This is a genomic window from Vibrio anguillarum (assembly GCF_003390515.1).
Taxonomy (GTDB): domain Bacteria; phylum Pseudomonadota; class Gammaproteobacteria; order Enterobacterales; family Vibrionaceae; genus Vibrio; species Vibrio anguillarum.
Map to the genome: position 1 here is coordinate 248758 of NZ_CP031479.1, position 57671 is coordinate 306428.

A 57671-nucleotide genomic window follows, 5' to 3' on the forward strand; every position below is an offset into this window, starting at 1 on the left:
TTTATACAGTTTAAGAGACGATGCTGGGTCTGTAGCTCAGGTGGTTAGAGCGTTCGCCTGATAAGCGAGAGGTCGGTGGTTCAAGTCCACTCAGACCCACCAATTCTTCCTCCCAGAAGATTGGAACACAGTATCACACACCTGATGGGGTTATAGCTCAGCTGGGAGAGCGCCTGCCTTGCACGCAGGAGGTCTGCGGTTCGATCCCGCATAGCTCCACCATCTTTAAGCGCACTAGCAATAGTGTTTTTAAAAATGGTTTTCATTAGAAAATCTCGCTCTTTAACAATTTGGAGATTTGTGTATAAGAGACAGGGTTTGCCCTTCCTTTTTGTTGATAGTTCTTACCTGTCATTTTTAGAGTTTTCGTCTTAACAACATTACGGCAACGCTGAGAAACACCAAACTGGGTGCGACGGCACCAAACACTGGTGGGATACCATAAACAAGACTCAGTGGGCCGAAAAACTCACTGGAAATATAAAATGTAAAGCCTGCAATCACGCCTGACAAAATCCTTGCGCCCATAGTAACGCTGCGCAATGGCCCAAAAATAAACGACAGTGCCATTAGCATCATCACAGCAATAGAAAAAGGTTGAGTAATTTTACGCCACAACGCCAGATCGTACCGTGAAGCATCTTGCTCCGACGTTTTTAAATAGCTGACATAATCATACAAGCCACTCAGTGACAACTCTTCAGGCTTGACCGTGACAACCGCCAGTTTGTCTGGAGCTAATGAAGTCGTCCAACGATATTCGGGTAATGTTTGCTTTGTTATCAATACATCATCGCGCATGTCGGTGATTTGAACATTTTTCATTACCCATTGATTGTCTTTATCGTAATCCACCTCTTCGGCAAAAAGGATGTTTTGCAAACTCTTATTGTTATCAAAGCGCCACATATTTAAGCCATAGAGTTTGTTGTCATCAATTTTACCAATAAAGATAAAATCATTCACATCGCGAGCCCACACACCGCTACGCACTGAAACAATACTACCGCCAGAGAGAGAAAAAGCGCGCAGATCTCGCGCCATCTTCTGCGCTTGGGGTGCTCCCCATTGGCCAAGCAAGGTGACAATGATCATTAATGGCACTGCGGTTTTTAATACCGACATACCGATATTAAGCTTAGAAAACCCCGCAGCTTGCATGACAACGAGCTCAGAACTTGATGCCAACATACCTAACCCAATCAACGCACCGAGTAAGGCGGCCATAGGAAAAAACATCTCGATATCACGAGGAATGCTCAACACCACAAACAGTAAAGCTTGCAGTAAATCGTAGCTTCCTTCCCCGACTTTTCTCAATTGCTCAACATATTTGATAATGCCGGACAAACCAACAAAGGTCGCCAGCACTAGCGAGGTTGTCGCAACAATAGTACGGCCAACGTATAAATCTAAAATCTTAAACACGCGTTATGCTGCCTTCTTTAGTCTTAGTTTATCTTTGAAGCGCCGCACTGGCACACTGTCCATGATATTCACTGAAATCGCCGCCAAAAGTAACGCAGCATTGATTGGCCACATACCGATCACCGTAGCAAGTGAGCCATCTTCAATGGCGGACTTGGTTGCGCTGATGGCCATAAAATAGGCCAAATAAATTAAGATTGCAGGTCCCATTTTCGCAAAGCGTCCTTGCCGAGGGTTAACCGCCGACAAAGGGACCACCAGCATGGTGAGTAACGGAATACAAATCACCAGAGAAATTCGCCATTGCAACTCAGCTTTCGCTCTTCGATCCGGGTTGGAAAGCAGATTGGATGTCGGTAACGCCTCCCAATCGCGTCCTTTGGGTTTAACTTCACGCTGTCCAATTAAACCTTCGTATTCGTCAAATTTTGTGATCATATAATCAACGCGTGTTGGCACGCCTTCATAGCGAATCCCGTCATACATGGTGATCATCTGACGGCCATCACTGAGCTCTTTAACATCACCAGAATTAGAGAACATCACACTTGGGAGTATCGAATCCTTTGGTGCAAGCTGCGCAACAAACACATTATGCAGTTTTTTGTTTTCAATATTTTCGATGAAAACTACTGAGGAACCATCTGGTGTGCGTTGAAATTGTCCTTTCTGTAGCAAATCAACACTATTTTCTGCTGCGAGCTGCTCCATTAATTGTGCTTCTTTGTCTTGGCTCCAAGGTGCCAACCAGAATGCGTTAAATGCTGCAGCACCTGAAGTGATCAAAGCCAAATAGAGCGCAGCACGGATCAAAAATTTATTGCCGATACCAGTGGCATTCATCACCGTAATTTCGCTTTCTGCGTACAAACGCCCAAAAGTCAGTAAGATGCCGATATACAAACTCAAAGGCAGCATTAATAACCCCATTGCGGGCATATTTAAACTCACAATAGATAAGATCATTCGTGCCGGAATGTCACCATCGGAAGCTTCAGCCAAAACGCGAATAAATCGTTGGCTAAGAAACACGAGAAACAGTACGAAAAAGATCGCAAATTGGCTCTTGAGTGTCTCGCGGATCAAATATCTAACAATAATCACGCTGAAATTACCTATACAAAACTTGTTTTTTTGATTGAATCACTATAATTTCCCGTTGAACCTTTTATTTTTAAAATTTTCACTAACTGTTAGGCGTTCAATTAAAAGTAGATCCAAACTCGGATTCAACCACTAAGAGCGCATTATCTAACATTTAGTTCTATTTGTCTTCAGGATGTAGGAGTACGCATGGAGTTCAGTGTAAAAAGTGGCAGTCCAGAGAAACAACGTAGCGCATGTATCGTTGTTGGAGTGTTCGAACCACGCCGCCTTTCTCCAGTAGCAGAGCAGCTTGATAAAATCAGCGACGGCTATATTAGTTCACTACTTCGCCGTGGTGATCTCGAGGGTAAACCCGGCCAGATGCTACTGCTGCATCAAGTCCCTGGTGTTCTGTCTGAACGCGTTTTACTGGTAGGTTGTGGTAAAGAGCGCGAATTAGGCGAGCGTCAGTACAAAGAAATCATTCAAAAAACCATTAGCACACTGAACGAAACGGGTTCAATGGAAGCCGTATGTTTTCTGACTGAACTACACGTTAAAGGTCGCGATACTTATTGGAAAGTACGCCAAGCGGTTGAAGCAACGAAAGATGGTCTGTACACCTTTGATCAATTCAAGAGCGTGAAACCTGAGACTCGCCGCCCACTGCGCAAACTTGTCTTTAACGTACCGACTCGCCGTGAGCTTAACTTAGGTGAGCGCGCGATTACACACGGCCTTGCGATTGCATCCGGTGTGAAAGCGTCGAAAGATCTCGGCAATATGCCACCCAACATTGCCAACCCAGCTTATCTTGCATCTCAAGCGCGCCGCTTAGCGGACGACTACGAGAGCGTCACCACCAAAATCATTGGTGAAGAAGAGATGGAAAAGTTGGGCATGACCTCTTATCTCGCCGTCGGTCGTGGCTCAAAAAATGAGTCGATGATGTCGGTCATTGAGTACAAAGGCAACCCAGATCCAGATGCAAAACCAATTGTGTTGGTGGGTAAAGGCCTAACGTTTGATTCCGGCGGTATTTCATTAAAACCAGGCGAAGGCATGGATGAAATGAAGTATGACATGTGCGGTGCGGCGTCAGTCTTTGGCGCAATGAAAGCATTGGCTAAATTGAAATTGCCATTAAATGTCGTGGGTATCTTAGCCGGCTGTGAAAACATGCCAGGCAGCAATGCCTATCGCCCTGGTGACATTCTCACGACTATGTCTGGCCAAACGGTTGAAGTACTCAATACCGATGCCGAAGGTCGCTTAGTTCTATGTGATGCACTCACTTACGTTGAGCGTTTTGAACCCGATTGCGTGGTAGATGTGGCGACACTAACTGGCGCTTGTGTGATTGCATTAGGTCACCACATCAGTGGCGTGGTTTCAAACCACAACCCATTGGCGCATGAATTGGTTAATGCTTCAGAACAAGCAAGCGATCGCGCATGGCGTCTACCAATGGCCGACGAGTACCATGAGCAGCTAAAGAGTCCATTTGCTGATATGGCAAACATCGGTGGTCGCCCTGGTGGTACGATTACCGCTGGCTGCTTCTTATCTAAATTTGCTAAGAAATATAACTGGGCGCATTTGGATATTGCAGGCACGGCATGGAAGTCAGGTGCAGCAAAAGGATCAACAGGTCGTCCCGTCTCATTGCTCGTCCAGTTCTTATTGAACCGCAGCGGCCAAGAGTCTGAGGAATAACCTCAAAATGTGAAAAGGGCCGCAAGGCCCTTTTTTGTTGATGAGCGATTAGATAGTAGGTGACAACATGCAGCGAGCCACCTTTTACATTGTGAACGAAGAAAGCCCTCAAGCAACGCAGGCAGGCTTTGAGCAATATGTCCTATTTCTGGCTCATCACTTCGCCAAACAAGGGGCAAAAATTTATCTGCATTGTGATGATAAAACTCACGCTGAACAGTTTGCCGAACATTTATGGCAAGTGCCTGCAGAACAGTTTGTCGCGCACAATCTGGTGGGTGAAGGCCCGAAATACTCAACTCATATCGAGATTGGCTACCCCAACGTCAAACCCAATTGGAATCGTCAACTGGTAATAAATGTGGCGGATAATCATACAACCTTTGCGAACGCCTTTGCTGAGGTGGTAGACTTCGTCCCCTGCGAAGAAAAAGCAAAGCAACGAGCACGCGAAAGGTATAAAATCTACCGTCAAGCTGGCTACCAATTGCAAACAATCGAGATTCAACATCCATAGGTCAAACCTTATAGTTAAGGCGATCTTTAACAAGATCCTTCACTTATGAAGTTTGACTAAGATTAACCATTCACAGTATCCATTTAAGAGCACTATGGAAAAGACATATAACCCAACAGCAATCGAACAAGCTCTGTATCAGACTTGGGAAGAGAACGGCTACTTTAAGCCTCACGGTGATACATCAAAAGAAGCGTACAGCATCATGATCCCACCGCCGAACGTCACTGGTAGCCTTCATATGGGTCACGCATTCCAAGACACCATTATGGATACTTTGATCCGCTGCGAACGCATGAAAGGCAAAAATACCTTATGGCAAGTGGGTACAGACCACGCCGGTATTGCTACCCAAATGGTGGTTGAACGTAAAATTGCCGCAGAAGAAGGCAAAACCAAACACGATTACGGTCGTGATGCCTTCATCGACAAAATTTGGGAATGGAAAGGCGAATCAGGTGGTACCATCACTAAACAGCTTCGCCGCCTTGGCGCATCGGTAGACTGGGATCGTGAACGATTCACTATGGATGCGGGCTTATCCAATGCCGTTCAAGAAGTGTTTGTTCGCCTTTACCAAGAAGATTTACTCTACCGTGGTAAACGTCTTGTGAACTGGGATCCAAAACTGCACACTGCAATTTCTGATCTAGAAGTAGAAAACAAAGACGTCAAAGGTCACATGTGGCACTTCCGTTACCCACTGGCTGACGGCGTAAAAACAGCAGACGGTAAAGACTACATTGTTGTTGCGACCACTCGTCCTGAAACCATGCTGGGTGACACAGGTGTAGCGGTTAACCCTGAAGATCCACGCTACCAAGCTCTGATCGGTAAAGAGATCATGCTGCCAATCGTCAATCGCCGCATTTCTATCGTGGGCGATGAGCACGCAGACATGGAAAAAGGCACAGGCTGTGTGAAGATCACCCCTGCTCACGATTTCAATGACTATGAAGTCGGTAAGCGCCACCAACTGCCGATGATCAACATTTTCACCTTTGATGCCAACATTCGTGAAGCCGCCGAAGTGTTCAACACCAATGGTGAACCAAGTGACGCTTACAGCAGCGATCTACCTGCTAAATACCAAGGCATGGAGCGCTTTGCGGCACGTAAAGCCATCGTAGCTGAATTTGAAGCTCTCGGCCTGCTTGAAGAAATCAAAGATCACGACCTCACCATTCCTTACGGTGACCGTGGTGGTGTGGTTATCGAACCGATGCTGACCGACCAATGGTATGTACGCACAGCGCCACTAGCGGAAGTCGCAACCAAAGCCGTTGAAGATGGCGAGATTCAATTTGTGCCTAAGCAGTACGAAAACATGTACTTCTCATGGATGCGTGACGTGCAAGATTGGTGTATCTCACGCCAACTTTGGTGGGGTCATCGTATTCCTGCTTGGTATGACAACGACGGCAACGTTTATGTCGGCCGTAACGAAGAAGAAGTGCGCGAACAAAACAACCTAGCCCCAGTGGTGGTACTGCGCCAAGATGATGATGTATTGGACACTTGGTTCTCATCCGCTCTTTGGACTTTTGGTACACAAGGCTGGCCAGAAAACACTGAGGCACTAAAAACATTCCACCCGTCTGACGTTCTTGTTACTGGTTTCGACATCATCTTCTTCTGGGTTGCACGCATGATCATGATGACCATGCACTTCTGTAAAGATGAGAATGGTAAACCACAAGTGCCATTTAAAACTGTTTATGTCACAGGCCTTATCCGTGATGAAAACGGCGACAAAATGTCAAAATCTAAAGGCAACGTGCTTGATCCTATCGACATGATCGATGGTATTGATCTTGAGTCTCTGGTTGAAAAACGTTGTGGCAACATGATGCAGCCACAGCTTGCAGCCAAGATCGAGAAAAATACACGTAAAACCTTTGAAAATGGTATCGAACCTTATGGAACCGACGCACTGCGTTTCACGCTAGCAGCGATGGCTTCAACCGGTCGTGATATCAACTGGGACATGAAACGCCTAGAAGGTTACCGCAACTTCTGTAACAAACTCTGGAACGCGAGCCGTTACGTGTTGATGAATACCGAAGATCTCGATTGTGGCTTTAACGCAGGTAGCGAGCTTGAGTATTCGTTAGCCGATAAATGGATCGAGTCTCAATTTGAATTGACGGCTAAAGAGTTCAACAACCATATCAACAACTTCCGTTTAGATATGGCGGCAAATACCCTTTACGAATTCATCTGGAACCAATTCTGCGACTGGTACTTAGAGCTGACTAAACCCGTATTATGGAAAGGCAGTGAAGCGCAGCAACGTGCAACACGCCGTACATTAATTACGGTATTAGAGAAAACATTACGCCTCGCGCACCCAGTGATCCCGTATATCACTGAAACTATTTGGCAAAGCATTAAGCCATTAGTGGACGGCGTTGAAGGGGATACCATCATGCTGCAAGCGCTGCCTCAGTACGATGAAGCGAACTTCAACCAAGCGGCGCTAGATGATATCGAATGGGTGAAAGCCTTTATTACTAGCATTCGCAACCTACGTGCCGAGTACGATATCAACCCAGGCAAACCTCTTAACGTGATGCTAAAAGCCGCCAACAAGCAAGAAGTGGCACGTTTAGAAGCGAACAAAGCGGTACTGTTGTCACTGGCTAAACTGGAGGCACTACGCGTTCTTGAAGAGGGTGAAGAGACTCCTGCTTGTGCAACGGCGCTGGTTGGTCAATCTGAGTTGATGATCCCAATGGCTGGTTTGATTGATAAAGATGCGGAGCTAGAGCGCTTAGCAAAAGAGATTGCTAAAACTCAAGGCGAAATCAAACGCATTGAAGGCAAACTCAATAACCAAGGGTTCGTCGCTAAAGCACCCGAAGCCGTTGTCGCTATCGAGCGTCAAAAGCTGAATGGCTATCAAGATACCTTGGTTAAACTGGAAGAACAGAAAGCGACCATAGCCGCGCTATAATCGCGATTGCGTTACCATTAAAAAGGTCGGTGTGAAAATACCGACCTTTTTTGTTTATTCACGCCATCAGCAGACGCGATTTTTGTGCTCTCCACGCTCAAACGCGGCAATGTTATCCATCAAAATCGTTGCCAATTGTGAAATAGCGGAGTCACTACCCCATGCCACGTGCGGTGTGAGCAACAAATTTGGCAAATCCATATTGGCTAGTAAGGGATTTGTTTTATCCGCTGGTTCTCGACTGAATACATCCACTCCAGCGCCAGCAATTTGCCCAGATTTCAATGCTGTCACAAGTGCTTGCTCATCAACCAAACCACCACGGCCTGCGTTAATCAACAATGCATTAGGCTTCATCATCTTTAATTCGTTCTCACCTATCAGGTTTCGGGTTTGCTCGCTCAATGGGCAATGTAAGCTCACAACATCCGCCTCCGCTAACATTTGTTCAAAGGGCATAAAACCTTGTCGGCATAACTTGGCCCCCTTTCGTTCAGAAAATATCACCTGCATGCCTATCGCTCGTGCCAACGTTGCGGTTGCCTGTCCGAGCGCGCCACTCCCCACAATACCAAGCGTTGAACCTGCAACATCCCCTATCGGATGGGTAAAAAAGCAAAATTGTTGATTGCGCTGCCACTCGCCATTGGCAATATCTTGATGATAAGCAAACAGGTGACGCCTTAAGGCATAAATCATCCCAACGACATGTTCCGGAACAGAACGAGTGGCATAGCCTTGAACATTCACCAGTGCGATGCCTGCTTCACGACAGTAATCGACATCGACGTTATTGACGCCTGTGGCCGACACAGCAATCAAGCGCAATTTCGGACATTGTGAGAGTAGCGCCCTATCCAGCACCACTTTATTGGTGATTACGATATCGGCTTGAGATAGGCGATCGAGCGCTTGTTCGGCAGAAGTAAAGTCAAACTCAAGCCAATGATGAGCAAAAGGTAAGCTTGGCAATCGAATATAAGCAGGGATTGTGGCCCTATCGAGAAAGACAACCGTGGGTAGTGACATATTAGCTCCTTGTCGCCACCCACATCACACTAAGGTCGGGGCAACGTTTTGTAATCTGGTAATTTTCGCTCAGGATCAAAGTGTTGCAAAATTTGCTCTTGTGCTTCGGGATAAAAATCACAGCCGACAAAAATATTGCGCAGCCAATGACTCTTTGGGTGATAAAAACTGAGCTCTGCGGCATGCAGCGCTAAACGATCGGAAAAATCTTGCGCTTCTTGCGGGGCATAAAACTCATCACCCACAATCGGATACCCCAAAGCTTGCATGTGAACACGTAATTGGTGCGAACGGCCAGTTACAGGAAGAAGACGTACAATTGTCGTTTTTTCTTCTCTTTTCGCTACTTGATATAAAGTTTTTGATGGTTTTCCATCTTCAAAGCAGACTTTCTGTTTAGGCCGATTTGGCCAATCGCAAATCAGAGGTAACTCAACCACCCCCTCGTCAAGCTCCATTACGCCCCACACGCGAGCGTAATAAATTTTATGCGTTAAACGGTATTGAAACTGCTTTTTCAATGCCCCTTCCGCGTATTTATTTTTTGCCAGCACCATCAAGCCAGAAGTCGACATATCCAAACGATGCACAACTTGGATCTCTGAATATTGCTCAGCCAAACGACTCCACATACTGTCGTGATGCTCAGGCAAGCGTCCTGGAACCGACAGCAGACCTGAAGGTTTATTCACCGCGAGAATCTGATCATCTTCATAGACAATATCAATCCAAGGATCTGTGGGCGGCGTGTATTCAAGCATAGCCATCGAAGGTTTCTCCTAAAAAAATCGGCGCATTATAACAACCTCTCCGCCAAGCCAATAGAGAAGAGTCATCTTAGTTTCGTTAAATCATGAAATCGTCAGTAAGTTAGCCTTGCTTAGAAATATCACTTGAAATGTAACTTAAAATTGACAGATTAACTGGGTGTGATATTGATTGATGAGCTTGACATTAAAGTCAGCTTCAAAAGCAAAAATTATAAATAACACAACATCAAGTCTAAGGAACAAGAATGGAACACAGCGTCCCTTATCAATCGGCCAAACGTTTAACCCTGCCACAACTGCTTCGTTCACTCGGGCCGGGCATTATGATGGCAGCAGCAGCCGTCGGCGGCTCTCATCTCGTCGCATCAACTCAAGCAGGTGCAATTTATGGCTGGCAACTCGCAGGCCTCATTTTGCTAGTCAACTTATTAAAATACCCCTTTTTTAAGGCTGGCATTCAATACACCATGGGGACAGGCAAAAGTTTAGTACAAGGCTATGCTCATCTCGGGCGTGCTTACTTATGGGTTTTTGCCATCTTAAGCGTGGTATCGGCCATTATAAACACCGCCGCGTTACTGCTGTTTAGCGCCAGCTTACTGGCCTATTTTGTCCCTTTTGAGCTGGGCAATATTGTTCTTTCCGTGATTGTGCTGACCACTTGTTTGCTGATCCTTTTTGCAGGCCACTTTCGCGCGCTCGACTCACTTTCTAAAATGATTATGGCAGTACTGACAATCGCCACCTTACTCGCCGTGGTGATTGCCGTCGTAACCCCAGCGCAGATAGTGGTAGAAACCATTTCGCCTTCACCTTGGACACTCGCCGCGATCGGTTTTTTGGTGGTGACAATGGGCTGGATGCCCGCACCCATTGAGATTTCGAGCATCACTTCGGTGTGGCTCAAGCGTCAATGCCAAGAGCAGCAAGTGACGCCGCAATCCGCACTATTTGATTTCAATGTGGGCTATATCGGTACTGCAATCTTGGCGATTGTATTTTTAGCGCTTGGTGCCTTAGTACTACACGGAACAGGCGTTGAGCTCTCGAAATCTGGCGTCGGCTTTTCGCATCAATTGGTCGGATTGTACGCTTCAACCATAGGTGAGTGGTCACGTTATTTAATTGCAGTGATCGCCTTTTTCTGTATTTTTGGCAGCACCATCACCGTCATTGATGGCTATTCACGGGTGATTGCAGAATCACAACGTCTTTTGCAAAACAAAGAGAGCCAAAGCCCACGTTGCTACCAAGCTTGGGTCATCGTGGTATCGGCTTTAGCGCTGGCCATCATTGCCTTTTGGGCTTCAGCACTGATGCCAATGCTGAATTTTGCGATGATCATGGCATTTATGACCACGCCAATTTTTGCGCTGCTCAACTATATTCTGGTGACTAAAACACCTTTACCGGCTGAACTCGCAGTAGGAAAAAAACTCAAAGCACTGTCTATCGTAGGGCTTGTTTATCTGTTTGGCTTTTTAGCGCTATTTATTTGGTGGAAGTGGATTATGTAACAGCAGACAAAACAAAGGCCTTATCGAAAAAGGCCTTTGTTATTTTTAATGTAACGCCACAAAGGCCAAGTAAAGGGATCAGTTATGCGTCACAACGATTAAACGCAACGAATCCAGTTGGAATTGCGCTTTACCGATGTAACCGCTTAACTCGTTGATCTGCTCTTCAATCGCGCTGATCTCTTCATCACGAATGTTCGGGTTGACTGCTTTAAGCGCCAATAAGCGCTCCAGTTCACCGTTTAAGCTCGACTGCATCTCTTTCTGCGCTTGTTCACGAATCGCTTCAACACGGCTCACAACTTGGCTTTCACTGGCAGCAATTAAGCTATGCACATCATTTTGTACCGACGTAACGAGCTTGCTGGCCAAATGACGATTCACTGGGCTTAATTGGCGGTTGAAGCTTTCAAACTCAACTTGCGCGGAGAGATCATTACCACGCGCATCCATCATCAAACGGATTGGTGTTTGAGGAAGGAAGCGGCTGATACCACTGCGTTTTGGCGCTTGTGCATCCACCACATAGATCAACTCAAGCAGCAAAGTCCCAACAGGCAGAGCTTTATTTTTCAGCAGAGAAACCGCCGATGTTCCCACGCCTTCGCTCATCAGTAGGTCGATCCCGCCTTGAATCATCGGGTGTTCCCAACTGATGAAATTCATATCTTCACGCGATAATGCCGTATCACGATCAAAAGTGATGGTCGCTCCTTCATACGGCAAACCGGGGTAGCTTGGCACCATCATGTGCTCTGATGGTGTGACCACCAGCGCGTTTTCACCCCGATCATCTTGGTTTAAACCGATCGCATCAAATAAGCTCAAAGCGAAAGTAACCAAGTTAGTATCGCCATCCGTTGATGCTATACTTTCGACGATTTTCAATGCTTTTTCGCCACCGTTTGAATGCATTTCAAGCAGTCGGTCACGCCCTTGTTCAAGCTGAGCCTTCAACGTTTTGTTGAGCGTTGCTGACTGTTCAATGATCTCATCCAACGTATCGATATTTCCCGAAGCCAGCATGTCAATCAGATCATCGGCATATTTATCATACACAGCGCGGCCTGTTGGGCAGGTTTCAGCAAATGCATTCAAGCCTTCATCAAACCAACGCGCCAAAATCGCTTGCGATGTGCCTTTAAGGTACGGCACATGGATATCGATATCACGGTGTTGACCAATACGATCCAAACGGCCAATGCGTTGCTCTAGAAGATCTGGGTTAAACGGCAGATCAAACATCACCAACTGGTTAGCAAATTGGAAGTTACGCCCTTCAGAGCCGATTTCACTACAGATCAATACTTGCGCGCCACCCTCTTCTTGTGCGAAATAAGCGGCGGCTTTATCACGTTCTAAAATCGACATACCTTCATGAAAAACGGTGGCGCGAATGCCTTCACGCTCACGCAGTGCTTGCTCCAGTTGTAACGCAGTGCTAGCGCGAGAAGCGATCACTAAAATCTTTTCGCTACGTTTCTCTTTCACTTTTTCAAGTAGCCAATTCACGCGAGAGTCAAACTGCCACCAGCTTGCATCGTCGCCTTCAAACTCTTGGAAAATCTCTTCGGGGTAGAGCATTTTCATCGCGCGAGCCTGAGCACTGAGCTTACCGCCGATCATGCCAGCCACTCGCATCGAGGTCGTGTATTGCGCGGGGATTTCCATCGGCATCAAGTGCACATTACGCACAGGGAATCCTTTAATCGCAGCGCGGGTGTTTCTAAACAGCACGCGGCCTGTACCATGGCGATCCATCAGATTATCAATCAGCTCTTGGCGAGCAGAGGCTTTGCTCTCTTCATCGGCATCGCTTTCAATAATGCGAAACAGCGGCTCAACGTCTTGCTCTGAAAGTAGCTCAGTGATTTGGTTTTTGGCTTCGTTTTGCAACTTCTCACCCGAAAACAGGGCACTGACTGAATCGGCTACAGGCGCATATTGCTCTTCTTCTTCAACGAACGCCTCGTAATCGTAAAAACGATCGGGATCGAGCAAACGCAAACGCGCAAAGTGACTTTCACGGCCCAATTGCTCCGGCGTTGCCGTTAGCAGCAATACCGCTGGGGTGTTTTGCGCTAGCCCTTCGACCACTTGGTATTCGCGGCTTGGTTTATCTTGGCTCCATTCTAGATGGTGCGCTTCATCCACCACCAATAGATCCCACTCCGCCTCAAGTGCTTGTTCAAAACGTTGACGACTTTTACGCAGAAAATCGAGCGAACAAAGCACATATTGCTGAGTATCAAAAGGGTTGTGTGCTTCAGCAAACGCTTCAACACAGCGCTCTTCATCAAAAATGGAGAAATGAAGATTAAAGCGACGCATCATCTCCACCAGCCACTGGTGCTGCAAGGTTTCCGGCACCACAATCAAAATACGTTCCGCACGGCCAGAAAGCACTTGTTGATGAATGATCATCCCCGCTTCAATGGTTTTACCTAACCCCACTTCATCGGCTAATAACACGCGGGGCGCATGGCGACGACCAACCTCATGTGCGATATAAAGCTGATGGGGAATCAGGCCCGCGCGCATGCCACATAAACCACGCATTGGGCTTTTGTGTTGTTGATATTGGTTAATCAGGGCGCGATAACGCAACACAAAATTATCCATGCGATCAATTTGACCTGCGAACAATTTATCTTGCGGTTTGTTGAAACGGATTTGGTGGCTTAAGAAAATTTCACGTAGTGCCACGCCGCTTTCATCGTTGTCTTCGCGCGTACCGAGATAAGTGAGTAGTCCTTGTTCTTCAACAACTTGCTCAACGCGTAGCGACCAGCCTTCTTGGCTTTCAACCACATCGCCGCTATTGAACGTCACTCGTGTTACCGGGGCGTCACTGCGTGCATAAACGCGGTTTTCTTCTGATGCAGCAAACATCAAGGTCACAGTACGCGCATCAAGCGCTACCACAGTACCTAAACCAAGATCACTTTCTGTATCGCTTATCCAGCGTTGCCCCAAAGCAAAACTCATGAATCGACTACCTTATTTATTTGGAATGGATTGTATCGATCTGCTACCACGTGAAGGCAACTCCTAATTATGATTGTTGTTGGAGTGTGGTGCAGAAAAAGGTCGCTAATCTTACTTGATGGCGTGATACAGGTCACGTGTAAAGCGAAGGATAACCAAGATTTTTTTCTTCAACTTTTGGTTGACATCAAACTGTAAGAAATCGGTGGCATTTGTAGTAAACAAGGTTGCTATACTTGTTGTAACGATGCTTGCTTTGCCAGCCAAAAGGATGACTCTGGCACGAAGCATGCAGACCAAACAGACAATGAGTATCAACACAGGCTTGCAGTAAGTCATCGAGCAATCGAGTCACTACCGGCATCCATTGATCGATAACCTCTACTTGCTGGCATCTTTTGTTAAGCACGCTGCACAGCAGCAAGGAGACGCTTATGGGCGATACCGATCGGAAACTGTTTGTACTTGATACCAACATCCTGCTTCATGAACCTTTAGCCATTTACTCCTTCCAAGAGCATGACGTGGTCATTCCGATGACCGTTCTTGAAGAACTTGACCGGATCAAAGACAGCAAACGCGATGTTGCACGAGATGCGCGGGTCGCGATTCGTGCTTTAGAGCACTTATTCCACGATGCCACCCCAGACGAAATTACCGAAGGTATTCCATTTTCTAAAGAGGCCAGCAAGACGGGAACTATCTCGATCCTTGCCGACTTTGAGTTGCAAGAAACCGTCAAAGCCTTTGCTGACAAAGCCGGCGACAACCGTATCCTCAACGCTGTACTTTACCTGCAGGCGAAACGAGCGCCACGTTCTGTGGTTCTCATCACCAAAGACATCAACATGCGATTGCGCGCTAAAGGTGCAGGCGTGCGCTATGTTGAAGATTACCGCACTGACCAATTGATTGATGATGTGCAGTACCTGACCAAAGGCTTCCAAGTTCGTGAAGGAAATTTTTGGAACAACGTCGATGAAGTTGAGAGTAGAACCGTCGGCGGAAAAGCCTTCCATACGTTAGATAAAGCGCCGTTTGATCCGACCTTTATTAATCAATATGTCATTGATGAAGAGAGCGATTTTTCGGCGCGCGTGCATGAAATCAACGCAGAAAAAATTACGCTGCTTGATATTGGCCGCGAGAGAATGATGCACCGCAAAGCGTGGGACATCACCCCGAAAAATATCTACCAAGCGATGGCACTTGATGCCTTGCTTGATCCAAGCATTGATTTGGTGATTTTAACCGGAGCCGCTGGTAGCGGGAAAACGCTGCTCGCTATGGCCGCCGCTCTTGAACAAACCATTGAGAAGAAGATGTTCGATAAGATTATCGTCACCCGTAACACGCCAGATATCGGAGAATCGATCGGCTTCTTACCCGGAACAGAGGAAGAGAAAATGATGCCGTGGCTGGCGGCGGTTACGGATACATTGGAAGCCTTGCACAAAAACGATCACTGCACCGAAGGTTCACTCAAATACATCTGCGATAAAGCCAATATCCAGTTTAAATCGATCAACTTTATGCGTGGGCGCTCAATCCAAAATGCCTTTGTGCTACTCGATGAGTGTCAAAATTTAACCGCTTCTCAAATCAAAACTATCATCACGCGCTGTGGTGAGGGCACTAAAATTGTCTGTTCTGGTAACTTAGCGCAGATTGATTCCCACTACTTAACCCCGGTGACCTCGGGTTTGACCTACATGGTTGAGCGCTTTAAAAACTTTGAAGGCAGCGCCAACATTCACTTAAACGGCGTTGTTCGCAGCCGCTTGGCCGAATTCGCTGAAGAGAATTTATAGTCACATTAGACGAGATATTATTAATATCTCGCCTTTATTTTAAAATAATTATTCACAAATTTAGCATTTATATGTTTTACTAAGGCCATTCATCATTCACCGTTTAGGACTGGGATATGGCTTTCAATTTACGCAACCGCAACTTTCTCAAACTGCTCGATTTCACGCCGAAAGAGATCCAATTTCTGCTCGATCTCTCTGCTGATCTCAAAAAAGCGAAATACGCCGGATCAGAACAGAAAAGATTAGCGGGTAAAAATATTGCGCTGATTTTTGAGAAAGCCTCAACACGGACGCGATGTGCATTTGAAGTGGCCGCGTTTGATCAAGGCGCTCAAGTCTCTTACATCGGGCCATCAGGGTCGCAAATTGGTCATAAAGAGTCGATGAAAGACACCGCGCGCGTACTCGGAAGAATGTACGATGGCATCCAATATCGCGGTTTTGGACAAGAAATTGTCGAAGAGCTTGGCGCACATGCTGGCGTTCCTGTATGGAACGGGCTCACCAACGAGTTCCACCCAACACAGATTTTAGCTGACTTTTTAACAATGATTGAGCATGGCCGTGGTAAACAGTTGCACCAAGTGTCACTGGCTTATCTAGGCGATGCACGCAATAACATGGGCAATTCACTGATGGTGGGCGCAGCAAAAATGGGCATGGATATTCGCCTCGTCGCACCCAAACAGTTTTGGCCAGAAGCGTCACTTGTCACCACTTGCCAAGAAATTGCCAAGCAGACGGGAGCCAAAATCACGCTCACTGAAAATGTACAAGAAGGCGTGCAAGGATGCGATTTTCTCTATACCGACGTTTGGGTTTCTATGGGCGAATCAGCCGATGCATGGGATGAACGCGTGGCCTTAATGACGCCTTACCAAATCAATATGAATGTGATTAAGCAAACTGGTAATCCACAGGTAAAATTTATGCACTGCTTGCCTGCGTTTCATAACGACGAAACCACCGTAGGCAAAGAGGTGGCGGAAAAATATGGTATGAAAGGTTTGGAAGTCACCGAAGAGGTGTTTGAGTCTGAATATTCGATTGTGTTTGATGAAGCTGAAAACCGCATGCACACCATCAAAGCTGTGATGGTCGCGACTCTCGGCGCTTAAAAAAACAAGGTAACAATGGATCGAAGCCCGATGAACTTACATGAGTAAGTGATTTGGGTGAGTGAAAGCAGCTAACGCAGCGACAGTGCCAATGATGAAGAGGATTGTGAGGTAATCGCTTGCGCTCACACAACGAAAGCGTATAATTCCCAGCAATTTGTCTGAGGGGTAGCTATGAAAACGGACGTTGTTATTCACATCTACAACGCAATTCGATTCAATGTAGGTCAGCGTGCTGACTTACTGGGCGCGTTATTTTTCCCCTCTCTTGATTTTTAAAGCCTCCCTATTGGGGGGCTTTTTTATGGCTACTAGAAAATTATAGGGAAGACGACCATGGTGAATTCGCTTTATCAAAAGCACATTATTTCGATTCCGGAGCTCTCTCGTGATGAGCTGGAATTGATTGTGAAAACCGCAGGCCAACTCAAAGCGGAACCAAAACCAGAGCTGATTAAGCACAAAGTAGTGGCAAGCTGCTTTTTTGAGCCGTCGACTCGTACTCGTTTGTCTTTTGAAACCGCTATTCAACGCATCGGCGGCAGCGTGATTGGCTTTGATAATGGTGGCAATACGTCACTGGCGAAAAAAGGCGAAACATTGGCCGATTCAGTACAAGTGATCTCCTCTTATGTGGATGCGTTTGTGATGCGCCACCCCCAAGAAGGCGCAGCACGTTTAGCCTCTGAATTTTCAAACGGCGTTCCTGTGATTAACGCTGGCGACGGTGCTAACCAGCACCCAACCCAAACACTGCTTGATTTGTTCACCATTGCCGAAACACAAGGCCGCTTAGATAGCATTAATATTGCCTTTGTTGGCGACTTGAAATATGGCCGTACCGTCCATTCTTTAACTCAAGCTTTGGCTAAATTTAACCACATTCGCTTTTTCTTTGTTGCGCCGGATGCGCTAGCAATGCCTGACTATATTTGCGAAGAGTTAGATGATGCAGGTATTGAATACAGCCTGCACACCGATATGGAAAGCGTTATTCCACAGTTAGATATTCTGTATATGACGCGCGTCCAAAAAGAGCGCTTTGATGAATCAGAGTACGCGCACATTAAATCGGCGTACATTTTGACAGCCGCCATGCTTGAAGGTGCGCGCGATAACTTAAAAGTGCTGCATCCGCTTCCGCGCGTGGATGAAATCACCGTTGATGTGGACAAAACGAAGCACGCTTACTTCTTCCAACAAGCAGAAAACGGGGTCTACGCCCGTGAAGCTTTGCTGGCGCTTGTGTTAAACGAAACCCTGTAATAAAGGAGCCCCAACCATGACTAAAGAGACTCAATTGCAGGTTGAAGCAATTAAAAACGGCACGGTTATCGACCACATTCCTGCGCAAATCGGTATTAAAGTATTAAAGTTATTCGATATGCACAATTCTCATCAACGTGTCACGATTGGCTTAAATTTACCCTCTTCCGCGCTGGGCGCAAAAGATCTGCTGAAGATTGAAAATGTGTTCATTAATGAAGCCCAAGCCAATAAATTAGCACTTTATGCACCGCATGCGACTGTCAACCAAATCGAAAACTACCAAGTGGTGAAAAAGCTAGCGTTGACACTGCCTGAGCAGATCAATGATGTTTTTGCCTGCCCAAACAGCAACTGTATTTCCCACAATGAACCAGTCGAAAGCAGCTTTAAGGTTTTCGAAAAGAAAAACGATATTCGTTTGAAATGTAAGTATTGTGAGAAAGTTTACTCACGTGAGATTGTGACCGAACGCGAGTCATAATATAACCCCATTTAAGTCTATCGATGCCTCACTTTAGTGGGGCATTTTGCACTTTACCTGCCGTTTCTTTAAAGGCAAACTGACGCCTACCCTTCCCATAAAAACAGATGGAACACAATCATGACTAAAGTACTTCATACCGAATCCGCTCCTGCCGCAATTGGCCCTTATGTACAAGGTGTCGATCTTGGCAATATGGTGCTAACTTCAGGGCAAATTCCAGTCAACCCAGTCACCGGCGAAGTGTCAGCAGATATCGCAGTGCAGGCTCGTCAATCTCTCGACAACGTAAAAGCCGTGGTGGAGTCTTCTGGCTTAACGGTTTCTGACATCGTAAAAATGACTGTATTTGTTAAAGATCTGAATGATTTTGGCACGGTGAATGAAGTCTACGGTAAGTTTTTTGATGAGCATAACGTGGCAAACTACCCTGCGCGTTCATGCGTAGAAGTCGCTCGCTTACCTAAAGATGTGGGTATTGAAATTGAAGCGATTGCGGTACGTAAGTAAGCATTGCTCATAATCAGCACAGTGTAAGCACCACCAGCATGCCACTCTGACGTGAATGTGCTTTTTCAAACCTCGAACCCCGTTCGAGGTTTTTGTTTAATCCAAAAAATCAATTTTTACACCTCACACTTGCTACTTTAGGGTTAGTCACCAACACTTATCATACTTTTGAACCGTTCGAGGTAGTGAGATGCAAGGGATTATCTATACCGTTCTTTCTGATTTAGTCATCGAAAAATTTGGCGCACTGTTTTGGGATCAAATGCTCGAGGATTTAAAACCTAGCTCTCAAGGCATCTACACCGCTGGAGAGCAATACTCCGATGACGAACTGCTTGCAATGGTGGCTTATTTGAGCGAGCAGAAAAACATCCCCACCGATGATTTAGTCCGGCTTTATGGGCAATACCTATTTTCTCGCCTGTACAACAGCCTTCCTGAAAATTACCCAAATAAAAACAACTTATTAGAGTTTTTGATTTCGGTCGATCAAGTGATCCATAAAGAAGTGAAGCGGCTCTACCCCGATGCCTATTTGCCGCAATTTCAATGTAAAAGCGAGGGCGATCGATTAACCATGTATTACACCTCGAAAAGAAAATTGTGCGCTGCGGCAGAAGGACTCATCATCGGCGCTTCAGAACAATTTGGTGAAGAAGTCGAAATCGAGCAGCCCCAATGCATGCATCATGGTGCTTCATTTTGTGAAATTGTTGTCACCTTTAAGGGTAAACATGAGTGAAATAGAGCAATACCAACGCATTTATGAGCGTGAGCGTCAGGCTCGTTTGCTGGCAGAGCGGTTACTGCAAGAAAAAAGCCGCGAGCTCTACGATAAAATTTTAGAGCTGCAAGAGACTCTAGATCAACTTCATAGCGCGCAAGCACAGCTTGTACAATCAGAAAAAATGGCCTCCGTCGGTCTGTTGGCGGCTGGCGTTGCTCACGAGATCAATAACCCAATCGGTTTTTGTCTGAGTAATTTAAATACGCTGCGTGATTACTCTCACGCCTATATAGGAATTGTCGCTTTGGTAGCCCAGCACAAAGCCGAAATTGCTAACACGGATTTCTACCGCAATTATCAAGATTATTATCAACGCCATGATATTGGTTTTGTCGAAAGTGATTTAACTGACATGCTTCAAGAGACTTCGGGTGGATTGCTCCGCGTAAAAGACATTGTCACTAGCCTACAAAGCGTTTCTCACTCCAGTGATGGCCGATTTGTCGAGTGTGAGTTAAATTCGTGTATTGAATCAACACTACACATGGTCTGGAACCAATTTAAATATACGATGGAGGTCGAGCAGCGATTGGATGAGGCTTTGCCGAAAATCAATGGGATATCAGCAGAGCTACAACAAGTGTTTATGAACCTATTTATTAACGCCTCTCACGCTTGCGAAGCACAAGGAAAGTTAACGATTAGCACAGATTCTGTGGTCGAAAAAGGGAAACGCTGGGTGAGGGTGACAGTGGCAGATAATGGGCATGGCATGAATCAAGACATCATCAACAAGGTGTTTGATCCTTTCTTCACCACCAAACCTGTCGGCGTAGGGACGGGTTTGGGTTTATCGATTTCATACAGTATTGTTGAAAAGCATGGTGGGAAAATGCAGGTCGAATCTGAAGTGGGACAAGGCACCACCTTCATACTTCTTTTTCCCACCATTTAGTAAAGCGGTTACTGACTGCGTGATGTGACTTTCTTACCATCAAGCATCGCGACCTCTTCATCCAGCTGCGCTAATTTGGCCATCATCTGCTCACGGCATAATGTCGCTAATTCCCGTAAATTTTCTTTTCCATATCCTTCAATACTGATCGGTGGCAGCATCTCAACAATCACATGACCATTGTCCCAACGGTTAAGCTTAATATCATTAGTTGAGCTGCAAACGATGGGGATAATCGGTACACCTGCGCCAATTGCCGCATGAAATGCACCCATTTTAAAGGGCAACATGCCACGGCCACGCGAGCGAGTACCTTCTGGAAACATCCACACAGACACATCACTGGTTTTTATGCTATCGACAACTTGATCAATGGTGCCTTTGGCTTTGTTGCGATTGGATCTATCAATTAAAATATTCCCTGCTAACCAATACAACTGACCAAACACAGGTGTCCAAACTAAACTTTTTTTCCCTACTGTCACGACTTTCGGCGTTACAGCCGCAGCAACAGTACACAGATCCCAGTTATTTTGATGATTCGCAATGTAAATGTGCTGGCCGCGTTGATAAGCATCTTCTGGGATACGCAGTTCTAATTTAATACCCATCAATTTTGACATGCGGGCGAATAAACGCCCAAACGTAAATACATGTTTGGGATTGCGTGGGCTAAGTAAACAGTAGCCACATCCAAAAACAAACATCACAATGGCAAACAGTGCGACTGCCAATAGACGCAAAAGAGCAATCATTTCAGTTCTCCATGGAACAAAGATAAAAAATGAGCAAGGATAAAAAAGCCGAAACCCAGAGATTTCGGCTCCATTGCATGAGCGAGAGTTTAACTGCTGACTTGAATGCGCTCAATATTAGCGCCAAGAGCCGACAGTTTATCTTCAATTCTTTCGTAACCGCGATCGATATGGTAGATACGATCGACGATGGTTTCACCTTTTGCGATACAACCGGCAATCACTAGGCTGGCTGAGGCACGTAGATCGGTCGCCATCACCTGCGCGCCACTCAACGATTCCACATCACCACAAATCACTGTATTCCCTTCAATCTCCGCTTTTGCTCCCATACGCATCAGTTCAGGAACGTGCATAAAACGGTTTTCAAAGATGGTTTCAGTGATCTTGCCACCACCTTTTGCCATCATATTGAGTAGGGTAAATTGTGCTTGCATATCGGTTGGAAAGCCAGGATGAGGCGCAGTGCGAATCGAAACCGCTTTAAGCTCTTTTCCGGTCATATCAAGGCTTATCCAGCCCTCACCCGTTTCAATCTCAGCGCCCGCTTCTTCCAGTTTTGCTAACACGGCCTCTAACAAATGCGAGTGAGTGTTGTGGCAAACAATTTTTCCGCGAGAAACAGCCGCCGCGACTAAAAACGTGCCCGTTTCAATGCGATCAGCCACAACAGCGTGTTTACCACCACCCAAACGTTCAACACCTTCAATGGTAATGGTATCGGTGCCTGCACCGGACACTTTTGCACCCAGCTTATTCAAAAACAGTGCGGTATCGACAATTTCAGGCTCACGCGCAGCGTTGTCGAGCACGGTTGTGCCTTCGGCAAGGGTTGCGGCGCACATAATGGTAATGGTGGCACCCACGCTCACTTTATCCATGACGATGTGTGCACCTTGTAGACGACCTTCGACACTGGCTTTCACGTAGCCATCTTCTAAGGTGATGGTGGCACCAAGCTGCTCTAAACCGTGAATATGCAGATCGACAGGACGAGCGCCAATGGCACAGCCTCCAGGTAGCGAAACTTGGCCATAACCAAAACGAGCCACTAATGGACCGAGAGCCCAAATAGAAGCACGCATGGTTTTGACTAAATCATACGGCGCGCAATATTCATCAATTTGACTAGGATCGACATGAACTGAGCCATTACGTTCGACTTTAGCGCCTAAACGTTTGAGCAGTTCCATTGTGGTATCAATATCGCGAAGGTGTGGCACATTGGCCACTTCTACTGGCTCAGAGGCCAAAATAGACGCAAATAAAATAGGCAGTGCAGCGTTTTTGGCACCTGAAATGGTCACTTCACCTTGAAGAGGTTGTGTTGACCCAATAACTCGAAACTTTTCCATCAATAAACCTTACAGCGACATCAACTTTTTATCACGAGCCCACTCTGTTGGTGTGAACGCTTTAATAGAAAGGGCATGAATGTCGTTTCTTTGAATGTACTCCATCAGTGGAGCATAAATAAGTTGTTGTTTTTTAACGCGACTCATCCCTGCAAAACAAGCATCAACAGCGATAACTTCATAGTGGCTACCTTCACCTTTGACGTGGATCTCTTCAAGGTTTAGTGCTTGTTCTAATAACTGTTGTACTTTTGCGCTATCCACAATGTTCCCCTGCTTAATTCTTTATATGTTGAGCCATTAAACGATCAATGTTGCTCAATTGGAATAGTGTGCGCAGTTGCTCTGGCACGAAACTGAGCATTATATGACAGTTTCGTTTTTTTGCATGCTCTATTAGGTGGATTAACATCACCATTCCGGCAGAGTCTATGCGTTCAACGTTTTTCAGTTCAATCTCAAACTGTGTACTCACCGGGTTCCATTTTTGGATAAACGCCCATAAATCAGGTACATGCTCTCTGTCTAATGCGCCCGACAAAGCCGCAATCGGCATATCAGTTTGATGCCACTGCGGATGAATCATTGCGCTTTACCTTCAAAACGGATCGGCTGATCCGCCAATTGTTGCAGTTCATTGGCAACCGCTAAGATGCCATCTTGGCGAATTTTACCGCTCCATTCAGATTGCTTACTGGAGAGCAAACTCACTCCTTCTGCAATCATATCAAAGACTTGCCATTCGCCATTTTTCTCTTTACGCAATTTAAACTCAAGTTTGATGTTCGGTCGTGGCGTATCAATAATATCCACCTTCACGCTGGTAATGCGTTTATCATCCGACACCGCCTGTTCAGGCTCGAACTCAATAATTTGGTTACTGTATTGAGTCAATACTTGCGCGTATGCACTGACAAGATAAGCACGAAATGCGGTGATGAATGTGGCGACATCTTCACGTTTGGCCCCTTTTAAGTTTGGGCCCAATAACTTCAGTGCCGCATACTGCTCATTGACGTAAGGCATCAGCTCCTGTTCCACGATTTCTTTCAAATATTCAGGATGGTGGTGAATCGCTTCTTGTTCGGCTTTCAAACGAGTAAATGCCGTTTCAGACACCTGCTTCATCATGGTATAGGGCTGGGTTTTATCCACATTGGCCGCTTGCACAAACATAGCGGCAACGAGGGTAAATACAAAAATCAACGTCCGTTTAAACACTGTTTTTATAAACACTGTTGTCACTCCTTACCTTTTTCTTGTGAGCCACCACCGACGCTATACAGCACTTGGCCAATCAAATCTTCTAATACGAGGGCGGATTTTGTGTCTTCAATTAAATCACCCTCTTTTAACATCTGTTCATCTTCAAAGACAAACCCGGGCACAAGCCCAATGTACTGCTCGCCAATCAATCCAGAAGTTAGAATTTGCACACTCGACGTTTCTGGAAATTGATCATATTGACTGTTAATAGCCATAGTAACCACTGGCAGCAAGCTCTCTCTATCGAGTTTAATCTCGGCCACTCGCCCAACGACTACACCACCCACTTTGACTGGCGAGCGCACTTTTAAACTACCGATATTGTCAAATTCAGCTTTCAATTGGTAAGTATGGTTGGAACCCAACCCTTTTACGTCAGCGACCTGAAAAATCATCACCAGAATTGCGCAAATTCCAGCAAGGACAAAGCTACCGACCCAAAGTTCTATTTTTCGTGTTTGCTGCATGATTAATTCCCAAACATCAATGCGGTGAGTACAAAGTCTAGCCCTAATACAGCTAAAGACGAATGCACTACGGTTCTTGTGGTGGCACGGCTAATACCTTCCGAGGTTGGAATAGCATCGTAACCGTTAAACAGTGCAATCCAAGTCACTGTGATGGCAAACATCACGCACTTGATCATACTGTTGCCAATATCTTGCCCTAGCTCTACCGATGACTGCATCGCAGACCAAAAACTGCCGTGATCAATCCCTTTCCAATCCACGCCAACAAGCTGCCCTCCCCAAATGCCGACCGCCATAAAAATCATCGCTAGCAACGGCATTGATATTAACCCAGCCCAAAAGCGAGGAGCGATAATACGTTTGAGCGGATCAACAGCCATCATCTCTAAACTGGAAAGTTGCTCGGTGGCTTTCATCAGGCCGATCTCAGCGGTAAGTGCAGAACCAGCACGCCCAGCAAACAGTAGCGCAGTCACCACGGGGCCAAGTTCACGCAATAAAGAGAGCGCGACCATCTGCCCAAGGCTACCTTCCGCGCCGTAATCGACCAAAATCACATAGCCTTGCAGGCTCAACACCATGCCAATGAACAAGCCAGAAACGACAATAATCGCCAGCGACTGAACACCAACACTGTAGAGCTGCTTCACTAACAATGGAAAATTCTGAATAGGCCGTGGGCGGCTCACTAATGCGCCAAACAGCATCAAGCTCGCTTTGCCAAAGGCTTGGCAAAATTCGAGCGTACGGCGACCGAGCCCTTCAATCCAGTCTGTCAATGTAGACATCATGAGAATAAATCCTTTTCTAGGCTTTGCGCTGGAAAGCGAAATGGTACAGGGCCATCAGCCTCGCCTTGTAAAAATTGTTGTACGCGAGGATCGCTATTTTGGTAAAGATCGTTTGGCGTTCCTTTGGCAATCACTTTGCCGTCAGCCAGCAAATAAACCCAATCGGCAATGCTCATCACTTCAGGAACATCATGAGAGACCACTATCGAGGTCACCCCTAAAGCTTGATTCAAATTGCGGATCAATTCCACCAGCACGCCCATGGTGATCGGGTCTTGCCCCACAAACGGCTCATCATACATGATCAGTTCCGGATCCAGCGCAATCGCGCGCGCTAATGCAGCCCTTCTTGCCATGCCACCGGATAATTCGCTCGGCATGAGCAAGGCGGCACCGCGCAGACCAACCGCTTCTAATTTTAGTAAAACTAATGTCTTAATCAGCGATTCATCTAATTGAGTGTGTTCACGTAAAGGGAAAGCCACATTATCGAACACATTTAAATCGGTAAATAACGCGCCCGACTGAAACAACATGCTCATTTTTTTACGAGCTTGATACAGCTTTTTGCGACTGAGCATCGGGATGTTTTGTTTGTCGAACCAAATCTCACCTTGTTCAGGAAACAGTTGTCCGCCAATAAGACGTAGCAAAGTGGTTTTACCAATACCCGATGGCCCCATAATGGCGGTAATTTTTCCTTGCGGAACGCTGAGACTCACGTCATCGAAAATCTTCCGTCCTGAACGGGAGAAGGTTAAATTCTTGATTGTGACAAGATCGTTGATTGGCATCATGAGTGTTTCACTATTGTTGTCCGCCCCAAAATGATGGGCAATCATAAGCATAACGTTCTAAAATTAAAAGCACTGTTCAATTACATCCTAAAGTAAAGCATCATCTTTCGCCAAAACAATCTTCCGGTCATTTATTGATGGATAGCTAACTAAACCATGAATTGAACGTAATTAATTGGATCTTCAGCTTCCCTTTTCGCAACCAACACGTCAAAATTAGCGGTTAATTGCATCATTTTTTCACTCATTTCATTAATTAGGTATCATCATGATCGAAGCGGTAGCGTTTCTCATTGTAGGTTTGGTGTTTTTAGTCTGGAGCGCTGACAAGTTAGTCTTTGGTTCTGCCGCGCTTGCTCGCAACTTCGGCATCTCGCCATTAGTGATCGGCATGACTATTTTAGCAATGGGATCATCAGCACCAGAGATGATGGTATCGGCAACGGCCGCTTTGGATGGGAAAACCGATACTGCCGTCGGTAACGTGCTCGGTTCTAACATCGCTAACATTGCTTTGATCTTGGGTATTACAGCACTCATCAAACCGCTTTCCGTCAGTTCTGCGGTACTCCGCCGTGAACTGCCGCTGATGATTGCGGTCACACTACTTGCTGGTGCGTTATTGTGGGATAACCACTTAGGATTCTATGAAGGTGTGTTGCTGTTTGCACTTTTCGCCGTGTTTATCATCGCGATGCTCCGCATTAGCCGTAACGAGCAAAAACATGGTGACGCGCTGCTTACCGAGCAGGAATCTGAAATACCGCAGGGCGTGAGCAACGCAAAAGCGGCTATTTGGGTAGTGATTGGGCTTATCATTCTGCCGATTGCTGCCAGCGTGTTAGTCGATAACGCCGTCATTATCGCTAAGTTTTTTGGCATGAGCGACTTGGTAATTGGCCTGACGATCATCGCTGTTGGGACCAGCTTGCCAGAGTTGGCCGCCTCACTCACAAGTGTGTTGAAAGGCGAAGATGATATGGCTGTGGGCAACATTATTGGCTCGAACGTATTCAATATTCTTGCCGTGATGGGCTTACCCGGCATTCTTAATCCATCGATACTCAGTGAGCATGCGATGGGACGCGATTTTTGGGTAATGCTTGGCGTATCTCTTCTACTGGTTGCCATGGCTTTAGGGAAATCGCGTAGTATTAACCGCATTGAGGGAGGCGTGCTCTTCCTCGCTTTTATCGGATACCAAGCTTATCTACTTATGAATATGACCGCTTAACCCAAACTCGGAGTATCGAATGTCGAATCAGTTTGATTATCGCAGTGTTGCACAGCAAGTTCTCGCCACCGAAATGGCGGCTTTACAGCAGCTAGAGCAATACTTTGACGACTCATTTTGCCAAGCGTGTGAAATGATCATTGCCAATGATCACGGCAAAGTGGTGGTGATGGGTATGGGTAAATCAGGCCATATCGGTAAAAAAATTGCCGCGACCTTAGCCAGTACTGGCACTTCGGCATTTTTCGTACATCCAGGAGAAGCGGCGCACGGTGATCTTGGTATGATCGAGCGTGGCGACATCGTAATTGCTATTTCAAACTCTGGCGAATCCTCGGAAATTTTATCACTGTTTACTGTGCTAAAACGGCTCAATATTCGCATCATCAGCATGACAGGCAACCCGTCATCGAATATGGCAAAGTTGGCCGATCTTCATTTGCAAATCACTGTCCCACAAGAGGCATGCCCGCTTGGCCTTGCGCCAACCTCCAGCACCACCGCAACGCTAGTGATGGGCGATGCGTTAGCCGTCGCACTCTTGCAAGCACGCGGCTTTACCGCTGAAGATTTTGCGCTGTCTCATCCCGGTGGGGCTTTAGGTCGAAAATTGTTGCTCAAGCTCTCTGATATCATGCACATTGGCGATGCATTACCAACAGTGCAACCAAATGCATTGATCCGCGATGCCTTACTTGAGATCAGTCAAAAAGGCTTGGGGATGACCGCGGTAGTTGACAGCAACATGCAACTTATTGGCATCTTTACTGATGGCGATTTACGCCGCATCTTAGACAAACGAATCGATATTCACAGCGCGGCAATCAGCGAGGTGATGACGCAAAACCCAACGGTAGCAAACCCTAACATGCTCGCGGTCGAAGGGTTAAACCTAATGCAAGATAAACGAATCAATGGCTTGATGCTGTGCGAAAATGGCACATTGGTCGGTGCATTAAACATGCACGATTTGCTCAAAGCAGGAGTGATGTGATGACCATGATTGATACACTCTACGGCCCGGTCTCACTGCCTATTCTCGACATAGCTAAGCAGATAAAACTGCTGATCTGCGATGTGGATGGCGTCTTCTCTGATGGCTTAGTTTATATGGGCAATCAAGGCGAAGAGCTAAAAACCTTCCACACTCGAGATGGCTACGGCATAAAATCATTGATGAATGCTGGCATTGAAGTGGCGATCATTACAGGTAGGCAGTCAAAAATTGTCGAAAACCGTATGGCCGTATTAGGCATTACACTGGTTTATCAAGGTCAGGATGACAAGGTCAAAGCCTATAACGACATTTGTCGCCAGCTCAATATTGCCCCAGAACACACAGGGTATATCGGTGATGACTTGATTGATTGGCCAGTAATGGAAAAAGTCGCGCTGAAAGTCTGTGTCGCGGATGGTCACCCGCTATTAGTTAAACGCGCAAACTACGTGACCCATATAAAAGGTGGGCATGGCGCTGTACGCGAAGTGTGTGATTTGATTTTGCAAGCTCGCGGTGAGTTAGATGTGCACAAAGGCTTAAGTGTATGAGTTTATCTCGTGTCCTCTATGTGATACTGATTTTTATCGCATCGTGGTCAGCCTATTACTTGTTCGATAAAGAACAAAATACCGATATACAAGTTGCTCCGAACTTGGAGTTACCGTCGTTTAGTGGAAAAAATCTCGACAACACCACCTATAACGAGCAAGGTATCCGCAGCTACATCATTCAATCGACGCATCTGGATCATTACGCAAAAAGTGGCGACACCATTTTCGAGTACCCGATACTCAAAGTCTTCCGTGATGGTATTTTGCAAGAGTGGGAGATTACCGCTAAACGCGGCGTACTCGATGAAGAGCAAGTACTCACACTGTATGACGACGTACTGGCAAAAAACCTATTAGCAGATTCTGGTTTTGATACGCTTTCAACCATTAAGATGAGCATTCAACTCAATAATCGCGATTTTTGGGCCGATAATCAGGTCGATTTGGTTGGGCCACAATTCGAAACACAAGGACAAGCGATGAAAGGCAACTTTGCCGACAATACCGCTATTCTTTATAACCATGTACAAGGTAGATATGAAACTTTCACACCTTAGTCTTATTGCTTGTTTAGCGATTTCTGGTCACGCATTGGCATTGTCCACCGATAATGCTCAACCAGTTTACATCGATTCTGACAGCCAACAGCTCGATATGAAAAGCAACAAAGTGACTTTCCTTGGTGATGTCAAACTCAAACAAGGCAGTATCAGTATCAACGCCGACAAAGTGATTGTAACCCGTGATGCAAAAGATGGCTCCATTCAAGAAATTGAAGGATATGGCAACCTCGCCACTTTTTCGCAATTAACCGATGATGGCAAAACCTTGTATGGTGAGGCGAAAGAGCTCTATTACAAATTGGCCGATGATCAGTTGACGATGATCGATCAAGCCATGTTGTCACAAGATGATAGCATCATCCGTGGTACGAAAATTCGCTACAAAATTTCGTCACAGAAGCTGATGGCTGATGGTAACTCCAACGAGCGAGTATCGACCGTGCTTCAACCGCAAGCCACTACGACACAAGAATAATTATGGCCATACTTAAAGCAGAACATTTAGCGAAAAGCTATAAAAAACGCAAAGTCGTCTCTGACGTCAGCTTGCAAGTAGAATCGGGGCAGATTGTTGGCTTACTCGGCCCTAACGGCGCAGGAAAAACCACATCGTTTTACATGATCGTCGGCCTTGTCGCTCGTGATGAAGGTAAGATCAGCATTGATGATCACGACATCAGCATTTTACCTATGCACAGTCGCTCACGCTTAGGGATCGGCTACTTACCTCAAGAAGCGTCTATTTTTCGAAAATTATCGGTCGAAGATAACATCATGGCGGTACTTGAAACCCGTGAATCGATGACCCGTGAAGAGCGCCAAGATAAACTCGAAGATCTACTAGAAGAATTTCACATTCAACATATCCGCCATAGTGCGGGAATGGCGCTATCGGGTGGTGAACGTCGCCGAGTTGAAATTGCCCGCGCTCTTGCCGCAAACCCACAATTTATTTTGCTTGATGAACCCTTTGCAGGGGTCGACCCCATTTCCGTTATCGACATTAAAAAGATCATCCAACACCTGCGAGATCGTGGCTTAGGCGTTTTAATCACAGACCACAACGTTCGAGAAACATTGGACGTCTGTGAAAAAGCCTATATTGTAAGCCAGGGTCGTTTGATCGCAGAAGGTACACCACATGACGTGCTCAATAATGAAGAGGTAAAACAAGTTTATCTCGGTGAACAATTCCGTCTATGATTAAGTAGAGAGTGACATCAATTCTAAAAATAATAAGGTAACTGGCACTGAATGAAACCCTCATTACAACTGAAGCTCGGCCAACAATTAGCGATGACACCGCAGTTACAACAAGCCATTCGTTTGTTGCAACTCTCCACATTGGAACTCCAGCAAGAGATCCAAGAGGCTCTAGAGTCTAATCCATTATTGGATGTTGAAGAGGCCTATGAAGAGAATGCCACCGCCGATGTTCATAGCATCAATGAGGAGAAAGAAACCAGTGCTGAGGTGTTAGATATTGAGCCACAAGACAGCTCTGACTTAATTGAAAAATCCGAAATCAGCAGCGAGCTTGAGATCGACACCACATGGGATGATGTCTACAGCGCGAACACAGGCAGCACAGGGATCGCCCTTGATGATGACATGCCCGTGTACCAAGGTGAAACAACGCAAACCCTGCAAGATTATCTACTGTGGCAATTAGATCTCACACCGTTTAGCGACACCGACCGCAGCATTGCTCTTGCCTTGATTGACGCCATCGATGACTACGGTTATCTCACCGTTTCTTTGGATGATATTTTAGAAAGCTTTGCCGATGAAAATATCGAGCTTGATGAAATTGAAGCCGTTCGTAAACGTGTTCAGCAGTTTGATCCCCTCGGTGTGGCTTCAGTCAACCTTCAAGACTGCCTGCTTTTACAATTAGCGACCTACCCTGCCAGTACCCCTTGGTTAGAAGAAGCTAAACAGCTGCTGATCCAACATATTGATCTGCTCGGCAATCGTGACTACAAGTTGATCATCAAAGAAACCAAGTTAAAAGAAGAAGATCTGCGAGAGGTATTGCAGCTCATTCAACAACTTGACCCAAGACCGGGAAATAATATTTCAACCGAGCACGCCGAATACGTTGTGCCTGACGTGTCTGTTTACAAAGATCACGGCAAATGGGTGGTAACAATAAACCCAGATAGCGTACCAAAACTTAAGATAAATCAACAATATGCAGCATTAGGCAAAGGTAACAGTGCCGATAGCAACTACATTCGCAGCAATTTGCAAGAAGCAAAATGGCTAATTAAGAGTTTAGAAAGTAGAAACGAGACACTGCTCAAAGTTGCCAAGTGTATTGTTGAACATCAACGTGATTTCTTTGAGTATGGTGAAGAGGCGATGAAGCCAATGGTACTCAATGACGTTGCTTTAGCGGTAGAAATGCATGAATCCACCATATCAAGGGTGACAACGCAGAAGTACATGCATACTCCGCGTGGTATTTTCGAATTGAAATACTTCTTCTCCAGCCATGTCAGTACCGACAGCGGGGGAGAGTGTTCATCGACTGCAATACGAGCACTGATTAAAAAACTGGTGGCCGCTGAAAATACAGCCAAACCATTAAGTGACAGTAAAATTGCAGATCTACTGGCTGACCAAGGGATTCAGGTAGCTAGACGGACGATAGCTAAATACCGTGAATCGTTGGGCATTGCTCCATCGAGTCAGCGCAAACGCCTACTGTAAGGCACAAAACAGAGAAGGAAAGTCTATGCAAATCAACATTAATGCCCATCACATTGATCTGACCGATTCAATGCAAGACTATGTAAACTCAAAGTTTCAAAAACTTGAGCGATTTTTTGACCATATCAATAACGTACAGGTTGTTTTACGTGTTGAAAAAGTACAACAGATCGCTGAAGCTACGCTCCACATAAATCAAGGTGATATCCACGCCGTGGCCGACAATGAAAATATGTATGCTGCCATTGACAGTTTAGTGGATAAACTCGTAAGACAACTCAACAAGCATAAAGAAAAGCTAAGTAGTCATTAATCATGCAATTAAGCGAAGTACTCTCATTGGACTGCACGAAAAGTGCGGTCCAATGCACCAGTAAAAAAAGAGCCCTAGAAATCATTAGCGAAATCGCTGCTGAGTATTCAGGTCAAAATTCCACCGAGCTGTTTGAATGCATGCTCAGCCGAGAAAAAATGGGCAGTACTGGTATTGGTAATGGCATCGCCATTCCTCATGCAAGAATGACCAACAGTGATCGTGCCATTGCCGTTTTGCTGCAGTGTGAAGAACCGATTGAGTTTGATGCCATTGATAATCGACCTGTCGATCTACTGTTTGCGTTGCTCGTTCCTGAAGAGCAGTGCAAAGAGCATTTAAAAACGCTCGCTTGTATGGCCGAGCGCCTCAATGACAAACAAGTTTTAAAACAGCTTCGAAGTGCACAAAGCGATCAAGAGCTGTACGACATCATGACTAACCAATAACCACCGAGCCGAAACTATGCGTTTAATCGTTGTGAGTGGTCAATCAGGCGCAGGGAAAAGCGTTGCTTTACGAGTACTGGAGGATCTCGGCTACTATTGTGTCGATAACCTTCCCGTCAACTTGTTGGATGCGTTTATTCAATCAGTCCAAGGCAGCAAACAAAATGTCGCGGTGAGTATTGATATCCGTAACTTGCCCCAAGAGCCTAGTTTGGTTGCGGATGTTTTAGAGCAGCTAAAACAGAATAACGACGTTAGTGTGCTGTTTCTCGATGCCAGTAAAGAGACACTACTCAAGCGCTACAGCGAAACGCGTCGTATCCATCCTCTCTCATTAAACGCCGATAAACCTTCACTTGCGCAAGCGATTGAATTGGAAAAGTCGCTGCTTGCACCGCTCAAAGAGCAAGCCGATTTAGTGCTCGATAGCAGTAATCAATCGTTGCATGAGTTGAGCGAAACTGTACGCATGCGAATTGAAGGACGTGAGCGCAAAGATCTGGTGATGGTCTTTCAGTCTTTTGGCTTCAAATATGGACTACCCAGCGATGCAGACTACGTGTTTGATGTGCGTTTTTTACCCAACCCACACTGGGAACCCGATCTTCGCCCATTAACTGGCCTGGATGCGCCAATTAAGTCGTTTCTTGAACGCCATAGTGAAGTAATTGAACTTAAACAACAAATTCAAAAGTTTGTTGAATACTGGCTGCCGATGCTCGAAAAAAACAACCGCAGTTATCTCACAATTGCGATTGGTTGCACCGGTGGTAAGCACCGCTCCGTTTACCTGACTCAACAGCTTGGCGAGTACTTTGCTCAATTGGGTCACCAAGTACAGATACGCCATACATCATTAGAAAAACAGCAATAGGAGCGATGGTATGCCACTATTAAGTAAAACGGTTTTAATCCAAAATCGCTTGGGCCTTCATGCTCGTGCAGCCGTTAAGCTGGTTGAACTGTCGCAATCTTTTGATGCGGTGGTCACCATTCAAAGTGAAGAAGGAAAAGAAGCCACTGCAGATAGTGTAATGGGTTTATTGATGCTCGAATCCGCACAAGGTCAATACATCACCATCAATGCTGAAGGCTCACAAGCAGAGCCTGCTTTGCAAGCGGTTAGTTCGCTGATTGAACATAAATTCGATGAAGACGAGTAAGCACAAGGCTTACACTCCACTCTCCCACAGACAGCGCATGCGCGCCCCTGATAGTCAAAATAAATTCAGTGCTTAATAAGAACTTATTAAATAAGGCCTAGAATTAAGTTACTATTCAACACATTGTAAGAATCCTAAGTAGGGGGAAACCATGGCCGAGCAAATTGAATTTGATCAAGCTCACCTAACCCTCCAAGAAGTCAGCGAAGCTTTAGAAAATGGTCGTTTTGTCCATGTCCGTCGCCAATTGCAGGACATGGAGCCAGAAGATATTGCTCACCTCTTAGAAGCCTCTCCACGTAAAAGCCGGGAGGTGTTATGGCAACTCACCGACCCAGAAGACTACGGTGAAATCCTTGATGAGCTCAACGAAGACGTCAAAGATGCCCTAGTTTCCAAAATGGCACCCGAAAAACTGGCAGAAGCGACCGAAGGCATGGACACCGATGACGTGGCCTATGTACTGCGTAGCTTGCCAGATGACGTGTCACGCGAAGTGCTTTCGCAGATGGACAGCGCTGATCGCCAGCGCGTTGAAACCGCACTCTCCTATTCAGAGGAAACAGCCGGCGGGATCATGAATACCGACGTGATCACCATTCGTGGTGACGTTGATATTGACGTGGTTTTACGCTATTTACGCATGCGCGGCGATCTGCCCGAAGCAACCGATGCACTTTACGTGATTGACGATGAAAGTAAGCTGATTGGGCATCTCTCACTCACCACCTTACTGACCACGCAACCGGATATTCCAGTAAGTGAAGTCATGGATGATGCCGATGAGGCGATTTTGGTCACCACCAGCGACTCAGATGTTGCCAGCCTATTTGAACGTCGCAACTGGGTGTCCGCGCCTGTGGTGGATGAAAACCAGCACTTGGTCGGTCGGATCACCATTGATGACGTCGTTGACATCATTCGTGAAGATGCCGAACACTCAATGATGAGCATGGCTGGTATGAACGATGACGAAGATACCTTTGCTCCGGTAGTCAAATCCGCACGTAAACGGACTATCTGGCTTGGGGCAAATGTTTTGGCCGCCCTCGCCGCTGCCTCTGTTTCCAACATGTTTGAAGAGACACTGGATCAAATGGCCGCCATTGCCGTGCTAATGACCATAGTGCCCTCAATGGGTGGTGTCGCAGGTAACCAAACCGTGGCCTTGGTCATTCGTGGTTTAGCATTGGGACATATCGGTGACAGTAACCAACGTGAATTGCTATTCAAAGAAGCGGCGATCGGTTTTTTAAATGGCATCATGTGGGCCACCATCATTGGCGGCATTGTGGTGGCATGGAAAGGCAATTGGATGCTTGGCGGCATCATTTCCGCAGCAATGATGGCCAACCTACTCATTGCCGGGATCGCCGGCGTCACCATCCCAATTTTACTGAAAAAAATGAAAATCGACCCGGCTCTTGCTGGCGGAATGGCGTTAACAACCGTCACCGATGTGGTTGGGCTTTCTGTCTTTCTCGGCTTGGCGACCATTTTGATGTAGCCATATTTTGATGTAACCCTATAGTGATACATACCCAGACCACCCATAAAAAAAGCTTGGTTGTTATACCAAGCTTTTTCATATTCAGCTTAAGCGATTATTCGCCCGCAATTTTCATCGATTCAAGTAAAATAGACCCAGTTTGGATTTGCGAGCGTGTTTCGACATCACTCCCTACCGCCACCATTTGCTGGAACATATCTTTCAAATTACCCGCGATAGTAATCTCAGATACAGGGTATTGAATCACACCGTTTTCAACCCAGAAACCAGCGGCGCCACGCGAATAATCACCTGTCACTGCATTTACACCTTGACCCATCACTTCAGTGACTAACAAACCTGTACCCAACGCTTTGAGCATCTGCTCAAAATTTTGCCCTGTGGATTGAACATACCAGTTATGGATGCCACCCGCGTGACCAGTTGGAGTCATCTTCATTTTACGAGCGGCATAGCTGCTCAGAAGATAAGTCGAGAGCACGCCATCAGTAATGATTTGGCGGTCTTGAGTAAATACCCCTTCACTATCAAATGGGCTTGATGCCAACGCACGTAATACATGGGGTTTTTCGGCAATATTGAACCAATCGGGTAAAATTTTCTCGCCTAACTTATCAAGTAAAAAGGAAGATTTACGATACAAGCTGCCACCACTGATCGCCATCACCAAATGGCCAATCAAACCTGTCGCTACATCTGCGGCAAACATCACCGGAACTTTGCCCGTCTTCAGTTTTTTTGCATCTAAACGGCTGATGGTTTTTTCTGCAGCTTGTTGCCCGACCAGCTCTGGCGACCATAAATCGTCGCGGTGACGTGCAACGGTATAGCTATAATCACGCTCCATCTCACCATTTTTACCCTCACCAATCACGCAGCAGCTAATACTATGACGGCTAGAGGCATAACTCGCGAGCAAACCATGGCTATTACCATACACTTTCACACCGTAATGGCTGTCATAACTTGCGCCATCACTTTGTTTGATCTTGTTGCTGTAAGCTAACGCTTTCTCTTCTGCAGCAATGGCAATTTTAGCGGCCATATCCGGGTTAGGTTCATCGGGATGGAAGAGATCTAAATCAGGAATATTTCGCACCATTAGCTCTTGAGGTGCAGGGCCTGCATAAGGATCTTCAGAAGTGTAAAGCGCAATATCAAGCGCTGCAGCGACCGTCTGCGCAATTGCTTTTTCACTGAGATCTGACGTCGACGCACTGCCTTTACGTTGCCCACGATACACAGTGATGCCTAATGCCCCATCACTGTTAAATTCTACGTTTTCAACTTCACACATTCGCGTCGAAACACTCAGGCCGGTACTTTTGGTGATCGCCACTTCGGCAGCATCAGAACTGAGCGCAGCCATCTCTAATGCCTTAGCAACCGCCGCTTCAAGTTCGATGCGCTGCTGAGCAACTTGTTGTTTTACGTCCATATCTCATCAATTATTAGCAAACAATGTCATTAGGATAACAAGAATTTCGCTTTCTCCCCACGATTCTTGCTAAAATAGCTGACATACATAACTCAATAGATGAAGAAAATGGCGCGTAAGAATCAAAAAGCTCCTTGGGAAGAAGAAGAGGAGATCATTTGGGTTAGCAAAACCGAAATGAAAAACGACATGACTGAGCTACAAAAACTGGGTGAAGAGCTGGTTGCTCTGAAGCCGTCTCAGTTAGCAAAAATTCCGATGTCTGAAGATTTGATGGATGCCATCAAAGATGCTCAGCGTTTTAGCATGGAAGCCAGACGCCGCCAACTGCAATACATTGGTAAAATGATGCGTACCATCGATGCCGAACCGATTCAAGCGGCATTAGATAAACTGCGCAATAAGCATTCACAAAATACCGCCATGCTGCATAAGCTCGAACAGATGCGTGATCGTATTGTGGAGAAAGGTGACAGCGCGATTGAAGATGCGATGGCACTCTATCCAGAGATGGATCGTCAACGTCTGCGCCAATTAGCGCGTCAAGCAAATAAAGAGAAAGCCAACAGCAAACCACCAAGAGCATCACGAGAGATTTTCCAAGTGCTCAGGGAGCATAACGATAAGTCAGTTTAACCTGTCATAGTGCTGATTAGACGCAAAAACCTCACCTAAACGTGTGAGGTTTTTTTTATTCCCCTGCACGCACAAAATCACTGAGCTGCGCGTCTGCGTGTTGCGCGGAAAGTGCCTCAATGCGATCACTCACTAACACATGTCCTTGAGCCATAAACGCAAAATGGCTCGCAATCGCTTTGGCATCACTAATATGGTGCGTCACCATCACAACAGTGATCTCTCTTTCTGCGGCTAACTGCTTAACCAAAAGCAGCATCTCTTCTCTGAGTAGCGGATCCAAGGCGGAAAAGGGCTCATCCAGCAGCCAGATAGGATGTGGTTGTACAAAACAGCGCGCCAGAGCAACTCGTTGACGCTGCCCCCCTGAGAGCTGCTCAGGCAAGCGATCAAGTAGCGCTGCCAAACCCACTTGCTGCGCGGCGCACTCAACTAACGCCTTTTGCGAAGTGGTTAATTTCAGCCCTGGATGTAACCCAAGGCTAATATTTTCACGCACAGTGAGATGGGCAAAAAGATTGTGCTCTTGAAACAGCATCGAAAAAGGACGCAAGTGTGGCTCCTGCCCAAGTAAGGATTGCCCTTGCACTTGGATATCGCCGCTTTTCGGTGCAATAAAGCCCGCAACTAAGCTCAGTAAAGTCGACTTGCCCGCGCCACTTGGCCCCATCAAAGAAAGAATCGCCCCTCGCGGTACAGAGAGCGAAAATTCAAACCACTCCTGTTGATACTCATAATGTACGGCCTTGAGTTCTAACATTGCTTTACCTTTGAATGTGAGTGAAATAACCACTCAATGAGGGCAAAACAACCCACACTGAGTAGCAACAGCGTAAGGGAAACCACCGCCGCCGCTTGCATTTGGTAACTGCCCAGCAGTTGGAACAGGTAAAGCGGTAAGGTTCTAAACTCTTGGCTACCAAATAGAGCAATCGCACTTAAATCCCCCATTGAGAGCAAAAAGCTGATCGCAAAGGCATGCGCCAAGGGTTTGCGCAACGCACGCAGCTCAATCACTTGCAAACGCTGCCACCCTTTAATGCCAAGGCTGGCACATAACCATTGATATTGCTGCGAGATATGCAGCATAGGTTGCGCCAATGTTTTCAACACATACGGCAATGCCATTAAGCCATTGACGAAAAAAACCACCCAATACGCTAGGCTAAATGCATCGGTCCAGATACGCAGTAACAGAAAAAGCCCGGTGCTGATAACAAGCCCTGGCGTGACCAAAATAATCGCGCCAATCAACTCTAATTGGTCCGCCTTACGGTTGTGCTGCTGCAGGCGCCAAGCGCGAGTCGTGATCAGTATGGCAACCCCAGCCGAAACAGCAACCACGCTTGCCAATAATGCCACTTGCAGTGAAGCCCAAAGCGCACGCCAGAATTGCTCATCACTCAAGACGTGAAAAAGCTGCGAATTTAAACCACTCAAGATGACCATCACCAGCGGCGGAAGTACTAACAGCAACGCAAGGAAGATCCATGCGCCGTCCCAGCATTGTGCTTTTCGATTGTCTCGACTAACCACATAATCACTCGCTTGACGCCCTGTGGTGATGGCTAATGGCTTCGCTAGACGTGAAATGGATAGAGACAGCAGCCCGCATAACAGCATCTGCCACAGCGCAAGCAGCGCGCCAGCTTGTAAATCAAAATCAAATTTGATCGCCTGATAAATCGCCAGCTCAATCGTGGTTGATTTAGGTCCGCCGCCAAGTGCCATCACAGTGGCAAAACTGGTAAAACAGAGCATGAACACCAAACCACAGACATGAGGAAGCTGCTGACGCAAACGCGGCCATTCAACCCAACGAAATTTGTGCCAATGACTCATGCCAAGATGCGCGCATAACTTATGTTGTTCAGCCGGGATCGACTCTAACGCTTGCAGCAATAAACGGCTGGCATACGGGAGATTAAAAAACAGATGCGCCAGTAAAATACCGTTTAATCCGTAAATGGAAAACGGCAGTTTGCTATCAAACCACGCGAGCAGCGAGGCGAGCAGACCGCTATTACCATAAATGGCCAACAAACCAAATACGCCCACCAGCACCGGAAGCACTAAGGTCGTTGCAAACAATTTGATCAGCAGTGCACGTCCGCAAAATCGACGACGGTAAAGTGCGTGAGCAACAGGAACCGCGAAACCAACACTGAGCAGCATCGACAAGCTGGCTTGGTAAAAACTAAATTGAGTAACATGGCGATAATACGGGTCTTGCCATACGTGCATCACATTTAAGCTGGGTGCTTGTAACAGCAACGCCGCCAACGCACTGATGACAAGGGTCGCGACAAGCATCGCGACCCCAATGCCTATTTTAGGAATAGCATTCAAACTTTATCGAACCTTAAAACGTTAAGGCGGTTTGCCACTCACGGATCCACGCTTTACGCATCTCAGACACCTCTTGTGCGCTAAAGGTGAGCGCCTTTGGTGGCACAGCCAGCGTTTCAAAACCTTTCGGTAGCGCGACAGACGTCACAGGATACATCCAGTTTCCGGTTGGCATCACCGACTGAAATTGATCACTTAAAATAAAGTGCATGAACTCATCGGCCAATTTGCCGTTACCACTGTGTTTTACTTTCGCAGCCACTTCCACTTGTATGTAGTGACCTTCGGCAAAATCAGCAGCCGCGTACTTGGCGTCATTTTCCGCAATTAAATGATAGGCTGGAGAGGTGGTGTAAGAGAGAACCAGATCGGACTCACCCTTAAGAAACATCGCATAGGCTTCTGACCAACCTTTGGTGACTGTCACAGTCTTATTGGCGAGCTGTTGCCATGCCAAATTGGCTTTCTCACCATAGACAGATTTCATCCACAGCAGTAAGCCTTGACCGGGTGTTGAAGTGCGTGGATCTTGATAAATAACTTTAAGATCATCGCGCTTTTCTACCAACTCTTTTAAGCTTTTCGGTGGGTTTGCTAATTTCTCTTTATTGTAAACAAAGGCAAAATAGCCGTAATCATAAGGAACAAATGTTTCATCACTCCAACCACCAGGTAGCGTGACTTGGCCCGTCTCGACATTATGATCTGCCAATAAGCCAGTCTGTTTGGCCTCGGCCATTAAGTTGTTATCTAAACCGAGTACGATGTCTGCTTTACTGTTATTACCTTCAAGACGCAAACGGTTTAGGATCGATACCCCATCATCGAGTGCCACAAACTGAAGATCGCAAGCGCATTGTGCTTCGAATGCTTTTTCAATCGCCGGTCCCGGGCCCCATTCTGATGCGAACGAGTCATAGGTATAAACGGTAAGGATATTGTCAGCGGCATGCGCTGAAAAAGAGGTGATGGTGGCAAGTGCAATGGTATTAAGAGTGGTGTTCAACTGGTCGCTCTCCTTGGTTGAGCGGCACAGGTTTGAGGAGGATGAGAATATTCCATTATTCCTATTCTGAGATCCTAACCCAATTCCTACGCCAGCATTATCTGGTTCAGGTTTACGGGTCCCAAGCTCACGCTTGATCTCAGCAGCATTCATTGAGATGAATGATTTGCTCCCCGTTGAGTGAGGTGGATTGTAATTGGAATTAACGCAATAAGCTACACCGTTGGGCGTGAGTCATATCCCCAACGTGGCACAAGCCCTTGTTCAACGCCTAAATGGTCCAAAATACGCGCCACCATAAAATCGACCAAGTCTTCAATTGACTGCGGCTGATGATAAAAACCGGGGGCAGCGGGCATAATGGTGACGCCCATTTGCGACAACTTGAGCATGTTTTCTAAATGTAAGGTGGAAAACGGAGTTTCGCGCACCACTAACACCAGTTGGCCACGCTCTTTCATCACTACATCGGCAGCACGTTCGATCAAATTATCGGACATGCCATGGGCAATCGCCGCAACGCTACCTGCCGAACATGGGCACACCACCATCTGTTTTGGCGCAGCAGAGCCCGAAGCCACTGGTGAGAACCACTCTTCTTTGCCGCACACGACAAGCTGTGAGGCATCGCAGTGTAAATGTTCCACCAACGCTGCTTTGGCTGCCTCAGTCCCACTGGGCAACTTCAAACCGTGCTCGGTTGCAAGCACAACGCGCGCGGCCGAAGAGATCAGCAGATACACTCGGTAATCTGCAGCCAATAAACACTCCAACAGACGAAGTCCGTAAGGAGCACCTGAAGCGCCAGTAAAGGCTAAAGTGATGGCTTTCTGTTGTGTTGTCATAACTCTCTATTTCGTTTGTGTCGCTGGCATTACATGGCTTGATTTAATGCAAGTAGGAGCTTGTTATGAATACCTTCAAAGCCACCATTGCTCATCACCAAGATGTGATCGCCCGGCTGGGCTTCCTGCGCAATTTGCGCGACGAAAGCATCAATATCATCATTCACTTGCGCTGGTTGTGAGCATTGATCAGCTACATCCTGCACCGACCAAGCAAGATTGTTAGGCTGATAGAGATAAACTGAATCGGCTTGCTGTAATGACGCCGCTAAAGTTTGCTTATGTACGCCCAACTTCATCGTAGCCGAACGAGGCTCTAAAACCGCGATAATTTTCTGATCGCCTACCTTGTTACGTAAACCACCCAAAGTAAGTTCAATGGCCGTTGGATGATGAGCAAAATCGTCATACAACGTAATACCGTTCACTTCGCCTTTAAGCTCTAAACGACGTTTGGTATTGATAAATTTGCCCAAAGCTTGACAGGCTAAATCTGGAGTGACCCCCACGTGACGCGCCGCGCCAATCGCCATTAAGGCGTTATCGACATTATGATCGCCAACCAAATCCCAAGTTACGCGCCCCACGCGTTCATTGCCAAAGAACACATCAAATTGCGAACCATCACGCGTGATTTTTTCAGCTTTCCACTGCGCTTGCTCACCGGTAAACTCGGTTTCGCTCCAGCAGCCACGTGCGAGAACATCTGCTAATGCGCGCTCTTTTTGCGGAGCAAAAATACGGCCATTGCCCGGCACAGTACGCACTAGATGATGAAATTGGCGCTTAATCGCTTCAAGATCGTCAAAAATGTCTGCATGATCAAACTCTAAGTTGTTCAACACTAAAGTGCGTGGGTGATAATGGACAAACTTAGAACGCTTATCGAAAAAAGCGCTGTCATATTCATCGGCTTCAACCACAAAAAACATGCTTTCGCCCAAACGCGCAGAAATACCAAAGTTGCCAAGTACGCCTCCCACCAAAAAGCCCGGTTGGTAACCGCAATCTTCTAAGATCCACGCCAACATGCTCGACGTGGTGGTTTTACCGTGTGTACCAGCCACCGCAAGGACCCAGCGGTCATGCAACAGGAACTCTTGCAACCATTGCGGGCCAGAGGTGTAACGCAAGTTGTGGTTCAGCACATATTCAACACACGGATTGCCGCGACTCATGGCGTTGCCAATCACCACCAAATCAGGCTTGGGCTCTAATTGAGCAGGGTCAAAGCCTTCGATAATCTCGATACCTTGAGACTCCAATAACGTACTCATCGGTGGGTAAACGTTGGCGTCGCTGCCGGTAACTTTATGACCTAATTGCCGCGCTAAAACGGCAACACCGCCCATAAACGTACCGCAAATCCCAAGAATGTGAATATGCATAAATCCTAGCCTCGCACATGGCGTTGTGAGTGATTGTCTCCATTATCACCATCCATTTAAGAAAAGCGAGCATGTTTGCAACTTCTAAAAAGTCGACAAACAAATTGAGATCTCAATCTGTTACTTCATTACCATTAAAAAGATCTAAGCCCTAAAATCGCAGTGTTACCCAAACGTTATCAAATGGGTCACTCGTTTCGGCCGACATCCCAACAAGAGGATGCGTTGTGAAACAATCACTCCCCCCTATATAGCTATGTTAAGGAAATAACATGTCTGAGATTCGCACTCTTGGCGAGTTTATTGTTGAGAAACAACATGACTTCCCCCACGCAAGCGGTGATCTTTCATCTCTGTTGTCCTCTATTCGTCTTGCGGCAAAAATTGTTAATAGAGAAATCAACAAAGCAGGCCTTGCTGATATTACCGGTGCAGTTGGTACGGATAATATTCAAGGCGAAGAACAACAAAAACTCGATGTGTACGCCAACGAAAAATTTAAAGCGGCGCTTGAAGCGCGCGATCAAGTGTGTGGTGTCGCCAGTGAAGAAGAAGATGAAGCGGTTGCGTTCAGCAAAGAGCTCAACAAAAATGCAAAATACGTGGTGTTGATGGACCCGCTGGACGGCTCATCCAACATCGATGTCAATGTCTCTGTCGGCACGATTTTTTCTATTTATCGCCGCGTATCGCCAGTCGGCACGCCACCAACACAAGAAGACTTCTTACAACCCGGTAATAAACAGGTTGCGGCTGGTTATGTTATTTACGGCTCTTCAACCATGTTGGTGTATACCACTGGCAACGGCGTGAATGGCTTTACTTATGATCCGTCACTCGGCACCTTCTATCTTTCACACCCCAATATGATGACCTTCGATGATGGTAAAATTTACTCCATCAATGAAGGTAACTACATCCGCTTCCCAACTGGCGTCAAAAAATACATTAAATACTGCCAAGAGAATGTGCCTGAAGATAATCGCCCTTACACCTCACGTTACATTGGTTCGCTAGTGGCGGATTTTCACCGTAACCTGCTCAAAGGTGGGATCTATCTATACCCAAGCACGCAAAGCCATCCAAACGGCAAGCTGCGTCTATTGTATGAATGCAATCCTATGGCGTTTTTGATTGAACAAGCAGGCGGTATTGCTTCTGACGGTGTCAATCGCGTGTTGGATATTAAGCCGACAGAACTGCATCAACGTGTGCCATTCTTCTGCGGTTCAAAAAATATGGTCCATAAATTGGAAGAGTTCTTGGAACTCAATCGCGATTAAATCAGCTCAATGAGCGCCTAACTCTAGGCGCTTTTTTTATCGATAAATATGAGGCAAGACTCTCTTTTTACGGTTTACACCGTTTCCTATTTACCGCTAAAGTTGCAACACAAGCGTTTACGTTCTGTTAATCAACCCAAAACAATTCAAGTCCAGCGACGAAAAAGGAAATGCTAAATGAGCTTAAACAACGTTCCGGCAGGAAAATCACTGCCTGATGATATTTACGTGGTGATTGAAATTCCAGCCAACGCCGACCCAATCAAATACGAAGTCGACAAAGAATCTGGCGCGGTATTTGTGGACCGTTTCATGTCTTCACCTATGTTCTACCCATGCAACTACGGTTATGTGAATCACACCTTATCGCTCGATGGCGATCCTGTCGATGTGTTGGTGCCCACCCCTTATCCGCTCATGCCAGGCTCGGTGATTCGCTGCCGCCCAGTTGGCGTATTGAAGATGACCGATGAGTCTGGTGAAGATGCCAAAGTGGTGGCGGTTCCTCACTCCAAGCTCACCAAAGAGTACGACCACATTCAAGACGTAAATGACCTGCCAGCACTACTGAAGGCGCAAATTACACAGTTCTTTGAACGCTATAAAGAGCTTGAAGCGGGCAAATGGGTCAAAGTCGATGGATGGGAAGATGCCGCTGCCGCGCGAGCTGAAATCCTGACTTCATTTGAACGTGCTCAAAAGTAGTCACCATCATTAAACAGTCACGATAGTTATATACCCAAACAACTTGGAGTTGCAGGTAGGCGGCAAGTGAGTGAGTCCCCATGAGCATAGGCAAACTATGTGATTGGGGTGAACGAACGTAGCCAACACCGCTGCAGCTTCAAGTAGGAAGGGGATAAGTGTCGTTATAAATAAAAAGCCACATCCTGCTAATACGCTGTGTGGCTTTTTATTTCCATTTTCAACGCCGTTCGTTACACCCGTTGGCACCAGTCTCCAGAATCAATCACAGCAGTAAGACGGCTGTGATCTTGATAGAGATAAATCCACGCACGGCCAAATGGGGTTTCGATCGTTTCACGGCGATATTCGATGGGAATATCTTCTAAAAGATCGAGTTTTGCTAGTGTCGGCTCATCCACTCGATATACCTCACCGACTATCGATTGCTGTCCCTGAGCCAAGCCAGGATATGGACCTAGATCATACAGCGCATAGTCAGCTGGCGTGTAGAACGATCCTAACATTTCGCTTGTCTCAAGCAGATGCGCATTACTTTCACCACGGCGTAATGTGCCGTAGACAAAAACCAGATGTTGCATATGACTGTCCCTAGTTAAATTCAAACTGATACAAAAGATCCACCGCGCTATCTAAACCGGATACCGCTTCAACGTACAAATCCCTCATCAAGCGGTAACGCACGGTAAATTCGCCCACCGAGCTGAAAATACCAACACCATATTTCACTTGTAGCCCCGGTAAAATATAGCCGCTTACCGTCACTTGTGAATCATCACCGGAACCGGCCGTATCCAATTGCAGATCTTGCACACCGAAGGCTTGACCAATTTCGCCCACCACCTTACCGCTTTGTGCCAAGCTCAAACCAATCAGTGCAGTGGTCATCGCATTGCCACCCGCCTCGCCATCAATATTCTGACCACGAAGTAGGTAAGAAAGTGCATTGGCTTGTGGCATCGCGGGTTCTGAAAAAATGGAGACTGTGGGTTCATCGGCAGAGCCGGTCACTTTTACCCCTGCAATCACGCCATCTTGTGTGTTATCCGGGTTGCGCACCGCTTTAATCGAAACATAAGGTTGATCAACCGGTCCATTCATTAAAATTTTGCCTTCTTGGATCAGCAAATCTTGTCCAAAGGATCGATACGAACCATTTTGGATATTTACTTCTCCAGTAATAAAAGGACCTTTATCCTTTTGCGCCACATTGAGGCGGCCAATCAAGCCGCCTTGCAAACCAAAGGCACTGAGCCGGAAATCATCACCAATCGAGATGTTTACATTCGTTTCAACGTTAAATGGCATGGCGCTTTGCTCGCTCACAGGCTGTAAAGCAGCGTCCAATATCACTTGATCTTTGGAGACACCAATCGCGCTCGGAGGCAACTCTTCTACCACGATACGTCCCCAAGGCAGGTTAATATTTCCTGTCACAGTGGCCAGTTGAGGTTCTAGTGTGATGCTCATGTCTGGGATAACTTTAATCTTGACGATAGGCGGCAGATCCACCAATAGCTCATCGGCCAACACGCGCAGGTTGGCACGCCACTGCTCTATTTTCTGCCAGTCGGCATCCCCCTTGATACTCAACTCGCCATCCGCAGTTTGAATCGCAGCATTGAGCAAGGCTTGGTAACCATTAAAGTCCATCGCCACTCGGCCCGAGGTAACATCCAGCGGCGAAATATCGCCTTTGACGACAATGTCATCCACCACCACGCTGCCTATCACTTTCGGGTGCAACATCGGCCCACTGAAGGCAAGTTGACTGCTAATCTTCGATTTCGCTTGGCTATAATCCCCAAGCAGCGGCTGTAGAAAATCAATATTAAAAGTGGAAAGCGTTAATGCGCCATCCATCATTTTTTCTTTTGCCATTAGATCCGCAATGGTGATTTGCCCCGACAGATCGCCATTATCGGTCACATCCACTAGCCAACGAGCAAACAGCTTGTTCTGTTCAAGCGTACTTTCAATAGTGACGCTATCCCAACCTAAAGTAATGGCTTGGTCGATGTGCTGCGTGACTGCACCTTGGCTTAAGCTGAGTGACACTTTCGCTTGAGGCGCAGTATTGGGCGCCCATTGAGCTGTGAGACTGACATCGGCTTGGCCTTTAAGTTGAGTCTCTTGCGGTAAAAACATTGCGATTTGCTGAAAATCAAAATGATTGAGAGAGAGCTCGGCCGCACCACTTTGCCCCACAGTCGCGTCTTTATCTAAGCAGAGCGATGCTCCCTCTTGCTGCCAACAATGCGCGGCAATCGTGGCTTGTTGTTTCTCGATATTAACCGCAACAGGTGTCGCTTGGTTTAATAGCCACGGCCCTTGTTCTGTGGACAGTTGTACTCGTTCCAGCGCACCTTGCCACTGCATCGTCGGCTTATCTTCAAAAGATCCGCTGATCGCCAAGCTGGTTGAAATCAGATTTGAAATGACGTCTAAGCTCAGTTGATGCTGCGCCTGCGTGCCTGAAAAACGCAAGTCCACACTATCAACTAACTGCTGCTGGTAGCTCAACTGGCTCGCCTGCAATTTCACTTCGGCTTGTGGCACAGGAAGTGGCGTAACATCACCAGTTAAAGTCACCTGCTTTAAAGTCGCTTGTTGCTGCCAAGCAAGATCATTTGCATTGAGGCGCAGCTTGATTTGTGGCTGCTGTAAATCACCACGCAGATAAATATCGCCAATCACTTTGCCGTGCAAATCAGGAACACTTTTCACCAGATCCGCAAAATCAACCGATAAGCCCATACGCCACTCTTTATCCAGCTCACCTTTGGCCGTAATCTGGTTGGGTCCATGGGCTAACGTTAAGCCGCTGGTCGACACAGTAAAAGCGCCTTTCCCTGTCATATCTGATGCGTTTAATTGACCTTCAATATTCAGTGGGTAGCCACGCAACACACCCTCAATATCCAAAATAGGCAGCGCAACGTTCCAACCGCCCTGCTCGGTCAGCTCACCCGTAGTTTCGAGCTTACCGCTGATCACGCCTTCGGCTTGCGGCCACTGTAATCCCGGCTGAATCTGTTCTAAATTCAGCGCCGCTTGCCAGTGAATTGGGGCTTGCCAGTTGGCCATCACTTGGCCAGCAATTTGCCCCCCTAAGGTATCGATGAGCAAAGAATCTAAGTTGATTTGCTGTAAAGTGCCTTTACCAGCAACATCCAGCGTCACATCGGGCAGATCTTTACCTTGCAGTTGGCCATTGAGCGCCACGCTATATCCGTCGAGTGAGCCTTGAGTTTTTAAACTCGGCACGCGAACAAAATAGTCTCCTTGCCCAATCAATGGCCACTGTGCTTGAACATCATCCAACGAAATATCAAACGGGATCTCAGGTTGCAGTAGCGCCAATTGCGCATTTAAGTTTGCTTGCGCAAGCCCGCCCAGTTTCGCGTTGAGCGTTAAATCACCCAAGCTACCCGAAGCCTCTAGTGCCAGTGTTTGCCCCTGAGCTTCGGCCATTTTGAGCGTGCTTTTTAAAGAGAGATTGAGCGGATAGTCTCCCTTCAACTGCGCATCAGCTTTTAGGTTGGCAATCAATTGTGGCAGCTCAAGCTCAAGTGATTTTAATGAAACACTGCTCTGATAAGCATTGGCGACCAAACCAAGATGCTTGACAACCAAAGGCTCAGCTTGCTGAAGAGTAAACTGATTGATATCAAAACGCTCCACTTCCAATTGCAGCGGAATGATCACTTCTGGCAAGGTGATGGGCGTTTTCACCGTAGGTGCCACAGTCGATGATACGGTTGTGGATTGAGTGGATTTGGATTGTGCGCTTGAGGCTGAATCGACATCTTCATTGGTCGCAAGCTTCAGTTGAATATCGCTCCAACTGGTTTTGCCAATCCGTAAGCGATTACCTTGAAATGAGGCATGAGTAGAAAATTGCTTCCATGCCAGCGTATTACCCAAAATATCCAGCTGAATATCATTGAGCTCCACACGGCCAACCTTAATTGGCACCGGTGTAGAGATTGACGTAATGGGATCAGAGGCAGACGAAGGCTCACCTTGCGTCGAAGGGGGAAGCTCTGGCAGTGCCAGCCTTAATCCACTGATCGCAAGTTCATTTAAGCAAATTGAAGGCTCCAATAAGCAGCTAGCACTTATGGCTAATGTCACGCGCTGCACATCGAGATCGATCTTTAATGCTTCATCGGAAAAGGTGACTTGGTTGAGCGTGAAACGTGGAAAAATTGCACCTTGAGCGCTGGCAACCTGCAGTTGTGGCAGCGCTTTTTGCGCTCCCCACAGCAGACCGTTAAGCCCTGTGTTGGTAAACAACAAGGCTGCGAGTGCAATAAATACCGCGCCCAACAAGGTGAATAAAATCGCCGATGCCCATTTGGTTATCTTCAACATCACTTTGGTCATAGTTCAGGCCCCAAGGTGAAATGCAGCTGAAATTCATCGCCGGGATTGGCGTCAAGCCCCCATGCAAAATCTAAGCGGATCGGTCCAACCGGAGAAGCCCAGCGAATCCCGGCTCCCACACCAGTTTTCCAATCCGGCGAGTTATTAAAGGCATCGCCGTAATCGACAAACAGTGCACCCCACCAATTTCCAACCAAACGATATTGATACTCCAACGAACTGGTGGCGATGTATTTGGCCCCAGTCAGTGCGCCACTGGCATCTTTAGGTGAGATAGATTGATAGCTATACCCTCGTAAATTGTTATCGCCACCAGCAAAGAAGCGCAGAGAAGGCGAGAGTTTGTCAAACTCTTCACTGAAGTTTGCGCCGCCGTCTAAACGCAATAAACCACGATGGTTTTGCCCAGCGCTGCGTATCCAAGCCGTGCCCGCCAACAACCGCACCACACGCGTTTCAGAGACGAAATTTGGATCGCCATACTCAAGTGTGATGCTCTGTTTATCGCCCCACATCGGCATTGAACCACCACGAACACGCGTACGAGAATAGGTCGCTCCCGGTAATACAAACTGGCCGACATCGCTTTGCAAACCTTGTTCGTAGTTTTCTATCAAATAACGAACGAATAGGGTTCGATGCCAACCACCATCACGCAGCCAGTGGCGTTCAAACGATAAGTTAGACTCCAAACTCTTCGTATCACGGTTATCGACATTCTTCATTCCATACTGAATTCGATAATATTCACGCCGCACATCTTCTAGCGGTATTTTGTAGCCAGCGGTAATGGTCTGCTCTGGGGCAGAGAGGGAGAAGCTGCTATCAAAACTGTGGCCGAGGCTGTTAACCCAAGGTTTCTTCCACTTGAATGAACCACGCACTCCCACATCCGTTGAGTAACCTAAACCGGTTTCAAGCTGATTTCGAGCTTGCGGTGCAAGGGAAACCTTCATCGGCAGTTCGCGACCGTTCTCCAGTTGACTGAGATCAGGTTCAACAAAAACAGAGGAAAACCAATCGGTATTGGATAAGTTTTGGTTATATTCCCCTACCTTGGAAACAAGGTAAGGATCATTGGTTTTATAGGGCTGAAGTGAGCGAACTCGCTGATCTTCAATTTGGCTGCCAGTAATGAGCGAGGGACCAAAATGGTAACGAATACCACTGTTAAAATGAAGGCGTACGAAAGCTTCATTCAACTCTGGCGCAACTTCCAAACGGCTTAATTCAAAATTCCCGTTAAAATAACCTTTTTGCAACGCTAAGTTACGGATACCCGATTTCAAAGCATCGTACTGGCCATGATTAACCGCCGCGCCCACTTTAAGGGCATTGCGGTTAATGAGATTGGCAAAATCAGCATCAGATTCAGCTTCCCCGCTAATCACCACATCCATCTCTTTAATGGTTGTTAGCGGTCCAGGATTGATATTGACCATCAGCTCTTGCTCATCGCTCACCACCACAAACTCAAATTGAGGATGGTAGTAACCCAGCGCGACAAGCGCTTCCGTCATGCTTTTCTCTAAACGAGATTGAAAACGAAGATGCGTTGAATAGTCGCTCTCTGGAATCGACGATAAATAGGCTTCAACGTTGTTTTCTAATTCACCCTCTAAACCATTAATGGTTAACGCCACCTTGGCATACGCCGAAGTGGAAATAAGTAGCATCGTGAATAGAACTGGTAATGATTTTCGTCTCATGCTTAATTAAAGGAACAGTTGAGTAAACAGATCGTTAATGGATGGAAATCATACCGCCAATAGCAAGCTCCGTCTGTATGAAATCAGTCAATTATTCGGGCTGAATGTGAAACAGTGGCTCAACAACAATAAATAAAGCCAAAAATCGGTACACAAAAGGAAAGCTTATGCTCAATAAACAAACAATGGTCAGCGCACAAACAGCATTGAAAGGACGAGAAACTCCTATGTCAGTGGAGGAAATTCATTACGTTAACCACAGCAACATCACTGAGCAGCCTAATGAGCATCAGCAACAAATAGTGATTGGCATGGGCTGTTTTTGGGGCGCTGAACGCTTATTTTGGCAACTCGATGGTGTGGTGTCGACTTCAGTAGGCTATGCCGGCGGCTTTACCCCAAACCCAACTTACGAAGAAGTATGCAGTGGTGAAACTGGCCATACTGAAGTGGTACGCGTAATCTTTGATCCACAGCGCTTGCCATTAGAAAAGCTATTAAGTCATTTTTGGGAAAAGCACGATCCAACCCAAGGCATGCGTCAAGGTAACGATAAAGGCACTCAGTATCGCTCCGCCATCTATACCTATTCAGAGCAGCAACAGCAAATAGCACAAGCCTCAAAGCAGCGATACCAGCAGGCGTTGTCAGCCAGTCAACGAGCCTTAATTACCACCGAAATTGCACCCGCTGGTCCTTACTACTACGCCGAAAGCTATCATCAACAATATTTAGCTAAAAATCCGAATGGTTATTGTGGGTTAGGAGGAACAGGCATCTGCTTCCCACCCCAGCTCAGCGAATAAAGCGTGTAGAATTGAGGCTTTGTTAGCATTTTGTTAACCGCTTAATGGCCTCTTTTCGTGGTTTTATTGATTCTATGCTATACCTTTGTTGCTCAACTAAAAGGGACCCCTACAATGAAAAGTAAACGAGTGATCGCCATTCTAATGGCCTGCTGTCCAGCGCTTGCCATGGCACACAACATTACCCAAGGTCAGCAAGTTGCTGATGTTTCAGTGGAAAAATATGGTGAAATCATCCTACAAGATGATAAAACGGCCTTTCAAACTTGGGATACCAGCCAACTGCTAGGCAAAGTGCGCGTCATTCAAGCCATTGCTGGTCGCAGCAGTGCTAAAGCGTTAAATGCACCATTGATGGCTGCCATTACGGCCGCACAATTTCCCGCAGAAAGTTATCAAACCACCTCGATCATCAACCAAGATGATGCGATTTGGGGCACAGGATCGTTTGTCAAATCTTCCGCTCAAGACAGCAAGAAAGAGTTTCCGTGGTCTTCCATGGTGCTAGATGAAGCGGGAAATGTAGCCAAAGCGTGGGATTTAAAAGAGGAATCATCAGCGATCATCGTTCAAGACAAGCAAGGTAAGGTACTGTTTGTTAAGGAAGGTGCATTGAGTGATGAGGAAATTCAAACGGTTTTAGGCTTGATCAAACAGAATTTATAATAACCTTAGGTGGCCGATAACACGGCTGCCTTTGCTAAACATATCGTGGTGAAAGGTGCTTTTATAAAAATAAGAGTACGCTTTATTCTCACAATATTGTTATATTATAACAATTATCATTTTACTACTGTATTGGTTTGATGTTTACCCGTCTACGTTGCCCCCATTACCGAGCTCAAAGCATTGCATTATGTGCCATGCTGCTGATGCTATGGTTGAATGTCGCTTATGTAGATCATCACCTCGATACTAATCCTGCGCATCACGCGCAGCATCATTGCCAACTTTTTTCTGGCTTTCAAAATGGTCTAAGCAGTGCGCTGCCTATCCTTCCTGCCGTTAGTGGCAGCGAAATTCGATCATCAGTAGAGAAAACTCAGCGTCGCCCGTCAGTTCATTACGCTTATCTTGCTCGCTCGCCTCCTCACTTTTAGACGTCTTATCTAGTTATTTATGATTTGTTACCCAAAGCCAAAGCGCTAAGGGCTATTTTGATGTTTAAAAGGAATCACCCAATGTTTATCCAACGTAAACTCGCTCTCTCTATCGGCCTAATTTTAAGCATGCCAGCACTGGCAAATGAAGAGTTTCGCCAACATGAGGCTCATGTACATGGCCACGTCGAGTTCAATATTGCTCAAGATGGGCAAGATTTACTGATTGAAATCACCGCCCCCGGCGCTGATGTAGTCGGCTTTGAACATGCACCACAAAATGATGAACAACAACAGCGCTTAAATAAAGTCCTTGAGCAGTTCAGCCACGCCGATGGCATTTTCCAACTGCCCGCTCCGGCCAAGTGTCATTTAGAAGAAAGTCGTATCGCGCATACGTTAAATGGTGAGCACCACGACCACGACCACGACCACGACCACGACCACGACCACGACCACGACCACGACCACGACCATCATGAAAAACATGATGATAAACATCAAGATAAAGATGCTCAACACGCACACCATGACCATAAAAAAGATGTGCATGATGAAGGCGAGCATAGTGGTCACGGTGAATTCACGATTCAGTACCAATATCACTGCGATAACATGCCGCAATTGCAGTACCTCGACACGCAATGGTTTAACTTGTTCCCAAATACCCAAACAATCTCTGCCAATGTACTGACAGACAAAGCACAATCTGCCTCTGAGTTGAAAACAAACAGCACTCGCATTACGTTTTAAGGCGTATAAGCAACAACCTAGAGTAAGCACACACTTACTCTAGGTTCATTGTCGTTAAAGGAATTCACAATGAGTGATTTGCATATTCTATCGCTGACGTCTGTCATTGAATTGAAAGAGGTCGAATTTCGTTGGCCGAATAGCTCACAACCAGCCTTATCTATCCAGGATCTTTGTGTAAAACGTGGAGAGCACCTTTTTATTAAAGGGCCAAGTGGTTGTGGCAAATCGACCTTACTGAGCTTACTGACTGGGATCAACCAAGCACAACGAGGGGAGGTCTCTATTTTAGGCACCAACCTGTCGACGTTAACTTCCCGTCAACGGGATCGTTTTCGAGCCGATCACATTGGCTACATTTTCCAACAATTTAATTTATTGCCTTATCTCTCAGTGATTGAAAACGTTACGCTACCTTGCCATTTTTCCAGCACTCGCAAGCAGAATGTTGCAGGCGATCTGATTGAGAAAGCAAAACAGTTACTCACTCGCTTACATCTTGCACCTGAACTACTGACTAAACCGGTTATCGAACTGAGTATTGGCCAGCAGCAGCGTGTCGCGGCGGCGAGAGCACTGATTGGAGAACCCAAGCTGATCATCGCCGATGAGCCAACCTCTGCGCTGGATCACGACAATCGACTCGCGTTTATCGAACTGTTATTGGAAGAGGCGAATCGGGCAGGTTCAACGCTGGTGTTTGTGAGCCACGATCCCACCTTAGAAGCTTTATTTGACCGCGCAGTTTACCTCCCTCAATTGAATCAGGCAGGAGTGACAGTATGAATGTAGTTACCAATCTGGCGTGGAAAAGTGTACTTAACCGCAAAACCACAGCGCTACTCTCCATTCTGACGGTTGCCATTTCAGTCATTCTGTTAATGGGGGTTGAACGCATTCGAACTCAAGCTAAAGAGAGCTTTGCTAACACCATTTCAGGGACGGATCTAATCGTCGGTGGCCGCTCTGGACAAGTCAACTTGCTGCTCTATTCGGTATTTAGAATTGGCAATGCCACCAATAATATCGACTGGAAAAGCTACCAAGCCTTCAGTGAGCATCGCAGCGTCAAGTGGGCGATCCCCATTTCATTGGGTGACTCACACCAAGGGTTTCGCGTTATGGGCACCAATCACCATTATTTCGAGCATTTCAAATATGGAAGTAAGCAACCACTCACCTTCTCTCAAGGCACTGAGTTTCATGGTTTATTTGAAACGGTATTGGGTTCAGATGTCGCCGAAACCTTAGGTTACCATATTGGCAGTGACATCATTATTGCGCATGGGATCAGCGATGTGGGTTTTAGCCGCCACGACAACCTCCCTTTCAAAGTAGTGGGGATTTTAGCGCCAACGGGAACGCCCGTAGACAAAACAGTGCATGTCTCATTAGAAGCAATTGAAGCCATTCACGTGGGTTGGGAATCGGGTGCGCATTTAGGCAATTCGCCATCCAAAGAGCAGCTTGAACAACACAACTTTCAACCCAAGCAGATCACCGCCATGTTGATCGGTTTAAAATCGAGAATTCAAACCTTTGCACTGCAACGTGAAATCAATAACTATCGCCAAGAACCCTTGAGCGCCATTATGCCCGGCGTCGCTCTGCAAGAACTGTGGGGTATGATGTCGATAGCAGAACAAGCTTTAATGGCGGTGTCGGTCTTTGTGGTGGCGGCAGGGTTACTTGGTATGCTCAGCAGCTTACTGACAAGCTTGCAGGAAAGACGCCGTGAAATGGCGATTCTGCGCGCCATGGGTGCACAACCTAAACATATTTTTGCTCTGCTTATCAGCGAAGCGACGACGCTGACCTTCATTGGCATCTGCGTTGGATTAGCGGGGTTATATTCACTGCTCGCACTGGCGCAACCTTTTATTGCGCAGCATTATGGCATTCAAATCACACTCAGCACCTTAAGCGGCTATGAGTGGCAATTATTAGCTTATGTACAGCTGGCTGGCATTATTATTGGTGTTATCCCGGCTCTACGCGCCTATAGACAATCACTTAGCGATGGAATGACCATTCGAATTTAGGACTTAACGATGAAAAAACTACTGCTTATCAGCACGCTGCTGCTATCAGTCTTGTTACCGATGTACGCACAGAGTAATGAACAAGTACTGACGCTCGATTGGATCGATCTGATCCCGGAGAACGAACGTAACCAATTCAACGCCGATGGCATGCCAGCATTGAACCATGATGGCGAAATGACGGCTGCACAATCAAAAATCGGCGGGGTTAGAAAAGAGCTCAATGGCAGCGTGGTCAAAATACCCGGCTTTGTGATCCCACTGGAAGGTGACGCCAATAACGTTACTGAGTTTCTACTGGTGCCCTACTTTGGCGCATGCATTCACGTGCCGCCACCGCCACCAAACCAAATTATTTATGTGAAATATCCGCAAGGTGCTCCAATCCAGCAGCTCTGGGATGTAATTTATCTGATTGGGACACTGAAAACCGAAAGTGTTAGCCACGATCTGGCCGAAACAGCGTATGTAATCGAAGGCACTGCGATCGAAGAATACGACGACATGTAGTTAACAAAATAGCAACCTATTGATTCATCTAAACTAAACGATATATTTAGATAAATACGCTAGCAAAGCGACATATATCAACAATAGTAAAGTAATCGATAGGTGCTTTTTCAGTCTATTTTCTTTCCAACACTTCATAAGCGCCCCACAAATTCCGATAACAATTTTAACAAGTTATTATCATTAGGGATAGCGCAAATTTATGATCTAGAACGAATGTTTTTCCTAGATGGAAAATGCGTTACACGTTACATTTTAATCCATGAATGAAATGGGTGATTGAAGCGGACATAAAATGGCAGATACCAACAACCCTGTAGTGATTGAACATCAAGCCAACTCAGGTCAAAGCCACGAAAAAAAATCGAGCTATATCAAAGACAGTGGTAGTCGCATTTTGAATATTGCTCAATATCACGGCTTAGATGCGCTGCTACAAACGGATCCGCCAGAAAAAACCTCGCTTGATCGCGCCTTATTTAGAGAACAGCAACGTAAAGAACAGCGACAAAAAAACCTAGAGCAGATCGTCAAACTGGCGCATATCTCTTGTAAAAATGAGACCGCGGGAGAGCCTGATCAAGATTGGTTACACCGCTTTTTCGATATGGCGCAAGACATCCACAACTCTTCGATGCAGCGACTTTGGGCGCAAGTACTCAAACGCGAGGTGACCAACCCCGGTTCAACCTCAATGAAAGCGCTGCAAGTATTACAAGACATGACACCAAAAGAAGCGCAGATACTCCAAAAAGCCTCAGCGTTAGCCTGCTGTTTTGGTAGCGATAACAGCCGCAAGCTGTTGGTCGGCATTCGTGCTACTAACGGTATTTTTAGTTTAGGAAAACGCATCAGCACATTTGTCATCAATATGGGTAGTTTCCAATTACCCTATTCGA

General features: G+C 46.4%; 56 protein-coding genes, 2 tRNA genes and 1 riboswitch (1 of these 59 running past the window's edge). Of the genes, 36 read left to right on the plus strand and 22 right to left on the minus strand.

The features are described 5' to 3' along the window. Window positions 1-25 precede the first annotated feature (25 nt). Both DD616_RS05180 and DD616_RS05185 read left to right on the plus strand, forming a co-directional pair. A tRNA-Ile gene (locus tag DD616_RS05180) sits at window positions 26-102 on the plus strand. Between the two features lie 44 nt (window positions 103-146). After that, window positions 147-222, plus strand: a tRNA-Ala gene (locus tag DD616_RS05185). 135 nt (window positions 223-357) lie between these two features. Here DD616_RS05185 and lptG read toward each other — a convergent pair. Both lptG and lptF read right to left on the minus strand, forming a co-directional pair. Further along, window positions 358-1428, minus strand: coding sequence for an LPS export ABC transporter permease LptG (gene lptG, locus DD616_RS05190; RefSeq protein WP_013855998.1), 1071 nt, complete (start codon window positions 1426-1428; stop codon window positions 358-360). A 3-nt stretch (window positions 1429-1431) separates the two neighbouring features. Further along, on the minus strand, window positions 1432-2532 hold the full coding sequence (lptF, locus tag DD616_RS05195) for an LPS export ABC transporter permease LptF (protein WP_013855997.1): 1101 nt from the start codon (window positions 2530-2532) through the stop codon (window positions 1432-1434). Window positions 2533-2721: 189 nt separating this feature from the next. Here lptF and pepA point away from each other — a divergent pair, with 189 nt between their 5' ends. The 3 genes from pepA (at window position 2722) to DD616_RS05210 (ending at window position 7703) form a co-directional block, all read left to right on the plus strand. Next, window positions 2722-4230, plus strand: a complete 1509-nt coding sequence (gene pepA, locus DD616_RS05200) for a leucyl aminopeptidase (RefSeq protein ID WP_010318842.1) — start codon at window positions 2722-2724, stop codon at window positions 4228-4230. A 67-nt stretch (window positions 4231-4297) separates the two neighbouring features. After that, entirely contained in the window at window positions 4298-4747 is a 450-nt protein-coding gene (locus DD616_RS05205) for a DNA polymerase III subunit chi (protein ID WP_208872029.1), read from the plus strand. Window positions 4748-4841: 94 nt separating this feature from the next. Further along, window positions 4842-7703, plus strand: a complete 2862-nt coding sequence (locus DD616_RS05210) for a valine--tRNA ligase (RefSeq protein WP_208872030.1) — start codon at window positions 4842-4844, stop codon at window positions 7701-7703. 66 nt (window positions 7704-7769) lie between these two features. Here the strand turns inward: DD616_RS05210 and DD616_RS05215 are convergent, their stop codons facing one another. Next, window positions 7770-8732, minus strand: a complete 963-nt coding sequence (locus DD616_RS05215) for a D-2-hydroxyacid dehydrogenase (RefSeq protein WP_208872031.1) — start codon at window positions 8730-8732, stop codon at window positions 7770-7772. A 29-nt stretch (window positions 8733-8761) separates the two neighbouring features. Beyond that, window positions 8762-9499, minus strand: coding sequence for an RluA family pseudouridine synthase (locus DD616_RS05220; protein WP_208872032.1), 738 nt, complete (start codon window positions 9497-9499; stop codon window positions 8762-8764). Window positions 9500-9747: 248 nt separating this feature from the next. Between DD616_RS05220 and DD616_RS05225 the strand changes: the two genes are divergently transcribed. After that, on the plus strand, window positions 9748-11019 hold the full coding sequence (locus tag DD616_RS05225) for an NRAMP family divalent metal transporter (RefSeq protein WP_208872033.1): 1272 nt from the start codon (window positions 9748-9750) through the stop codon (window positions 11017-11019). 78 nt (window positions 11020-11097) lie between these two features. Here the strand turns inward: DD616_RS05225 and rapA are convergent, their stop codons facing one another. Continuing rightward, window positions 11098-14007 (minus strand): RNA polymerase-associated protein RapA, encoded by a 2910-nt coding sequence (gene rapA, locus DD616_RS05230; protein WP_208872034.1) that lies wholly within the window; start codon window positions 14005-14007, stop codon window positions 11098-11100. A gap of 434 nt (window positions 14008-14441) precedes the next feature. Between rapA and DD616_RS05235 the strand changes: the two genes are divergently transcribed. The 7 genes from DD616_RS05235 (at window position 14442) to DD616_RS05265 (ending at window position 20881) form a co-directional block, all read left to right on the plus strand. Continuing rightward, complete coding sequence (locus DD616_RS05235; RefSeq protein ID WP_026027812.1) at window positions 14442-15818, plus strand: PhoH family protein; 1377 nt, start codon at window positions 14442-14444, stop codon at window positions 15816-15818. A gap of 116 nt (window positions 15819-15934) precedes the next feature. Further along, window positions 15935-16939 (plus strand): ornithine carbamoyltransferase, encoded by a 1005-nt coding sequence (argF, locus tag DD616_RS05240; RefSeq protein WP_013855990.1) that lies wholly within the window; start codon window positions 15935-15937, stop codon window positions 16937-16939. A gap of 336 nt (window positions 16940-17275) precedes the next feature. Then, complete coding sequence (gene pyrB / locus DD616_RS05245) at window positions 17276-18205, plus strand: aspartate carbamoyltransferase (protein WP_088732868.1); 930 nt, start codon at window positions 17276-17278, stop codon at window positions 18203-18205. Between the two features lie 16 nt (window positions 18206-18221). Then, window positions 18222-18689: an aspartate carbamoyltransferase regulatory subunit gene (gene pyrI / locus DD616_RS05250; RefSeq protein ID WP_010318833.1), complete on the plus strand. Its 468-nt coding sequence runs from the start codon at window positions 18222-18224 to the stop codon at window positions 18687-18689. 120 nt (window positions 18690-18809) lie between these two features. Beyond that, complete coding sequence (locus DD616_RS05255) at window positions 18810-19199, plus strand: RidA family protein (RefSeq protein ID WP_013855986.1); 390 nt, start codon at window positions 18810-18812, stop codon at window positions 19197-19199. A 190-nt stretch (window positions 19200-19389) separates the two neighbouring features. After that, window positions 19390-19941, plus strand: coding sequence for a heme NO-binding domain-containing protein (locus DD616_RS05260; protein ID WP_013855985.1), 552 nt, complete (start codon window positions 19390-19392; stop codon window positions 19939-19941). Further along, window positions 19934-20881 carry a sensor histidine kinase gene (locus DD616_RS05265; RefSeq protein ID WP_017047037.1) on the plus strand — a complete coding sequence of 316 codons (948 nt, stop codon included), beginning with the start codon at window positions 19934-19936 and terminating at the stop codon, window positions 20879-20881. Before DD616_RS05260 ends, DD616_RS05265 begins: the two co-directional genes overlap by 8 nt. An 8-nt stretch (window positions 20882-20889) precedes the next feature. On the opposite strand, the gene DD616_RS05270 is transcribed toward DD616_RS05265, so the two are convergent. From DD616_RS05270 to mlaF, 8 genes are all read right to left on the minus strand, one after another. After that, on the minus strand, window positions 20890-21636 hold the full coding sequence (locus tag DD616_RS05270) for a 1-acylglycerol-3-phosphate O-acyltransferase (protein WP_013855983.1): 747 nt from the start codon (window positions 21634-21636) through the stop codon (window positions 20890-20892). An 89-nt stretch (window positions 21637-21725) separates the two neighbouring features. Beyond that, a complete protein-coding gene (gene murA, locus DD616_RS05275) occupies window positions 21726-22991 on the minus strand; it encodes a UDP-N-acetylglucosamine 1-carboxyvinyltransferase (protein WP_026029130.1) in 1266 nt (421 codons plus the stop codon). 9 nt (window positions 22992-23000) lie between these two features. Beyond that, on the minus strand, window positions 23001-23255 hold the full coding sequence (ibaG, locus tag DD616_RS05280) for a BolA family iron metabolism protein IbaG (RefSeq protein ID WP_013855981.1): 255 nt from the start codon (window positions 23253-23255) through the stop codon (window positions 23001-23003). 13 nt (window positions 23256-23268) lie between these two features. Continuing rightward, window positions 23269-23577 carry an STAS domain-containing protein gene (locus DD616_RS05285; RefSeq protein WP_010318828.1) on the minus strand — a complete coding sequence of 103 codons (309 nt, stop codon included), beginning with the start codon at window positions 23575-23577 and terminating at the stop codon, window positions 23269-23271. Beyond that, the gene (gene mlaC / locus DD616_RS05290) at window positions 23574-24212 is read right to left on the minus strand and encodes a phospholipid-binding protein MlaC (protein ID WP_029190030.1); all 639 of its coding nucleotides are present in this window, start codon (window positions 24210-24212) and stop codon (window positions 23574-23576) included. The genes DD616_RS05285 and mlaC overlap by 4 nt, the downstream gene beginning before the upstream one ends. 20 nt (window positions 24213-24232) lie before the next feature. Next, the gene (gene mlaD, locus DD616_RS05295; protein WP_010318826.1) at window positions 24233-24724 is read right to left on the minus strand and encodes an outer membrane lipid asymmetry maintenance protein MlaD; all 492 of its coding nucleotides are present in this window, start codon (window positions 24722-24724) and stop codon (window positions 24233-24235) included. A 2-nt stretch (window positions 24725-24726) separates the two neighbouring features. Then, window positions 24727-25518, minus strand: a complete 792-nt coding sequence (gene mlaE / locus DD616_RS05300; protein WP_013855979.1) for a lipid asymmetry maintenance ABC transporter permease subunit MlaE — start codon at window positions 25516-25518, stop codon at window positions 24727-24729. Next, window positions 25515-26312 (minus strand): phospholipid ABC transporter ATP-binding protein MlaF, encoded by a 798-nt coding sequence (mlaF, locus tag DD616_RS05305; RefSeq protein WP_026029128.1) that lies wholly within the window; start codon window positions 26310-26312, stop codon window positions 25515-25517. The genes mlaE and mlaF overlap by 4 nt, the downstream gene beginning before the upstream one ends. A gap of 271 nt (window positions 26313-26583) precedes the next feature. Between mlaF and DD616_RS05310 the strand changes: the two genes are divergently transcribed. The 12 genes from DD616_RS05310 (at window position 26584) to mgtE (ending at window position 35810) form a co-directional block, all read left to right on the plus strand. Continuing rightward, window positions 26584-27549, plus strand: a complete 966-nt coding sequence (locus tag DD616_RS05310) for a calcium/sodium antiporter (RefSeq protein ID WP_017043395.1) — start codon at window positions 26584-26586, stop codon at window positions 27547-27549. Between the two features lie 19 nt (window positions 27550-27568). Beyond that, the gene (kdsD, locus tag DD616_RS05315; protein ID WP_013855975.1) at window positions 27569-28543 is read left to right on the plus strand and encodes an arabinose-5-phosphate isomerase KdsD; all 975 of its coding nucleotides are present in this window, start codon (window positions 27569-27571) and stop codon (window positions 28541-28543) included. Next, window positions 28540-29097: a 3-deoxy-manno-octulosonate-8-phosphatase KdsC gene (gene kdsC, locus DD616_RS05320; protein WP_094124238.1), complete on the plus strand. Its 558-nt coding sequence runs from the start codon at window positions 28540-28542 to the stop codon at window positions 29095-29097. Before kdsD ends, kdsC begins: the two co-directional genes overlap by 4 nt. Continuing rightward, on the plus strand, window positions 29094-29657 hold the full coding sequence (gene lptC / locus DD616_RS05325; RefSeq protein WP_208872035.1) for an LPS export ABC transporter periplasmic protein LptC: 564 nt from the start codon (window positions 29094-29096) through the stop codon (window positions 29655-29657). The genes kdsC and lptC overlap by 4 nt, the downstream gene beginning before the upstream one ends. Further along, window positions 29638-30138: a lipopolysaccharide transport periplasmic protein LptA gene (gene lptA, locus DD616_RS05330; protein ID WP_013855972.1), complete on the plus strand. Its 501-nt coding sequence runs from the start codon at window positions 29638-29640 to the stop codon at window positions 30136-30138. The genes lptC and lptA overlap by 20 nt, the downstream gene beginning before the upstream one ends. A 2-nt stretch (window positions 30139-30140) precedes the next feature. Beyond that, entirely contained in the window at window positions 30141-30866 is a 726-nt protein-coding gene (lptB, locus tag DD616_RS05335) for an LPS export ABC transporter ATP-binding protein (RefSeq protein WP_013855971.1), read from the plus strand. 51 nt (window positions 30867-30917) lie between these two features. Beyond that, a complete protein-coding gene (locus DD616_RS05340; RefSeq protein WP_069212112.1) occupies window positions 30918-32378 on the plus strand; it encodes an RNA polymerase factor sigma-54 in 1461 nt (486 codons plus the stop codon). Between the two features lie 25 nt (window positions 32379-32403). Beyond that, window positions 32404-32691 (plus strand): ribosome hibernation promoting factor, encoded by a 288-nt coding sequence (gene hpf / locus DD616_RS05345; protein ID WP_013855969.1) that lies wholly within the window; start codon window positions 32404-32406, stop codon window positions 32689-32691. Window positions 32692-32693: 2 nt separating this feature from the next. Next, a complete protein-coding gene (gene ptsN, locus DD616_RS05350; RefSeq protein WP_013855968.1) occupies window positions 32694-33140 on the plus strand; it encodes a PTS IIA-like nitrogen regulatory protein PtsN in 447 nt (148 codons plus the stop codon). A 16-nt stretch (window positions 33141-33156) separates the two neighbouring features. Beyond that, on the plus strand, window positions 33157-34014 hold the full coding sequence (rapZ, locus tag DD616_RS05355; protein WP_010318814.1) for an RNase adapter RapZ: 858 nt from the start codon (window positions 33157-33159) through the stop codon (window positions 34012-34014). 10 nt (window positions 34015-34024) lie between these two features. After that, a complete protein-coding gene (locus tag DD616_RS05360) occupies window positions 34025-34303 on the plus strand; it encodes an HPr family phosphocarrier protein (protein WP_013855967.1) in 279 nt (92 codons plus the stop codon). A gap of 151 nt (window positions 34304-34454) precedes the next feature. Next, window positions 34455-35810 carry a magnesium transporter gene (gene mgtE, locus DD616_RS05365; RefSeq protein ID WP_017047031.1) on the plus strand — a complete coding sequence of 452 codons (1356 nt, stop codon included), beginning with the start codon at window positions 34455-34457 and terminating at the stop codon, window positions 35808-35810. 97 nt (window positions 35811-35907) lie between these two features. On the opposite strand, the gene pmbA is transcribed toward mgtE, so the two are convergent. Beyond that, on the minus strand, window positions 35908-37251 hold the full coding sequence (gene pmbA / locus DD616_RS05370; RefSeq protein ID WP_081245151.1) for a metalloprotease PmbA: 1344 nt from the start codon (window positions 37249-37251) through the stop codon (window positions 35908-35910). A 108-nt stretch (window positions 37252-37359) separates the two neighbouring features. On the opposite strand from pmbA, the gene yjgA reads away from it, so the two are divergent. Then, the gene (gene yjgA, locus DD616_RS05375) at window positions 37360-37887 is read left to right on the plus strand and encodes a ribosome biogenesis factor YjgA (RefSeq protein ID WP_010318810.1); all 528 of its coding nucleotides are present in this window, start codon (window positions 37360-37362) and stop codon (window positions 37885-37887) included. Between the two features lie 55 nt (window positions 37888-37942). On the opposite strand, the gene thiQ is transcribed toward yjgA, so the two are convergent. From thiQ to mpl, 5 genes are all read right to left on the minus strand, one after another. Then, the gene (gene thiQ / locus DD616_RS05380) at window positions 37943-38647 is read right to left on the minus strand and encodes a thiamine ABC transporter ATP-binding protein (protein WP_013855963.1); all 705 of its coding nucleotides are present in this window, start codon (window positions 38645-38647) and stop codon (window positions 37943-37945) included. Beyond that, complete coding sequence (thiP, locus tag DD616_RS05385; RefSeq protein WP_208872036.1) at window positions 38641-40236, minus strand: thiamine/thiamine pyrophosphate ABC transporter permease ThiP; 1596 nt, start codon at window positions 40234-40236, stop codon at window positions 38641-38643. The genes thiQ and thiP overlap by 7 nt, the downstream gene beginning before the upstream one ends. Before the next feature lie 13 nt (window positions 40237-40249). Continuing rightward, window positions 40250-41242 carry a thiamine ABC transporter substrate binding subunit gene (thiB, locus tag DD616_RS05390; RefSeq protein WP_208872037.1) on the minus strand — a complete coding sequence of 331 codons (993 nt, stop codon included), beginning with the start codon at window positions 41240-41242 and terminating at the stop codon, window positions 40250-40252. Window positions 41243-41308: 66 nt separating this feature from the next. Next, window positions 41309-41428, minus strand: a riboswitch (TPP riboswitch). A 29-nt stretch (window positions 41429-41457) separates the two neighbouring features. Next, the gene (locus DD616_RS05395) at window positions 41458-42087 is read right to left on the minus strand and encodes a flavin prenyltransferase UbiX (RefSeq protein ID WP_013855960.1); all 630 of its coding nucleotides are present in this window, start codon (window positions 42085-42087) and stop codon (window positions 41458-41460) included. A 29-nt stretch (window positions 42088-42116) separates the two neighbouring features. Continuing rightward, window positions 42117-43475, minus strand: a complete 1359-nt coding sequence (gene mpl, locus DD616_RS05400; RefSeq protein ID WP_208872038.1) for a UDP-N-acetylmuramate:L-alanyl-gamma-D-glutamyl-meso-diaminopimelate ligase — start codon at window positions 43473-43475, stop codon at window positions 42117-42119. A 272-nt stretch (window positions 43476-43747) separates the two neighbouring features. Between mpl and fbp the strand changes: the two genes are divergently transcribed. Continuing rightward, the gene (gene fbp / locus DD616_RS05405; RefSeq protein ID WP_013855958.1) at window positions 43748-44758 is read left to right on the plus strand and encodes a class 1 fructose-bisphosphatase; all 1011 of its coding nucleotides are present in this window, start codon (window positions 43748-43750) and stop codon (window positions 44756-44758) included. A 177-nt stretch (window positions 44759-44935) separates the two neighbouring features. Further along, entirely contained in the window at window positions 44936-45463 is a 528-nt protein-coding gene (gene ppa, locus DD616_RS05410) for an inorganic diphosphatase (RefSeq protein ID WP_010318803.1), read from the plus strand. Between the two features lie 233 nt (window positions 45464-45696). Here ppa and DD616_RS05415 read toward each other — a convergent pair whose 3' ends face one another. From DD616_RS05415 to tamA, 3 genes are read right to left on the minus strand one after another with little or no spacing between them, the layout of a single operon-like run. Next, complete coding sequence (locus DD616_RS05415) at window positions 45697-46044, minus strand: gamma-glutamylcyclotransferase family protein (protein WP_208872039.1); 348 nt, start codon at window positions 46042-46044, stop codon at window positions 45697-45699. A gap of 10 nt (window positions 46045-46054) precedes the next feature. Then, window positions 46055-49852, minus strand: a complete 3798-nt coding sequence (gene tamB / locus DD616_RS05420; protein WP_208872040.1) for an autotransporter assembly complex protein TamB — start codon at window positions 49850-49852, stop codon at window positions 46055-46057. After that, complete coding sequence (gene tamA, locus DD616_RS05425) at window positions 49849-51561, minus strand: autotransporter assembly complex protein TamA (protein ID WP_019282532.1); 1713 nt, start codon at window positions 51559-51561, stop codon at window positions 49849-49851. The genes tamB and tamA overlap by 4 nt, the downstream gene beginning before the upstream one ends. A gap of 167 nt (window positions 51562-51728) precedes the next feature. Here tamA and msrA point away from each other — a divergent pair, with 167 nt between their 5' ends. The 8 genes from msrA to DD616_RS05465 form a co-directional block, all read left to right on the plus strand. Beyond that, entirely contained in the window at window positions 51729-52367 is a 639-nt protein-coding gene (msrA, locus tag DD616_RS05430) for a peptide-methionine (S)-S-oxide reductase MsrA (protein ID WP_088729165.1), read from the plus strand. A gap of 114 nt (window positions 52368-52481) precedes the next feature. Continuing rightward, window positions 52482-53033: a YtfJ family protein gene (locus DD616_RS05435; protein ID WP_026027808.1), complete on the plus strand. Its 552-nt coding sequence runs from the start codon at window positions 52482-52484 to the stop codon at window positions 53031-53033. A gap of 140 nt (window positions 53034-53173) precedes the next feature. Further along, window positions 53174-53467 (plus strand): DUF2607 family protein, encoded by a 294-nt coding sequence (locus DD616_RS05440; protein ID WP_083248854.1) that lies wholly within the window; start codon window positions 53174-53176, stop codon window positions 53465-53467. Window positions 53468-53548: 81 nt separating this feature from the next. Beyond that, window positions 53549-54220: a zinc uptake protein ZrgA gene (gene zrgA / locus DD616_RS05445; protein WP_198302663.1), complete on the plus strand. Its 672-nt coding sequence runs from the start codon at window positions 53549-53551 to the stop codon at window positions 54218-54220. Window positions 54221-54289: 69 nt separating this feature from the next. Then, window positions 54290-55006 carry an ABC transporter ATP-binding protein gene (locus tag DD616_RS05450; RefSeq protein ID WP_208872041.1) on the plus strand — a complete coding sequence of 239 codons (717 nt, stop codon included), beginning with the start codon at window positions 54290-54292 and terminating at the stop codon, window positions 55004-55006. Then, the gene (locus tag DD616_RS05455; protein ID WP_208872042.1) at window positions 55003-56262 is read left to right on the plus strand and encodes an ABC transporter permease; all 1260 of its coding nucleotides are present in this window, start codon (window positions 55003-55005) and stop codon (window positions 56260-56262) included. Before DD616_RS05450 ends, DD616_RS05455 begins: the two co-directional genes overlap by 4 nt. 9 nt (window positions 56263-56271) lie before the next feature. Continuing rightward, entirely contained in the window at window positions 56272-56772 is a 501-nt protein-coding gene (locus DD616_RS05460; RefSeq protein WP_017046980.1) for a DUF3299 domain-containing protein, read from the plus strand. 295 nt (window positions 56773-57067) lie between these two features. Continuing rightward, window positions 57068-57671, plus strand: partial view of a TIGR03899 family protein gene (locus tag DD616_RS05465; RefSeq protein WP_013855945.1) — the 5' portion only. It continues 296 nt past the right edge of the window; the window shows 604 of its 900 coding nt (coding positions 1-604); the start codon lies at window positions 57068-57070; the stop codon falls past the right edge of the window.

Excerpts from the sequence above, each read along its gene's own strand:
- DD616_RS05310 (WP_017043395.1), top strand. The coding sequence starts at position 26,584 with ATGATCGAAGCGGTAGCGTTTCTCATTGTAGGTTTGGTGTTTTTAGTC.
- DD616_RS05225 (WP_208872033.1), top strand. The coding sequence starts at position 9,748 with ATGGAACACAGCGTCCCTTATCAATCGGCCAAACGTTTAACCCTGCCA.
- mlaF (WP_026029128.1), bottom strand. The coding sequence starts at position 26,312 with ATGCCAATCAACGATCTTGTCACAATCAAGAATTTAACCTTCTCCCGT.
- lptB (WP_013855971.1), top strand. The coding sequence starts at position 30,141 with ATGGCCATACTTAAAGCAGAACATTTAGCGAAAAGCTATAAAAAACGC.
- DD616_RS05455 (WP_208872042.1), top strand. The coding sequence starts at position 55,003 with ATGAATGTAGTTACCAATCTGGCGTGGAAAAGTGTACTTAACCGCAAA.
- lptA (WP_013855972.1), top strand. The coding sequence starts at position 29,638 with ATGAAACTTTCACACCTTAGTCTTATTGCTTGTTTAGCGATTTCTGGT.
- DD616_RS05395 (WP_013855960.1), bottom strand. The coding sequence starts at position 42,087 with ATGACAACACAACAGAAAGCCATCACTTTAGCCTTTACTGGCGCTTCA.
- DD616_RS05415 (WP_208872039.1), bottom strand. The coding sequence starts at position 46,044 with ATGCAACATCTGGTTTTTGTCTACGGCACATTACGCCGTGGTGAAAGT.
- rapA (WP_208872034.1), bottom strand. The coding sequence starts at position 14,007 with ATGAGTTTTGCTTTGGGGCAACGCTGGATAAGCGATACAGAAAGTGAT.
- pyrB (WP_088732868.1), top strand. The coding sequence starts at position 17,276 with ATGGTGAATTCGCTTTATCAAAAGCACATTATTTCGATTCCGGAGCTC.
- hpf (WP_013855969.1), top strand. The coding sequence starts at position 32,404 with ATGCAAATCAACATTAATGCCCATCACATTGATCTGACCGATTCAATG.
- DD616_RS05435 (WP_026027808.1), top strand. The coding sequence starts at position 52,482 with ATGAAAAGTAAACGAGTGATCGCCATTCTAATGGCCTGCTGTCCAGCG.
- lptC (WP_208872035.1), top strand. The coding sequence starts at position 29,094 with ATGAGTTTATCTCGTGTCCTCTATGTGATACTGATTTTTATCGCATCG.
- fbp (WP_013855958.1), top strand. The coding sequence starts at position 43,748 with ATGTCTGAGATTCGCACTCTTGGCGAGTTTATTGTTGAGAAACAACAT.
- DD616_RS05260 (WP_013855985.1), top strand. The coding sequence starts at position 19,390 with ATGCAAGGGATTATCTATACCGTTCTTTCTGATTTAGTCATCGAAAAA.
- pmbA (WP_081245151.1), bottom strand. The coding sequence starts at position 37,251 with ATGGACGTAAAACAACAAGTTGCTCAGCAGCGCATCGAACTTGAAGCG.
- DD616_RS05255 (WP_013855986.1), top strand. The coding sequence starts at position 18,810 with ATGACTAAAGTACTTCATACCGAATCCGCTCCTGCCGCAATTGGCCCT.
- tamB (WP_208872040.1), bottom strand. The coding sequence starts at position 49,852 with ATGACCAAAGTGATGTTGAAGATAACCAAATGGGCATCGGCGATTTTA.
- ptsN (WP_013855968.1), top strand. The coding sequence starts at position 32,694 with ATGCAATTAAGCGAAGTACTCTCATTGGACTGCACGAAAAGTGCGGTC.
- tamA (WP_019282532.1), bottom strand. The coding sequence starts at position 51,561 with ATGAGACGAAAATCATTACCAGTTCTATTCACGATGCTACTTATTTCC.
- kdsD (WP_013855975.1), top strand. The coding sequence starts at position 27,569 with ATGTCGAATCAGTTTGATTATCGCAGTGTTGCACAGCAAGTTCTCGCC.
- DD616_RS05205 (WP_208872029.1), top strand. The coding sequence starts at position 4,298 with ATGCAGCGAGCCACCTTTTACATTGTGAACGAAGAAAGCCCTCAAGCA.
- mpl (WP_208872038.1), bottom strand. The coding sequence starts at position 43,475 with ATGCATATTCACATTCTTGGGATTTGCGGTACGTTTATGGGCGGTGTT.
- DD616_RS05340 (WP_069212112.1), top strand. The coding sequence starts at position 30,918 with ATGAAACCCTCATTACAACTGAAGCTCGGCCAACAATTAGCGATGACA.
- DD616_RS05220 (WP_208872032.1), bottom strand. The coding sequence starts at position 9,499 with ATGGCTATGCTTGAATACACGCCGCCCACAGATCCTTGGATTGATATT.
- mlaE (WP_013855979.1), bottom strand. The coding sequence starts at position 25,518 with ATGATGTCTACATTGACAGACTGGATTGAAGGGCTCGGTCGCCGTACG.
- thiQ (WP_013855963.1), bottom strand. The coding sequence starts at position 38,647 with ATGTTAGAACTCAAGGCCGTACATTATGAGTATCAACAGGAGTGGTTT.
- argF (WP_013855990.1), top strand. The coding sequence starts at position 15,935 with ATGGCTTTCAATTTACGCAACCGCAACTTTCTCAAACTGCTCGATTTC.
- DD616_RS05285 (WP_010318828.1), bottom strand. The coding sequence starts at position 23,577 with ATGATTCATCCGCAGTGGCATCAAACTGATATGCCGATTGCGGCTTTG.
- msrA (WP_088729165.1), top strand. The coding sequence starts at position 51,729 with ATGCTCAATAAACAAACAATGGTCAGCGCACAAACAGCATTGAAAGGA.
- DD616_RS05360 (WP_013855967.1), top strand. The coding sequence starts at position 34,025 with ATGCCACTATTAAGTAAAACGGTTTTAATCCAAAATCGCTTGGGCCTT.
- murA (WP_026029130.1), bottom strand. The coding sequence starts at position 22,991 with ATGGAAAAGTTTCGAGTTATTGGGTCAACACAACCTCTTCAAGGTGAA.
- yjgA (WP_010318810.1), top strand. The coding sequence starts at position 37,360 with ATGGCGCGTAAGAATCAAAAAGCTCCTTGGGAAGAAGAAGAGGAGATC.
- DD616_RS05440 (WP_083248854.1), top strand. The coding sequence starts at position 53,174 with ATGTTTACCCGTCTACGTTGCCCCCATTACCGAGCTCAAAGCATTGCA.
- zrgA (WP_198302663.1), top strand. The coding sequence starts at position 53,549 with ATGTTTATCCAACGTAAACTCGCTCTCTCTATCGGCCTAATTTTAAGC.
- DD616_RS05210 (WP_208872030.1), top strand. The coding sequence starts at position 4,842 with ATGGAAAAGACATATAACCCAACAGCAATCGAACAAGCTCTGTATCAG.
- mgtE (WP_017047031.1), top strand. The coding sequence starts at position 34,455 with ATGGCCGAGCAAATTGAATTTGATCAAGCTCACCTAACCCTCCAAGAA.
- DD616_RS05270 (WP_013855983.1), bottom strand. The coding sequence starts at position 21,636 with ATGATTGCTCTTTTGCGTCTATTGGCAGTCGCACTGTTTGCCATTGTG.
- mlaD (WP_010318826.1), bottom strand. The coding sequence starts at position 24,724 with ATGCAGCAAACACGAAAAATAGAACTTTGGGTCGGTAGCTTTGTCCTT.
- DD616_RS05215 (WP_208872031.1), bottom strand. The coding sequence starts at position 8,732 with ATGTCACTACCCACGGTTGTCTTTCTCGATAGGGCCACAATCCCTGCT.
- DD616_RS05460 (WP_017046980.1), top strand. The coding sequence starts at position 56,272 with ATGAAAAAACTACTGCTTATCAGCACGCTGCTGCTATCAGTCTTGTTA.
- ppa (WP_010318803.1), top strand. The coding sequence starts at position 44,936 with ATGAGCTTAAACAACGTTCCGGCAGGAAAATCACTGCCTGATGATATT.
- pepA (WP_010318842.1), top strand. The coding sequence starts at position 2,722 with ATGGAGTTCAGTGTAAAAAGTGGCAGTCCAGAGAAACAACGTAGCGCA.
- DD616_RS05235 (WP_026027812.1), top strand. The coding sequence starts at position 14,442 with ATGGGCGATACCGATCGGAAACTGTTTGTACTTGATACCAACATCCTG.
- pyrI (WP_010318833.1), top strand. The coding sequence starts at position 18,222 with ATGACTAAAGAGACTCAATTGCAGGTTGAAGCAATTAAAAACGGCACG.
- DD616_RS05450 (WP_208872041.1), top strand. The coding sequence starts at position 54,290 with ATGAGTGATTTGCATATTCTATCGCTGACGTCTGTCATTGAATTGAAA.
- DD616_RS05265 (WP_017047037.1), top strand. The coding sequence starts at position 19,934 with ATGAGTGAAATAGAGCAATACCAACGCATTTATGAGCGTGAGCGTCAG.
- rapZ (WP_010318814.1), top strand. The coding sequence starts at position 33,157 with ATGCGTTTAATCGTTGTGAGTGGTCAATCAGGCGCAGGGAAAAGCGTT.